The sequence below is a fragment of the Streptomyces sp. MUM 2J genome (assembly GCF_022414535.1).
In the GTDB taxonomy this organism is placed as follows: domain Bacteria; phylum Actinomycetota; class Actinomycetes; order Streptomycetales; family Streptomycetaceae; genus Streptomyces.
On sequence record NZ_JADWYM010000017.1, the window covers coordinates 1 to 57,671 of the forward strand.

The following is a 57,671-nucleotide window of genomic DNA, read 5'->3' on the forward strand; positions in this document are numbered from 1 at the left end:
CCTCGATGATCTGGCTCAGAGAGCTCACCCGGACCACCTGATGATCACAACCACATACGCTCCCTAGCCGCCGAACTCCTGCAGGCCCTTCAGCGCCTGGTCCAGGAGCGCCTGGCGGCCCTCCAGCTCGCGCTCCAGTCTGTCGGCCCTGGACGTGTTGCCCTGGGCGCGCGCCTGCTCGATCTGCATCCGCAGCTTGTCCACGGCGGCCTGAAGCTGGCCGGTCAGACCCTCGGCACGCGCGCGTGCCTCCGGGTTGGTCCGGCGCCACTCGGCCTCCTCGGCCTCCTGGATGGCCCGCTCGACCGTGTGCATCCGGCCCTCGACCTTCGGCCGGGCGTCCCTGGGCACATGGCCGATGGACTCCCAGCGTTCGTTGATCGAGCGGAACGCGGCGCGCGCGGACCTGAGATCCGTCACCGGCAGGAGCTTCTCGGCCTCCTCGGCCAGCTCCTCCTTCAGCTTCAGGTTCTCCGCCTGCTCGGCGTCGCGCTCCGCGAACACCGAACTGCGCGCGGCGAAGAAGACGTCCTGGGCGCCGCGGAAGCGGTTCCACAGGTCGTCCTCGTGCTCGCGCTGGGCGCGGCCCGCGGCCTTCCAGTCCGCCATCAGCTCGCGGTAGCGGGCGGCCGTCGGCCCCCACTCCGTCGATCCGGACAGCTCCTCGGCCTCGGCGACCAGCCGCTCCTTGGCGCGGCGGGCCTCCTCGCGCTGCGCGTCCAGCTGCGCGAAGTGCGCCTTGCGGCGCTTGGAGAACGCCGACCGGGCATGCGAGAAGCGGTGCCACAGCTCGTCGTCGGACTTGCGGTCCAGGCGCGGCAGCCCCTTCCAGGTGTCCACCAGCGCCCGCAGCCGCTCACCGGCCACCCGCCACTGGTCAGACCCGGCCAGCTCCTCGGCTTCGGCGACCAGCGCCTCCTTCGCCTTGCGTGCCTCGTCGGACTGCCGGGCCCGCTGTGCCCTGCGTTCCTCACGGCGCTTGTCGACGCTCTCGACGAGCTTGTCCAGCCGGGCCCGCAGCGCGGCCAGGTCACCGACCGCGTGATGGGCGTCCACCTGCTCGCGCAGGTGGTCGATGGCGGTCTGGGCGTCCTTCGCCGACAGGTCGGTGGTCTGCACGCGCTTTTCGAGGAGGCCGATCTCGACAACCAGGCCTTCGTACTTGCGCTCGAAGTAGGCCAGCGCCTCCTCGGGGGAGCCGGCCTGCCAGGAACCGACGACCTGCTCGCCGTCGGCCGTACGCACGTACACGGTCCCCGTCTCGTCGACGCGGCCCCACGGGTCGCTGCTCACAGCGCCTCCTCCACATGATGCCTGCGTGGGGCCTTTGCGCCCCCGGGCATCGTCCACAGTTTCGTCACCGCCAACATAGGCGACCGGCGGGTTGCCTGTCCGCATCCAGCGGCACCGAAATTTCGCCGCAGGTCACGGAGGTCTTCAGGATTTCGTGACCGTCGCCCTGTTGATCACCACGGTCGCGTTCGGCGCGGTGTTCATCGTGGTCGGGTCCGCAGGCTGGGCACCGGCCGCCGCGATCTTCTTCAGCACCGTCATCCCTTCCTTGGACACCGTACCGAAGGGGGTGTAGCTCGGCGGGAGCTGACTGTCCTCGTACACGAGGAAGAACTGGCTGCCGCCGGTGTGCGGCTGGCTCCGGTTGGCCATCGCGACCGTGCCCGCCGGGTACACGTTGTCCTTCAGGGAACTGTCCTTGAGGTTCTCGTCGGGGATCGTGTACCCCGGGCCGCCCGTGCCCGTGCCCGTCGGGTCGCCGCACTGGAGCACGTAGATGCCGGAGTCGGTGAGCCGGTGGCACTTCGTGTGGTCGAAGAAGCCCTTGCCCGCGAGGAAGCTGAACGAGTTCACGGTGTGTGGAGCGGCCGACGCCTTCAGCGCGATGTCGATGTCACCGCACGTCGTCTCCAGCTTCATGGTGTACTTGGCCGACTTGTCGATCGCCATCGCCGGTTCCGTCTTCCAGGTCTCCGACCTGGCCTTGCCGTCGGCCGGCTTCGCGCACGGGTCCTTCGGCTTCGCCGAGGCCGACGGCGTGACCTCGGCGCCGGCGTTGGCCTTGCCGTCGTCGCCCTTCAGCACGCCGGTCGTGTACAGCGCCAGGCTGCCCACCAGAACCACGCCGAACGCCGAACCGATCACGGAATTGCGGATCCGTGACTTGCGCCGTGCCTCGGTGCGCCGCTGCTGCTGCCGCAAGAACTTCTCCCGGGCGAGCTGACGCCGCCGCTGCTCCTGGCTGACCACCGGGTGTACTCCTCAATTGCGTCTCGTACGTCGACTGGGGCGCGTGCGTCAGTTGAGCCGATCGCCTGCGTGTGCCCCGTACCGTATATGGGTTCGCTGAGGAATCGGCAGCGCCGGTAGGCTCTGACAGCAGTTGCAGCCGACCAAAACCGCCCTGTACCGACACAACGAAGGACGATCGTGCTCATTGCCGGGTTCCCCGCCGGGGCTTGGGGGACGAACTGCTACCTCGTCGCCCCCGCCGCCGGTGAGGAGTGCGTGATCATCGACCCGGGCCACCAGGCGGCCCAGGGAGTCGAGGAGGCGCTGAGGAAGCATCGGCTCAAGCCCGTCGCCGTCGTCCTCACACACGGCCACATCGACCACGTCGCCTCGGTCGTCCCCGTCTGCGGCGCGCACGACGTACCGGCCTGGATCCACCCCGAGGACCGGTACATGATGAGCGACCCCGAGAAGGCACTCGGCCGCTCCATCGGGATGCCGTTGATGGGAGAGCTGACCGTGGGGGAGCCGGACGACGTCCGTGAGCTGACCGACGGCCGCGAACTGGAAATCGCCGGGCTGAGGTTCTCCGTGGCACACGCCCCGGGCCATACCAGGGGGTCGGTGACGTTCAGGATGCCCGAGACCGCGGAGATCCCGCCGGTCCTCTTCTCGGGTGACCTGCTGTTCGCCGGCTCCGTCGGACGCACCGACCTTCCGGGCGGCTCCATGGAGGACATGCTCGCGTCGCTGGCCCGCGTGTGCCTGCCGCTCGACGACTCCACCGTGGTGCTGTCCGGCCACGGCCCCCAGACGACCATCGGCCGGGAGCGCGCCACCAACCCGTATCTGCGGCAGGCGGGCGCCGGCCAGGGAGCGACCGAGACTCCCCGACGAGGAATGTGACGAGACCTTCCGTGAGCACCTTCAAGGCCCCCAGGGGCACGTACGACCTGATCCCGCCGGAATCCGCGAAGTACCTCGCCGTGCGCGAGGCGATCGCCGCCCCGCTGCGCAGCTCCGGCTACGGCTACATCGAGACACCCGGCTTCGAGAACGTCGAGCTGTTCGCGCGCGGTGTCGGCGAGTCCACCGACATCGTGACCAAGGAGATGTACACGCTGCGGACCAAGGGCGGGGACGAACTCGCCCTGCGCCCCGAGGGCACCGCCTCCGTGCTGCGTGCTGCCCTGGAGGCCAACCTGCACAAGGCCGGCAACCTCCCGGTCAAGCTCTGGTACTCCGGCTCGTACTACCGCTACGAGCGCCCCCAGAAGGGCCGCTACCGCCACTTCTCCCAGGTCGGCGCCGAGGCGATCGGCGCCGAGGACCCGGCCCTGGACGCCGAGCTGATCATCCTGGCCGACCAGGCGTACCGCTCACTAGGCCTGAGCGACTTCCGCATCCTGCTCAACAGTCTCGGCGACAAGGAGTGCCGCCCCGTCTACCGGGCCGCGCTGCAGGAGTTCCTGCGCGGCCTGGAGCTGGACGAGGACACCCGCCGCCGCATCGACATCAACCCGCTGCGGGTCCTGGACGACAAGCGCGAGTCCGTGCAGGAGCAGCTGACCGGGGCGCCCCTGCTGCGCGACTACCTGTGCGACGCCTGCAAGGCGTACCACGAGGAGGTCCGCGAGCTGATCGGGGCGGCCGGCGTCGCCTTCGAGGACGACGCGAAGCTGGTGCGCGGCCTGGACTACTACACCCGTACCACCTTCGAGTTCGTCCACGACGGTCTGGGCTCCCAGTCCGCGGTGGGCGGCGGCGGCCGGTACGACGGCCTGTCGGAGATGATCGGCGGGCCCGCGCTGCCGTCCGTCGGCTGGGCCCTCGGCGTCGACCGGACGGTGCTCGCGCTGGAGGCGGAAGGTGTCGAGCTCGCGATTCCGGACGCCACGTCCGTCTACGCCGTCCCGCTCGGCGAGGAGGCCCGCCGGCTGCTGTTCGCCAAGGTGACCGAGTTGCGCAAGGTCGGCGTCGCAGCCGACTTCGCTTACGGCGGCAGGGGTCTGAAGGCGGCGATGAAGGCCGCCAACCGCTCGGGCGCCCGCTACGCGCTGGTACTGGGGGAGCGCGACATCGCCGAGGGCGTGGTGCAGCTCAAGGACATGGAGTCCGGGGAGCAGACCGCGGTCGGCCTGAAGGAGATCGTGGCCGAACTGGAGGCGCGGCTCGGCTGACCCGCGCTCACGCAGGGCGCCGAAGACCTCATGAGGGGTCTCGGCGTCCTCGCCGTCCGCGGTCCCGAGCCGTTCCGGCCCTGGCCGGATCCGATCGGCGGGTCCCCTCCGCACGAACGTCCTTATGCGGAGCGAACGGTGCGCACGCGTACGCGTGCGGCACAATGGCCGGTGCCCGAAGAAGGTCCCTCCACCTACAGACGGAATCGGCGTGATGAGCAAGACGACAGTCAAGGACGTCTCCACCGAGCCCGAACCGCAGCCGGCCGAGGCCGCGGCCCCGAGGACGGCGGGCGGCAGCCGGGCCTTCGCGGTGCTGCTGCTGATCACGGGCGCCGCCGGGCTGCTCGCCGCGTGGGTCATCACCGTCGACAAGTTCAAGCTGATGGAGGCCAAGCTCGACGGCAGGACCTTCGTCCCCGGGTGCAGCATCAACCCGGTCGTCTCCTGCGGCAGCGTGATGGAGTCCGAGCAGGCGTCGGTCTTCGGCTTCCCCAACCCGATGCTCGGCCTCGTCGCCTACGGCATCGTCGTCTGCGTCGGCATGAGCCTGCTCACCCGGGCCCGCTTCCCGCGCTGGTACTGGCTCACCTTCAACGCCGGCACCCTCTTCGGTGTCTCCTTCTGCGCCTGGCTGATGTTCCAGTCGCTGTACCGGATCAACGCCCTGTGCCTGTGGTGCACGCTGGCCTGGGTCGCGACGATCATCATGTTCTGGTACGTGACCTCGTTCAACGTCCGCAACGGCTTCCTGCCCGCGCCGCGCTGGGTGAAGAGCTTCTTCGGCGAGTTCACCTGGGTACTGCCCGTGCTGCACATCGGCATCATCGGCATGCTGATCCTCACCCGCTGGTGGGACTTCTGGACCAGCTGACCGCCCCTGGGAGGATTGTCGGTGCGGTGTTCTAGGGTTTCAGCGTGGAGCCCGATCTGTTCACCGCCGCCGCCGAAGACCGCCGGGAGAAGGACCCCACGGCCAGCCCCCTGGCGGTCCGGATGCGTCCGCGCACCCTCGACGAGGTCGTCGGCCAGCAGCACCTGCTGAAGCCGGGCTCGCCCCTGCGCCGACTGGTCGGCGAGGGCGCCAAGGGCCCGGCCGGACCGTCCTCGGTGATCCTCTGGGGTCCCCCCGGCACCGGCAAGACGACCCTGGCGTACGTGGTGTCCAAGGCCACCAACAAGCGCTTCGTGGAGCTCTCGGCGATCACCGCCGGCGTCAAGGAGGTCCGTGCGGTCATCGACGGCGCCCGCCGCGCCAGCGGCGGCTACGGCCAGGAGACCGTCCTCTTCCTCGACGAGATCCACCGCTTCAGCAAGGCTCAGCAGGACTCCCTCCTCCCGGCGGTCGAGAACCGCTGGGTCACCCTGATCGCGGCGACCACGGAGAACCCGTACTTCTCGGTGATCTCCCCGCTGCTCTCCCGTTCCCTCCTGCTCACCCTCGAACCCCTCACCGACGACGACGTCCGCGGCCTGCTCGGACGGGCGCTGACCGACGAGCGCGGCCTGAAGGACGCCCTCACCCTTCCCGGGGACACCGAGGAGCACCTGCTGCGCATCGCCGGCGGCGACGCCCGCCGCGCGCTCACCGCGCTGGAGGCCGCCGCCGGAGCCGCCCTCGACAAGGGCGACAGCGAGATCGCGCTCGGCACGCTGGAAGAGACAGTCGACCGCGCGGCGGTGACGTACGACCGCGACGGCGACCAGCACTACGACGTCGCCAGCGCCCTGATCAAGTCCATCCGCGGCTCGGACGTCGACGCCGCGCTGCACTACCTGGCCCGCATGATCGAGGCCGGTGAGGACCCCCGCTTCATCGCCCGTCGGCTGATGATCTCAGCCAGCGAGGACATCGGCCTCGCCGACCCGGGCGCCCTGCCGATCGCCGTCGCCGCGGCGCAGGCCGTCGCCATGATCGGCTTCCCCGAGGCCGCCCTCACCCTCAGCCACGCCACGATCGCCCTCGCCCTCGCCCCCAAGTCCAACGCCGCCACCACCGCGATCGGCGCAGCCCTGGACGACGTACGGCAGGGCCTGGCCGGGCCGGTCCCGCCGCACCTGCGCGACGGGCACTACAAGGGCGCCGCCAAGCTCGGCCACGCCCAGGGATACGTGTACCCGCACGACCTGCCCGAGGGCATCGCCGCCCAGCAGTACGCCCCGGACGCCCTCAAGGACCGCACCTACTACACGCCCACCCGGCACGGCGCCGAGGCCCGGTACGCCGACGCCGTGGAGTGGACCCGGAAGCACCTCCGTCGCAGGCGGTCCTGACCGGCCTGTAGACTGGCCCGGAGCGCCGAGTCCCGTGCCGTCAGAGCGGGACATCCGGCCGGAGCCCCCAGTGGGTTCCAGGAGCGTCGCGCACCGTCGATCGGTGTCGCGGGCAGCCCACCACCACCCGGAGTTCCGGAGCGGTCGGTGGGCCACTCGCGTGCTGCACGTATGTGCCCAGACCAGGGGAGCGGCTGCCCGGCAGGTCCCACGTGGACCCGGCGGGATTCCCCGGCTGCGGAGGCGACCTCCCCCGACTCTGACAAGCCGGAACAAGGAAATGAGAGACAGTGGCGAACCAGTCCCGCCCCAAGGTCAAGAAGTCGCGTGCCCTCGGCATCGCGCTGACCCCGAAGGCCGTCAAGTACTTCGAGGCCCGTCCCTACCCGCCGGGTGAGCACGGCCGTGGCCGCAAGCAGAACTCGGACTACAAGGTCCGTCTGCTGGAGAAGCAGCGTCTGCGCGCGCAGTACGACATCTCCGAGCGCCAGCTGGTCCGCGCCTACGACCGCGCCTCCAAGGTGCAGGGCAAGACCGGTGAGGCCCTGATCGTGGAGCTGGAGAAGCGCCTCGACGCGCTGGTCCTGCGTTCGGGCATCGCCCGCACGATCTACCAGGCCCGCCAGATGGTCGTCCACGGCCACATCCAGGTGAACGGCAAGAAGGTCGACAAGCCGTCCTTCGTCGTCCGTCCCGACGATGTCGTCCAGGTCCGCGACCGCAGCAAGGACAAGACGCTCTTCCAGATCGCCCGTGAGGGTGGCTTCGCCCCCGACGGCGAGACCCCGCGCTACCTGCAGGTGAACCTCAAGGCCCTGGCGTTCCGCCTGGACCGCGAGCCGAACCGCAAGGAGATCCCGGTGATCTGCGACGAGCAGCTCGTCGTCGAGTACTACGCCCGCTGACCCCAGCAGGCGCCGGTACCACCTCAGCCCGCCGTCTCCCCGCCCTTCCGGGTACGGGAGGCGGTGGGTTCGCGCGTTCCGGCACCTGTGCGGCCGTGCGGCCCACGTGGTGCCGGAAGCCCGTCCAGGGAACGCTCCCGCCCCAGCGCGCGGGCGACGGCCGCCTCGTGTCCCAGCAGCCGGCCCCGCCCCACGCACTCCTCGTACCGTTCGTCGCCGAGCCGGCCCCGGGCCGCCTTCTCGCACAACTCGTGCGGGACGTTGAAGTGGGCCGAGCCGAACAGCGGCAGCCCCACCGAAGGCCACATGCGGCTCGCCGCGCCCTGCAGGACGGCGGCCTCCACCGGATCGCCCTCCGCGACCGTCACCAGGGCCAGCAGCTCCACGGCCAGCACCGAGCCCAGCAGATCGCGGAAACCGTGCGCGTCGGACAGGCACGCGCTGAGCAGGGTGCGGGCGCGCCCCAGCTCGCCCTCGGCCCACGCCGCGTACCCCAGCACGAACAGGGCGTACGCCCGAGCCCACCGCTCCCCGTGGTCGTCGCACGTACGGCGCACGCCCTCGCACAGTCGCACCGCCTCCGGCAGGTCCCCCAGGAACGCCCGCGCCATCGCCAGCTCGACCTGCCCCATGAGCACGTTGCTGTTCAGCTCGCCGATCTCCCGGTAGCGCTCCAGCGCCGAGCGCAGCAGCGTCTCCGCACGGCCCATGTCGTCGCGGACCAGCGCCAGGCAGCCGGAGCGGTGCTCGGCGTACGCGGCGGCGGTGGGGTTGGCGAAGTGCTCGGCCCCGTCCCGGCACGCGGTGAGCGCCGCCAGCGCGGGCACCGTGTCACCCTGCAGGATCGCCACGTAACCCAGCACCCACAGCGCTTTCAGCCGCGACTGTTCGTTGGCCGTCCGCTCCGCCTCCAGCCCGACGCTGCGCTCCAGCCAGTAGCGTCCCTCGGGCAGCCGGCCGCAGCCCACCCACACGAACCACAGCGAACCCGCCAGGTACTGGCCCAGATGTGCCTCGCCCGGGTCCGACAGGCAGTGCTCCAGTGCGCTCCGGAGGTTGGGCAGCTCCGTCTCGACGCGCGCGGCCACCTCCGCCTGCCGCGGCGAGAACCAGTCCAGCTCGCACCAGGTGGCCAGACCGACGTACCAGTCGCGGTGCCGGCTCCGCAGCCGCGCCGCGTCCCCGGTGGCCTCCAGCCAGTCGGCGCCGTACGCCCGGATCGTGTCCAGCATGCGGTAGCGCACGCCCGCCGGGGTGCCGACGCGGGTGACCACCGACTGGGCGATCAGCTCCGCCAGCACCTCCAGCACATCGTCGGCGTGGAGTCCGTGCCCACTGCACACGTACTCCACGGCCTCCAGGTCGAACTGCCCGGCGAACACCGACAGGCGGGCCCACAGCATCCGCTCCGCAGGGGTGCACAACTCGTGGCTCCAGCCGATCGCCGTGCGCAGCGCCCGATGGCGCGGCAGGGCGTCCCGCACCCCGCCCGCCAGCAGCCGGAACCGGTCGTCGACCCGCTCCAGCAGCTGCCGCGGCGACAGGGCCCGCAGCCGCCCCGCCGCCAGCTCGACCGACAGCGGGATCCCGTCCAGGCGCCGGCACAACTCGCGCACGTCGGCATCGTCGGCGACCGTCACCCCCTGTCCGCGGGCCCGTTCGGCGAAGAGTTCCACCGCCTCGTCCTCGGCGAGCGGCGCGAGCGGGAACAGCCGCTCGCCCGCCAGCCGCAGCGGGCACCGCCCCACGGCCAGCACCCTCAGCTCCGGCAGCCGGCCCAGCAGGTCCGCCACCAGCTCCGCGCACGCCTGTGCCAGGTGCTCGAACCCGTCGACGACCAGCAGCAGTTCGCGGCCGGCGAGATGCGCGCGCAGCGCCTCGCGGGGGTGCCGTGCGGTCTGGTCGGTCAGCCCCAGCGCCTCCACGACCGCGTGGTCGACGAACTCCGGGTCGCGCAGCGGCGCCAGCTCCACCCTCCTCCAGCCCCCGCTCGCCGCCCGTCCCGAGGAGTCCGCCCCGCGCGCCCGTGCCCCCCAGGCCGCGGCGGCGCGTGCCGCCAGGCGCGACTTGCCGATCCCGCCCGGGCCGGTGACGGTCACCAGCCGCGCCGCGTCCAGGGCACGGGCCAGTCCGCGCAGCTCGGTCGACCGCCCCACGAACGCGTCGGGTTCCAGAGGCAGGTCGCCGTCCGGGGCGGCACCGCGGCGCTGATGGTCTCGCATGGAACACGGAGCGTACTGAACCGTGTTCAGTCCGTACAATCGGCTCCGGTGCTCCCGCCCGCCCCGGCCTCAATCCGGTACGGAGCCGCCGCCTTGTCGCGATAGGCTCGGGCCACTGTTTTCGATGTTCAGGCACGTTTCAGGGAGCGGGTGCACACGGTGTCGGGTGGAGAGGTTGCCGGGATCCTGGTGGCCGTCTTCTGGGCGATCCTGGTCTCCTTCCTCGCGGTGGCGCTCGCGAGGCTGGCCCAGACGCTCAGGGCGACCACCAAGCTCGTGGCGGACGTGACCGATCAGGCCGTCCCCCTGCTCTCCGACGCCTCCTCGGCGGTGCGCTCCGCGCAGACCCAGATCGACCGGGTCGACGCGATCGCCTCGGACGTCCAGGAGGTCACCTCGAACGCCTCCGCGCTGTCCACGACCGTGGCCTCCACCTTCGGCGGCCCCCTGGTCAAGGTCGCGGCGTTCGGCTACGGCGTCCGCCGTGCTCTCGGTGGGCGCAAGGAGGACGTGCCCGCCAAGTCGCCCCGGCGTACCGTGATCGTGGGCCGCACCGTCCCGCCCTCCCGGCGGGGCAAGCGGAAGTGAGGACTGAGACCGAGCGATGTTCCGCCGTACGTTCTGGTTCAGCACGGGTGTCGCCGCCGGTGTGTGGGCCACCACCAAGGTCAACCGCAAGCTGAGGCAGCTCACGCCCGAGAGTCTGGCCGCCACCGCGGCCAACAAGGCGCTCGACGCCGGCCACCGGCTCAAGGACAAGGCGGTGGGCTTCGCCCTCGACGTCCGCGACAACATGGCCCAGCGGGAGTCCGAGCTCCAGGAGGCGCTCGGCATCGAAGGGAGCCCCCTGCCCGCACCCCGGCGGCACGCCGCCATCGAGAACCACGACACGCAGCAGACCTACGTCGTCGAGACCACGACGGCGTACGACCGGAATGAGGACCACTGATGGAGTCGGCTGAGATCCGCCGCCGCTGGCTGAGCTTCTTCGAGGAGCGCGGGCACACCGTCGTCCCTTCGGCGTCGCTCATCGCGGACGACCCGACTCTGCTTCTCGTCCCTGCCGGCATGGTGCCCTTCAAGCCCTACTTCCTGGGCGAGGTCAAGCCGCCGTTCCCGCGCGCCACCAGCGTGCAGAAGTGCGTGCGCACGCCCGACATCGAAGAGGTCGGCAAGACCACGCGGCACGGCACGTTCTTCCAGATGTGCGGCAACTTCTCCTTCGGCGACTACTTCAAGGAAGGCGCCATCGAGCTCGCCTGGGAGCTGCTCACCGGTCCCCAGGACAAGGGCGGTTACGGCCTCGACCCCGAGCGCCTGTGGATCACCGTCTACCAGGACGACGACGAGGCCGAGCGGATCTGGCACGAGGTCGTCGGCGTTCCCAAGGAGCGCATCCAGCGCCTGGGCATGAAGGACAACTACTGGTCCATGGGCGTTCCCGGCCCGTGCGGTCCCTGCTCCGAGATCAACTACGACCGCGGCCCCGAGTTCGGCGCCGAGGGCGGTCCCGCCGTCAACGACGAGCGGTACGTGGAGATCTGGAACCTCGTCTTCATGCAGTTCGAGCGAGGCGAGGGCATCGGCAAGGACAACTTCGAGATCCTCGGGGACCTGCCGAGCAAGAACATCGACACGGGCCTCGGCCTGGAGCGCCTCGCCATGATTCTGCAGGGCGTGCAGAACATGTACGAGATCGACACCTCCATGGCCGTCATCGACAGGGCCACCGAGCTGACCGGGGTCCGCTACGGAGACGCCCACGGCTCGGACGTCTCCCTGCGCGTGGTCACCGACCACATGCGCACCGCCACCATGCTCATCGGCGACGGCGTGACGCCGGGCAACGAGGGCCGCGGCTACGTGCTGCGCCGCATCATGCGCCGCGCCATCCGCAACATGCGCCTGCTGGGCGCGACCGGCCCGGTGGTCAAGGACCTCATCGACGTCGTCATCGCCATGATGGGCCAGCAGTACCCCGAACTCATCACCGACCGCGAGCGCATCGAGAAGGTCGCCCTCGCCGAGGAAGCCGCCTTCCTCAAGACGCTGAAGGCCGGCACCAACATCCTCGACACCGCCGTCACCGAGACCAGGGCCTCCGGCGGCACCGTGCTGCCCGGCGACAAGGCCTTCCTGCTCCACGACACCTGGGGCTTCCCGATCGACCTCACCCTGGAGATGGCCGCCGAGCAGGGCCTGTCCGTGGACGAGGACGGTTTCCGCCGCCTGATGAAGGAGCAGCGGGAGCGCGCCAAGGCCGACGCCCAGGCCAAGAAGACCGGCCACGCCGACCTCGGCGCCTACCGCGAGATCGCGGACGCCGCCGGCGAGACCGACTTCATCGGGTACGGCGACACCGAGGGCGAGTCCACGGTCGTCGGCATCCTGGTCGACGGCGTGTCCTCGCCGGCCGCCACCGAGGGCGACGAGGTCGAGATCGTTCTCGACCGCACCCCGTTCTACGCCGAGGGCGGCGGCCAGATCGGCGACACCGGGAAGATCAAGGCCGACTCCGGTGCCGTCATCGAGATCCGCGACTGCCAGAAGCCGGTGCCGGGCGTCTACGTCCACAAGGGCGTCGTCCAGGTCGGCGAGGTCACCGTCGGTGCCAAGGCCCACGCCTCGATCGACTCCCGCCGCCGCAAGGCCATCGCCCGCGCCCACTCGGCCACCCATCTCACCCACCAGGCCCTGCGTGACGCCCTGGGCCCGACGGCCGCGCAGGCGGGTTCCGAGAACCAGCCGGGCCGCTTCCGCTTCGACTTCGGTTCGCCGTCCGCCGTGCCGACGGCCGTGATGACCGACGTCGAGCAGAAGATCAACGAGGTGCTCGCCCGCGACCTCGACGTGACCGCCGAGGTCATGGGCATCGACGACGCCCGCAAGCAGGGCGCCATCGCCGAGTTCGGCGAGAAGTACGGCGAGCGCGTCCGCGTCGTGACCATCGGCGACTTCTCCAAGGAGCTGTGCGGCGGCACCCATGTGCACAACACCGCCCAGCTGGGTCTGGTGAAGCTGCTGGGCGAGTCCTCCATCGGCTCGGGCGTCCGCCGTATCGAGGCCCTGGTCGGTGTGGACGCCTACACCTTCCTCGCGCGTGAGCACACGGTCGTCAACCAGCTGACCGAGCTGATCAAGGGCCGCCCGGAGGAACTGCCCGAGAAGATCTCCGGCATGCTCGCCAAGCTGAAGGACGCCGAGAAGGAGATCGAGCGGTTCCGCGCCGAGAAGGTGCTCCAGGCTGCCGCCGGTCTTGCGGAGTCCGCCCAGGACGTGCAGGGCGTCGCCCTGGTCGCCGGCCGGGTCCCGGACGGCACCACCCCGGACGACCTGCGCAAGCTGGTCCTCGACGTGCGCGGCCGCATCCAGGGCGGACGCGCCGCCGTGGTGGCCCTGTTCACGGTGAACAACGGCAAGCCCCTGACGGTCGTCGCCACCAACGAGGCCGCCCGCGAGCGCGGCCTGAAGGCCGGCGACCTGGTCCGTACGGCCGCCAAGACCCTCGGCGGCGGCGGTGGCGGCAAGCCGGACGTCGCCCAGGGCGGTGGCCAGAACCCGGCCGCCGTGGGTGACGCCGTCGACGCCGTCGAGCGGCTCGTGGCGGAAACGGCGAAGTGATGCGCCGAGGCCGCCGACTCGCGATCGACGTCGGGGACGCCCGCATCGGGGTCGCCTCGTGCGACCCCGACGGGATCCTCGCCACCCCCGTGGAGACGGTGCCCGGCCGGGACGTCCCGGCCGCCCACCGCCGGCTGCGGCAACTGGTGGAGGAGTACGAGCCGATCGAGGTCGTCGTCGGGCTCCCCCGCTCCCTCAAGGGGGGCGAGGGCCCGGCCGCCGTCAAGGTCCGGGGCTTCGCCCAGGAGCTCGCCCGCACGGTCGCGCCCGTTCCGGTGCGGCTCGTCGACGAGCGCATGACGACCGTCACGGCCGGTCAGGGGCTGCGTGCCTCCGGTGTGAAGGCCAAGAAGGGCCGGTCGGTGATCGACCAGGCGGCGGCCGTGATCATCCTCCAGCAGGCGCTCGAATCCGAACGGGTGTCAGGCACAGCGCCGGGCGAGGGCGTCGAAGTGGTCATCTGATCGCGATACGGTAACGTTCCGCGCGATGCGGCGGTGTTCGAACAGCCGCCGCACAGAGAGAGGCGGAGCCGGAGCCGGCCCTGGAGCCGCGTGACCGCCGCCTCGCGGCTCTAGGGGATCGATGACTGAGTATGGCCGGGGCCCGGGCTCCGAACCGTGGCATCCCGAGGACCCGGCGTACGGGGACGGTGGATGGGAAGGGCAGCAGGCCCACACGGGCCACCAGCCTGCCTACGGCGGCCAGCCGCAGTACTACCCGCAGCAGCCGCAGCAGGGGCAGCAGACCGGTTGGGACCAGCAGGGACAGCAGACGGGCTGGGATCAGCAGGGGCAGCAGACCGCTTGGGACCAGCACGCACAGCAGACCGGCTGGGATCAGCAGGGGCAGCAGACCGGCTGGGACCAGCACGCCCAGCAGACCGGTTGGGACCAGCGCTACCACGGCGGGCATGACCAGCAGCCCCACCACCAGGGCGGCTGGGACGGCACCGGCACGCACGCGCAGATGCCCTACCCGCCCGGTCCCGGCGATCCCTACGGGCAGGAGACCGCCTACGGCGGCGGGCAGCCCGACTTCTACCAGACCCCCGACGCCTACCCCCCGCCCCAGCCGCCCACCCGCAGGCGCCCGGAGCCCGAGGCCCGGCCGGACTGGGACCCGGACCCGGAGCCGGACGAGCACGCCCTCTTCACGGACGGTGACGACGAGGACGACGGCCGCCCCGACAGCGAGCCGGAGGACCGGCGCGGACGCGCGGAGCGGCGGGGCAGGAGCGGGGGCAAGGGCAGGAAGCGCCGGAACGGCTTGGCCTGCCTGGTCGTGCTGCTGGTCTTCGGCGGTGGCCTCGGCGGCGTCAGCTACTTCGGCTACCAGTACTACAAGGAACGTTTCGGCGACGCGCCGGACTACGCGGGCGACGGCATCAGTGACACGGTGACGGTCGAGATCCCCAAGGGCGCGGGCGGCTACGACATCGGCCGCCGGCTGAAGGCGGCGGGCGTCGTCAAGAGCGTCGACGCCTTCGTCTCCGCGCAACAGCACAACCCCAAGGGCAACACCATCCAGGCCGGCGCCTACATCCTGCGCAAGCAGATGTCCGCGGCGAGCGCCGTCGCGATGATGCTCGACCCCAAGAGCCAGAACAACGTGCTGGTCACCCCGGGCGAGCGCAACGCCCACGTCTACACCGCCATCGACGACAAGCTCGGGCTCGCATCCGGCACGACCAAGAACGTCGCCCTGAAGCAGTACAAGAGTCTCGGACTGCCCGGCTGGGCCAACAACCACGAGGACATCAAGGACCCGCTGGAGGGCTTCCTCTACCCGGGCACCTATCCCGCGGCCAAGGGCATGAAGCCGGAGGCGATCCTGAAGTCCATGGTCTCCCGCGCCGACGAGGCCTACGGCAGGTACGACCTCGTGGCCAAGGCCAAGGAACTGAAACTGGACGACCCCCTCCAGGTCGTCACCGTCGCCAGCCTCGTCCAGGCCGAGGGCAAGACACACGACGACTACCGCAAGATGGCCGAGGTCGTCTACAACCGCCTCAAGCCGACGAACACCGAGACCAACCAGAAGCTCCAGTTCGACTCGACCTACAACTACCTCAAGGGCGAGAGCAACATCCACATCTCCGAGAAGGAGATCAACAGCAACAAGGACCCGTACAACACGTACACCAGCAGGGGCCTGCCGCCCGGGCCCATCGGCAACCCGGGGGAGGACGCCATGAAGGCGACGCTGAACCCGACGCACGACGGCTGGCTCTACTTCGTGGCGACCGACGGCGAGCGCAACACCGAGTTCGCCAAGACCTACGCCGAGGCCCAGCGACTCAAGGACAAGTTCAATGACAGCACGGGCAACTGACGCCCGCCGGGCCGCGGTCCTCGGCTCGCCGATCGCCCATTCCCTCTCGCCGGTCCTGCACCGCGCGGCCTACGCGGAGCTGGGCCTCGAAGGCTGGACGTACGACCGCTTCGAGGTCGACGAGGCAGGACTGCCCGGCTTCGTGGACCGGCTCGGAGCCGAGTGGGCGGGGCTGTCGCTCACCATGCCGCTGAAGCGGGCAATCATCCCTCTGCTCGACGAGATCAGCGGCACCGCCGCCTCCGTGGAGGCCGTCAACACGCTCGTCCTGACCGAGGACGGCCGCCGTGTCGGCGACAACACCGACATCCCCGGCATGGTGGCGGCGCTGCGCGAGCACGGCATCGACCAGGTCGACACGGCCGCCGTCCTCGGTGCCGGCGCCACCGCCTCCTCCGCGCTGGCCGCGCTGTCCCGCGTCTGCTCCGGCGAGGTCACGGTCTACGTCCGCAGCGGGGCCCGGGCCGCCGAGATGCGGCAGTGGGGCGAGCGGCTGGACGTCGAGGTCCGCACCGCCGACTGGGCGGACGCGGCCGAGGCGCTGCGGGCGCCGCTGGTGATCGCCACGACCCCCGCCGGTACGACCGACGCCCTCGCCGCCGCCGTACCGGAACGCCCCGCGGCCCTCTTCGACGTGCTCTACGATCCCTGGCCCACCGGCCTCGCGGCCCGCTGGTCCATGTCCGGCGGGGCCGTCGTCGGCGGCCTGGACCTCCTGGTCCACCAGGCGGTCCTCCAGGTAGAGCAGATGACCGGGCGCTCACCGGCGCCGCTGGAGGCCATGCGCCGGGCCGGGGAGAAGGCGCTCGCCGACCGCTGAGGCCGGTCTCCCGCGTCCGCCTGCTGGACCGGCGGCCTGCGCCGGGTCCCGGACGTGGGAGGATCGGAGGTGGCGGGCCAGGGCCGCGCACCCGGCCACGCCGTCGTCGTACGCGAGGACGCGCCTACGACGGGCAGTGACCAGGGCGCGAGCACTGAGGAGCATCGTTGAGCAGGCTGCGTTGGCTGACCGCGGGGGAGTCCCACGGTCCCGCACTTGTCGCGACGCTGGAGGGCCTTCCCGCCGGCGTGCCGATCACCACGGAGATGGTGGCCGACCATCTCGCGCGGCGGCGGCTCGGCTATGGCCGTGGTGCGCGGATGAAGTTCGAGCGGGACGAGGTCACGTTCCTGGGCGGGGTGCGGCACGGCCTCACCCTGGGCTCCCCGGTGGCGGTCATGGTGGGTAACACCGAGTGGCCGAAGTGGGAGCAGGTCATGGCGGCCGACCCGGTGGATCCGGCGGAGCTGGCCGAGCTGGCGCGCAACGCGCCGCTGACCCGTCCGCGGCCGGGCCACGCCGATCTGGCCGGGATGCAGAAGTACGGCTTCCACGAGGCCCGCCCGATCCTGGAACGGGCCTCGGCCCGTGAGACGGCGGCCCGGGTGGCGCTGGGCGCGGTGGCCCGGTCGTACCTGAAGGAGACGGCCGGGATCGAGATCGTCAGCCATGTGGTGGAGCTGGCCTCCGCCCGGGCCCCCTACGGGGTGTACCCGACACCGGCGGATGTGGAGCGGCTGGACGCGGACCCGGTGCGCTGTCTGGACCAGGACGCCTCGAAGGCGATGGTCGCGGAGATCGATCAGGCGCACAGGGACGGCGACACGCTCGGTGGTGTGGTGGAGGTCCTGGCCTACGGTGTGCCGGTGGGCCTGGGGTCGCACGTGCACTGGGACCGGCGGCTGGACGCCCGGCTGGCGGCGGCGCTGATGGGGATCCAGGCGATCAAGGGTGTGGAGGTCGGAGACGGCTTCGAGCTGGCGCGGGTGCCGGGTTCGCAGGCGCACGACGAGATCGTCACCACGCCGGAGGGCATCCGGCGGGCCTCGGGCCGTTCCGGTGGGACCGAGGGGGGCCTGTCGACGGGTGAGGTGCTGCGGGTGCGGGCGGCGATGAAGCCGATCGCGACCGTGCCGCGGGCGCTCAGGACGGTCGACGTGAGCACCGGCGAGGTGACGCAGGCCCATCACCAGCGGTCCGACGTGTGTGCGGTGCCGGCCGCGGGCATCGTCGCGGAGGCGATGGTGGCACTGGTGGTGGCCGACGCGGTGGCGGAGAAGTTCGGCGGCGACAGCGTCCCCGAGACCCGCCGCAACGTGCGGTCGTACCTCGACCACCTGCACATCCGATGAGCGGGCCGCTTCTGGTCCTGGTCGGCCCGATGGGCGTGGGCAAGTCCACCGTGGGTCGGCTGCTGGCCGAGCGGCTGGGCGTCGGCTACCGCGACACGGACGACGACATCGTCGCCGCCCAGGGCCGCGAGATCTCCGACATCTTCGTGGCGGACGGCGAGCCGGCCTTCCGCGCGATGGAGAAGCAGGCGGTGGACACCGCACTGGCCGAGCACCAGGGTGTTCTCGCCCTCGGCGGCGGCGCGGTCCTCGACGCGGACACGCGCGCGCTGCTGGCCGGCCACCGCGTCGTGTACCTGTCGATGGACGTCGAGGAGGCCGTCCGGCGCACCGGCCTGAACGTGGCCCGGCCGCTGCTCGCGGTCAATCCGCGCAAGCAGTGGCGCGAACTCATGGAGGCCCGCCGTCCTCTCTACGAGGAGGTCGCCACCGCGGTGGTGCCGACCGACGGGCGGACCCCCGAAGAGGTGTCCCGAGCAGCCCTGGACGCAGTGGAGTTGAAGGAAGCATGAGCGAGTCGGTGACACGGATCCAGGTGGGCGGCACGGCGGGTACCGAGCCCTACGACGTTCTGGTGGGCCGGCAACTGCTCGGCGAACTCGCCGGCCTGATCGGCGACCGGGCCAAGCGGGTCGCGGTCGTCCACCCCGAGGCGCTCGCCGAGACCGGCGACGCACTCCGCGCCGACCTGGCCGGGCAGGGCTACGAGGCCGTCGCCATCCAGGTGCCCAATGCGGAGGAGGCCAAGACCTACGAGGTCGCCGCCTACTGCTGGAAGGCGCTGGGCCAGTCCGGTTTCACCCGCACCGACGTCATCGTCGGCGTGGGCGGCGGCGCGACCACCGACCTGGCCGGGTTCGTGGCGGCGACCTGGCTGCGCGGGGTGCGCTGGATCGCCGTCCCGACCACGGTCCTGGCCATGGTGGACGCCGCGGTCGGCGGCAAGACCGGCATCAACACCGCCGAGGGCAAGAACCTGGTCGGGGCCTTCCACCCGCCGGCCGGTGTGCTGTGCGACCTGGCGGCACTGGACTCCCTCCCGGCGCACGACTACGTCTCCGGTCTCGCGGAGGTCATCAAGGCCGGCTTCATCGCCGACCCGGCCATCCTGGACCTCATCGAGTCCGACCCGGAGGCGGCCCGCACACCGGCCGGTCCGCACACCGCGGAACTCGTCGAGCGGTCGATCCGGGTCAAGGCGGAGGTGGTCTCCTCGGACCTGAAGGAGTCCGGGCTGCGGGAGATCCTCAACTACGGCCACACGCTCGGCCACGCCATCGAGAGGAACGAGCGCTACAACTGGCGGCACGGCGCGGCGGTCGCCGTCGGCATGCACTTCGCGGCGGAACTCGGCCGTCTGGCAGGCCGGTTGGACGACGCCACCGCCGACCGCCACCGCACCGTCCTGGAGGCGGTCGGGCTTCCGCTGCACTACCGCTACGACCAGTGGCCCAAGCTGCTGGAGGCCATGAAGGTCGACAAGAAGTCCCGCGGAGACCTGCTGCGCTTCGTCGTCCTCGACGGGCTGGCCAAGCCGACCGTGCTGGAGGGCCCCGACCCGGCCGTTCTCCTCGCCGCCTACGGCGAAGTGGGCCAGTAGGTACCGGCAACGCCGTTTCCGCCCGATTCCCTCTCCGGACAGGGCACTTCACACCGCCCCCGGCCGTTCACCAAACGACGGCCGGGGGCGGTACGGTTCGGTAGCGAGAGCGGGTTCGCCCCCGCTGCCAGCAACGACCGCCTGTACGAGACGGAGTGGCACCGGATGCAGCACGCAGTGGGTTCTCCGCTGCCGCCGCCCCACCAGCCGGGGCAGGGACCGGCCGCCGGCTGGTCGCCGGCCGCACATCTCCCGGGTGCCCGGCACCCGGGCACCCAGCAGGGCCCGGCGCCGGTGCCCCCGGCCCCGGGCTACCCGGGCCCGCCCCCTGCGACCCCGGTGCCGCCGGCCCCGCCGCAGCAGGTGCCGCCGTCGCCGGACACCACCGGCCATGTGCCGCTGCCTCCTGCGGAGCCCGTGGGTGCCCCCGACCCCTCCGCCACCACGCTCGCCGTGCTGCTGATCGGACCAGCGGGGGCCGGCAAGACGAGCGTCGCCAAGTTCTGGGCGGATCACCGCCGGGTTCCCACCGCTCACATCAGCCTCGACGACGTGCGCGAATGGGTCCGCTCTGGCTTCGCCGACCCGCAGTCCGGCTGGAACGACCACTCCGAGGCCCAGTACCGCCTCGCCCGCCGCACCTGCGGTTTCGCCGCGCGGAACTTCCTCGCCAACGGCATCTCCTGCATCCTCGACGACGCCGTCTTCCCCGACCGCCCGGTCGTGGGTCTCGGCGGCTGGAAGCGGCACGTGGGCCCCGGCCTGCTCCCGGTCGTGCTGCTCCCCGGTCTCGACGTCGTGCTGGAGCGCAACGCCGAGCGCTCCGGCAACCGGCGCCTGACCGACGAGGAGGTCGCCCGCATCCACGGCCGCATGGCCGGCTGGTACGGCTCCGGCCTGCCGATCGTCGACAACTCCCAGCTCGACGTCCCGCAGACGGCCCAGGTCCTGGACGACGTGCTGGCCCGGTCCCTGGCCAGTCCGCCGAACTGGTGACCAGGCGGTCCGGTGACCACGGGGGAGAGGTGCCGTCGGTCGGGCGGGCCGCCGGACGCCACGTCCTCACCCGGCGGGCGGGTCCGGCGGGCGCCGTAGCCCGAACGGCACTCTCCCAACCGGCACAAAACGCCCGTCGCTCCTACGCTCGTCTCATGTCCGAGGTGTACGCCGCTCGCCGAACCCGCCTCCGCGAACGCTGCCAAGCCGGCGGCAGCGCCTCCGCGCTGGTCTCCCGTCCCGCCAACGTGCGGTACCTCGCGGGTGCCGCCCCGCACGGTGCCGTGCTGCTGCTGGGCCGCCATGAGGACGTCCTCGTCTGTGCGGGACCGCCGGACGACCGGGCGGATCCCACCGGCCTGCCGGACCAGGAGCTTCGCCTGCACGCGCTGCCCGGTCCCGGCGGCGACCCCGCCGTCGCCGCGGCCGGTCTCGCCCAGGCGCAGGGCGTCGACTCACTCGCCCTGGAGGAGCACCACGTCACGGTCGCCCGGCACCGTGCGGTCCGTTCCGTCGCGCCCCGCGTGCGTCTGGCCGACCTCGGCGGTGCCGTCGAACAGCTGCGGATCGTCAAGGACGAGGAAGAGATCTCCTTCCTCCGCATCGGGGCGGAGATCGCCGACCAGGCCCTCGGGGAGCTGCTGGAGTCCATTCTCGTCGGCCGTACCGAGCGCCACCTCGCCCTGGAGCTGGAGCGCCGGCTGGTCGACCACGGCGCCGACGGGCCCGCCTTCCCCACCTCGGTGGGCACCGGCCCGAACGCCGGCCGCCGGGGCCACCGTCCCACCGACCGCCGCGTGGAGGAGGGCGACTTCCTCTCCGTCTGTCTGGGCGCCAACTACCGCGGCTACCGCTGCGAGATCGGCCGTACGTTCGTGATCGGCACCGCGCCGGCGGACTGGCAGGTCGAGTTGTACGACCTCGTCTTCGCCGCTCAGCGTGCCGGACGCGAGTCCCTGGTCCCGGGCGCCGCCTACCGCGACGTGGACCGGGCCGCTCGCCAGGTGCTGGGCTCCGCGGGGTACGCGCAGGGGCTCCTGCCCCTCACCGGGCACGGGGTCGGACTCGAAATCGACGAGGACCCTCAGTTGACCCCCGCCGCCATGGGTAAACTGGACGCTTGCGTGCCGGTCACCGTCGAACCGGGGGTCCACCTCCCGGGACGGGGCGGCGTCCGGATCGATGACACGCTCGTCGTGCGCCCCGAGGCGGACGGCGGACCCGAGCTACTCACCATCACGACCAAGGAGCTGCTCGCGCTCTAGCCCTGAGCTGTGCGCCTGCCCCGTGGTCGTCCACGTCAGTCCAGGAGATTCCGCAACCGTGGCTTCCACGAACGACCTCAAGAACGGCATGGTGCTCAAGCTCGAAGGCGGCCAGCTCTGGTCCGTCGTCGAGTTCCAGCACGTCAAGCCCGGCAAGGGACCGGCCTTCGTGCGCACCAAGCTCAAGAACGTCCTGTCCGGGAAGGTCGTCGACAAGACCTTCAACGCCGGCGTGAAGGTCGAGACGGCCACCGTCGACAAGCGTGACATGCAGTTCTCCTACATGGACGGCGACTACTTCGTCTTCATGGACATGGAGACCTACGACCAGCTGCACATCGAGCGCAAGGTCGTCGGCGACGCCGCGAACTTCCTGGTCGAGGGCTTCACGGCGACCGTGGCCCAGCACGAGGGCGAGGTGCTCTTCGTCGAGCTGCCGGCCGCTGTCGAGCTGACGATCGCCGAGACCGAGCCGGGCATCCAGGGCGACCGCTCCACCGGCGGCACCAAGCCCGCCACCCTGGAGACCGGTCACCAGATCCAGGTCCCGCTCTTCATCACCACCGGTGAGAAGATCAAGGTCGACACCCGCTCCAGCGACTACCTCGGCCGGGTGAACAGCTAACCGTGGCTGCCCGCAACACGGCCCGCAAGCGCGCCTTCCAGATCCTCTTCGAGGGCGACCAGCGCGGCGCCGACGTCCTGACGGTCCTCGCGGACTGGGTCCGGCTCTCCCGGACCGACACCCGGCAGCCGCCGGTGAGCGAGTACACGATGCAGCTGGTCGAGGGCTACGCGAAGCAAGCGCAGCGGATCGACGAGCTGATCGCGCAGTACTCGGTGGGCTGGACGCTGGACCGGATGCCGGTCGTCGACCGCAACATCCTGCGCTTGGGCGCCTACGAGCTGATCTGGGTCGACGAGACCCCGGACGCCGTCGTCCTGGACGAGATGGTGCAGCTGGCGAAGGAGTTCTCCACGGACGACTCGCCCTCGTTCGTGAACGGGCTCCTCGGCAGGCTGAAGGACCTCAAGCCCTCACTGCGCCGCGAGGACGGCTGACCGAAGGCCTCCCGCATCAAGACGCCGATGGGCCCGCAGCAGGCACGCTGCGGGCCCATCGGCGTCTCGGTGCGCCCCGGTGCGCCTCCCGCCGGTCCACCGGGAGGCGCACCGGGGGCCCGGGAGGCGCCCCCAACGCCGCCGGGGTGGCCGCAACCACTTGGTTCCGGCCACCCCGACGGTACGTTTCTGCTCAGGTCGGCAGCGCTCAGCTCTCCTCGTGGGAGACCGCGCGACGCGCGTCCGCGTCCAGCACGCCCCAGCTGATCAGCTGCTCGGTGAGGACCGACGGCGACTGGTCGTAGATGACGGCCAGCGTGCGCAGATCGTCCTGGCGGATGGAGAGGACCTTGCCGTTGTAGTCACCGCGCTGCGACTGGATCGTCGCCGCGTAGCGCTGCAGCGGGCCCGCCTTCTCCACCGGCACGTGGGCCAGGCGCTCCAAGTCGAGGACCAGCTTCGGCGGCGGCTCGGCGGCGCCGCCCGGGGTCGTGCCCGGGAGCAGCTCCTGCACCGGAACGCCGTAGAAGTCCGCCAGCTCGGCGAGGCGCTGCACGGTCACGGCGCGGTCGCCGCGCTCGTACGAGCCGACCACGACCGCCTTCCAGCGTCCCTGGCTCTTCTCCTCGACACCGTGGAGGGAAAGGCCCTGCTGGGTGCGGATGGCCCGGAGCTTGGCCCCGAGCTGTTTGGCGTATTCGCTGGACATATAGCTCCCCGGCACTGTGTCGACGCGGCGGGACTGTGTTCCTGCCGCGCGGCTGGTAACTCACTGTGAGGTTACGCAGCGTGATTCTCCTGCGTCAAGCCGAATGGTCCACACCGACGCTTCCGTGGCAGTGACACCTGATTGCGCCGGAGGAGTGAATCGATGCCCCTCAGGGGGGTAATCGGGTGTGTCGCTGCGGCCTGCTACCGTAGGTGGCGCAATCCCGACGTCCTTTAAGGTCCGTCCCGTGAGGCGGAGAAGGAGGTCCGTTTCGTATGGACAAGCAAACGACCGATGCGCGGCCCGTGCTCGAAGGCCCCGACATCGCGCGGGTTCTGACCCGCATCGCCCACGAGATCGTCGAGCGTGCCAAGGGCGCCGACGACGTGGTGCTCCTCGGCATTCCGACCCGGGGCGTCCACCTCGCCCAACGGCTCGCCGCCAAGCTGGAGCAGATCACCGAGCGCAAGGTCCCCTGCGGTTCCCTCGACATCACGATGTACCGCGACGACCTGCGCATGCACCCGCCGCGCGCCCTGGCCCGCACCGAGATCCCCGGCGACGACATCGACGGCAAGCTCGTCGTCCTCGTCGACGACGTGCTCTTCTCCGGCCGGACCATCCGCGCCGCCCTGGACGCCCTGAGCGACATCGGGCGCCCGCGCGCGGTCCAGCTCGCGGTCCTCGTCGACCGCGGCCACCGCGAACTGCCCATCCGCGCCGACTACGTCGGCAAGAACCTCCCCACGTCGCTGCGGGAGACGGTCAAGGTCCACCTCGCCGAGGAGGACGGTCGCGACACCGTACTGCTCGGCGCGAAGCCGGCCGCCCGGTAGCACGCCGGGCGCGGCACCGCACGGCCACCCGGTGTGCCGGGGCATGCGCCCGTCTGCCTCAAATCTCCCGATTGAACTGCCTTACGGAGCCTGACAGATGCAGCGTCATCTCATCTCGGCCGCCGACCTCACCCGTGACGACGCCGTCCTGATCCTCGACACCGCCGAGGAGATGGCCCGGGTCGCCGACCGGCCGATCAAGAAGCTGCCGACCCTGCGCGGCCGCACCGTCGTGAACCTCTTCTTCGAGGACTCCACCCGCACCCGGATCTCCTTCGAGGCAGCCGAGAAGCGGCTGTCCGCGGACGTCATCAACTTCACCGCCAAGGGGTCGAGCGTCTCCAAGGGCGAGTCCCTGAAGGACACGGCCCAGACCCTGGAGGCCATGGGGGTGGACGCCGTCGTCATCCGGCACGGCGCCTCCGGAGCCCCGTACACCCTGGCCAACTCCGGCTGGATCGACGCCGCCGTCATCAACGCCGGCGACGGCACCCACCAGCACCCCACCCAGGCCCTCCTGGACGCCTTCACCATGCGCCGCCGGCTGGTCGGCCGGGACGCCGGGACCGGCCAGGACCTGTCCGGCAAGCGGATCACCCTCGTCGGCGACGTCCTGCACAGCCGTGTCGCCCGCTCCAACGTCGACCTGCTGCACACCCTCGGTGCCGAGGTCACCCTGGTGGCCCCGCCCACCCTGCTGCCCGTCGGCGTCGGGGCCTGGCCCTGCCAGATCTCGTACGACCTCGACAGCACTCTGCCCAAGTCCGACGCGGTGATGATGCTCCGGGTCCAGCGCGAACGCATGAACGCCGCCTTCTTCCCGACCGAGCGTGAGTACTCCCGCCGCTACGGCCTCGACGGCGACCGTATGGCCCGGCTGCCCGAGCACGCCGTCGTCATGCACCCGGGCCCGATGGTGCGCGGGATGGAGATCACCGCCGACGTCGCCGACTCCGACCGCTGCACCGCGATCGAGCAGGTCGCCAACGGCGTCTCGATCCGGATGGCGGTCCTGTACCTGCTGCTCGGCGGCGCCGTGATCGAAGCGAAGAACGTACCCGCCGTCACCCCCACCCGTACCGAGGAGAAGTAAGAACCATGAGCAAGATCCTGATCCGTGGTGCGAAGGTGCTCGGCGGCGCGCCGCAGGACGTGCTGATCGACGGCGGGACCGTCGGGGCCGTCGGCACCGGGCTGTCCGCCGAGGGCGCCGAGGTCGTCGAGGCCGGCGGCAAGGTGCTGCTGCCGGGCCTGGTCGACCTGCACACCCACCTGCGCGAGCCGGGCCGCGAGGACTCCGAGACGGTCCTCACCGGCACCCGCGCGGCGGCCTCCGGCGGGTTCACCGCCGTGTTCGCCATGGCCAACACCTTCCCGGTCGCCGACACCGCCGGCGTCGTCGAGCAGGTCTGGCGGCTCGGCCGGGAGCACGGCTACTGCGACGTGCAGCCGATCGGCGCCGTCACCGTCGGCCTGGAGGGACACAAGCTCGCCGAGCTGGGCGCCATGCACGAGTCGGCCGCCGGTGTCACCGTCTTCTCCGACGACGGCAAGTGCGTCCACGACGCCGTGATCATGCGCCGGGCGCTGGAGTACGTGAAGGCCTTCAACGGTGTCGTCGCCCAGCACGCGCAGGAACCCCGCCTCACCGAGGGTGCCCAGATGAACGAGGGCGTGGTCTCCGCCGAGCTGGGCCTGGGCGGCTGGCCGGCCGTCGCGGAGGAGTCGATCATCGCGCGGGACGTGCTGCTCGCCGACCACGTCGGCTCCCGCGTCCACATCTGTCACCTGTCGACCGCGGGCAGCGTCGAGATCGTGCGCTGGGCCAAGTCCCGCGGCATCCAGGTGACCGCCGAGGTCACCCCCCACCACCTGCTCCTCACCGACGAGCTGGTGCGCACCTACAACCCGGTCTACAAGGTCAACCCGCCGCTGCGCACCGAGCGGGACGTGACGGCTCTGCGCGAGGCGCTCGCCGACGGCACGATCGACATCGTCGCCACCGACCACGCCCCGCACCCGCACGAGGACAAGGACTGCGAGTGGGCCGCCGCCGCGATGGGCATGGTCGGCCTGGAGACCGCGCTGTCCGTCGTCCAGGAGACCATGGTCGACACGGGCCTGCTGGACTGGGCCGGCGTCGCCGACCGCATGTCCGCCAAGCCCGCGCAGATCGGACAGGCCGCCGGGCACGGCCGTCCCGTCTCGGCAGGTGAGCCCGCCAACCTCGTTCTCGTCGACACGGCCTACCGTGGCCGGGTGGACCCCGCGGGCTTCGCCTCGCGCAGCCGCAACACCCCCTACCAGGGGCGTGAGCTGCCGGGCCGTGTCACGCACACCTGGCTGCGGGGCAAGGCCACGCTCGTCGACGGGAAGCTCACGTGACACCTGCAACACTGCTCGCGGCCGGATACGCGACCGGCTTCGCCGCGGAGAAGAAGTCGGCCGACGTGACCGACTGGGCCGCCCGGGCCGGCTGGGTCGTCGGCCTCGCCCTCTTCGTGATCCTCGTCTACTGGCTGATGCGCGAGGGCTGGAGGTGGCGCGGCACCCTCCAGGGTGACCTGCCGGAGCTGCCCGGCGCGCCGGACGAGCCGGGCGAGGCGAAACTGACCATGAGCGGCCGCTACCACGGCTCCACCACCGCCGGTCAGTGGCTGGACCGCATCGTGGCCCACGGTCTCGGCACCCGCAGCCGGGTCGAGCTCACCCTGACGGACGCGGGCCTGGACGTCGTACGCCCCGGAGCGGCCGACTTCTTCGTCCCCGCCGCCGCGCTGCGGGGAGCCCGGCTCGACAAGGGCATCGCGGGCAAGGTGCTCACCGAGGGCGGACTGCTGGTGGTGACCTGGGCGCACGGCGACAAGCTGATCGACTCCGGCTTCCGGTCCGACCGCGCGGCCGAGCACACCGAATGGGTCGACACCCTGAACCAGATGACCAACAAGACGGAAGGCGCGCGATGACGACCTCCACAAGGGGAACCGCCAGGGTTCCCGCGGTTCTCGTCCTGGAGGACGGCCGGGTGTTCCGTGGCCGTGCCTACGGGGCCGTGGGGGAGACCTTCGGCGAGGCCGTGTTCTCGACCGGGATGACCGGTTACCAGGAGACGCTGACCGATCCGTCGTACGACCGGCAGATCGTGGTGGCGACGGCGCCACAGATCGGCAACACCGGGTGGAACGACGAGGACGACGAGTCCCGCCGGATCTGGGTGTCGGGGTACGTCGTGCGTGACCCGTCGCGGATCGCGTCGAACTGGCGGGCCGGGCGGACGCTGGACGAGGAACTGGTGGGCCAGGGCGTGGTCGGTGTCAGCGGCATCGACACGCGTGCGCTGACGCGGCATCTGCGGGAGCGCGGTTCGATGCGGGCGGGCATCTTCTCGGGTGGGGCGATCGCGTCCGAGGCGGAGCTGGTGGCCCGGGTGCAGGCGCAGCCGCGCATGAAGGGGGCGAGCCTGTACGAGGAGGTGGCGACGCGGGAGGCCTACGTCGTCCCGGCGATCGGTGAGAAGCGGTTCACGGTCGCCGCCGTCGACCTGGGCATCAAGGGCATGACCCCGCACCGCATGGCCGAACGGGGCATCGAGGTGCACGTCCTGCCCGCCACCGTCACCGCCGACGAGCTCTACGCCGTCAACCCCGACGGGGTCTTCTTCTCCAACGGTCCCGGTGACCCGGCGACCGCCGACGGCCCCGTCGCCCTCATGACCGCCGTGCTGGAGCGCAGGACGCCCCTGTTCGGGATCTGTTTCGGCAACCAGGTCCTGGGGCGTGCGCTGGGCTTCGGCACCTACAAGCTGAAGTACGGTCATCGGGGTATCAACCAGCCGGTGCAGGACCGCACGACGGGGAAGGTCGAGGTCACCGCGCACAATCACGGGTTCGCCGTGGACGCGCCGTTGGACAAGGTCAGTGAGACCCGGTTCGGCCGTGCCGAGGTGTCGCACGTGTGCCTGAACGACGACGTCGTGGAGGGGCTGCGGCTGCTGGACCAGCCCGCCTTCTCCGTGCAGTACCACCCGGAGGCGGCGGCCGGTCCGCACGACGCCGCCTACCTCTTCGACCGCTTCGTCTCCCTGATGGAGGGCCAGCGTGCCTAAGCGCACCGATATCCAGTCCGTCCTGGTCATCGGCTCCGGCCCGATCGTCATCGGTCAGGCCGCCGAGTTCGACTACTCCGGTACGCAGGCGTGCCGGGTCCTCAAGGCCGAGGGCCTGAGGGTGATCCTCGTCAACTCCAACCCGGCGACGATCATGACCGACCCGGAGATCGCCGATGCCACCTACGTCGAGCCGATCACGCCGGAGTTCGTCGAGAAGATCATCGCCAAGGAGCGCCCGGACGCCCTGCTGCCGACACTGGGCGGGCAGACGGCGCTGAACACGGCGATCTCGCTGCACGACAGCGGAGCGCTGACGAAGTACGGCGTGGAGCTGATCGGCGCCAGGCCCGAGGCGATCCACAAGGGCGAGGACCGCGACCAGTTCAAGGAGGTCGTGGAGGAGGTCCGCCGCAAGACCGGCCACGGCGAGTCCGCCCGCTCGGTCATCTGCCACTCCATGGACGACGTCCTCAAGGGCGTCGAGACCCTCGGCGGCTACCCCGTGGTGGTCCGCCCGTCCTTCACCATGGGCGGTGCCGGCTCCGGCTTCGCCCACGACGAGGAGGAGCTGCGCCGCATCGCGGGGCAGGGCCTCACGCTGTCCCCGACCACCGAGGTGCTCCTGGAGGAGTCGATCCTCGGGTGGAAGGAGTACGAGCTGGAGCTGATGCGGGACAAGCACGACAACGTCGTGGTGGTCTGCTCGATCGAGAACTTCGACCCGATGGGCGTGCACACCGGTGACTCGATCACGGTGGCGCCGTCGATGACGCTGACCGACCGTGAGTACCAGATCCTGCGGGACATCGGCATCGCGGTGATCCGTGAGGTCGGTGTCGACACCGGTGGCTGCAACATCCAGTTCGCGGTGAACCCCGAGGACGGCCGGGTCATCGTCATCGAGATGAACCCGCGCGTCTCCCGCTCCTCCGCCCTCGCCTCGAAGGCGACGGGTTTCCCGATCGCCAAGATCGCGGCGAAGCTGGCCGTCGGCTACACCCTGGACGAGATCCCGAACGACATCACCCGGGAGACCCCGGCCTCGTTCGAGCCGACGCTGGACTACGTGGTCGTCAAGGCGCCGCGGTTCGCGTTCGAGAAGTTCCCGCAGGCCGACTCGACGCTGACCACCACGATGAAGTCGGTGGGTGAGGCGATGGCGATCGGCCGGAACTTCACCGAGGCCTTCCAGAAGGCGCTGCGGTCGCTGGAGAGGAAGGGCAGCCAGTTCACGTTCGTCGGCGAGACGGGCGACAAGGACGCCCTGCTGGCGGCGGCGGTGCGTCCCACCGACGGTCGGATCAACACCGTCATGCAGGCCGTTCGGGCGGGTGCCACGCCGGAGGAGGTCTTCGAGTCCACGAAGATCGACCCGTGGTTCGTGGACCAGCTGTTCCTGATCAAGGAGACCGCGGACGAACTGGCCGCCGCGCCGGAGCTCACCGCCGATCTGCTGGCCGAGGCGAAGCGGCACGGGTTCTCCGATCAGCAGATCGCCGAGATCCGCGGGCTGCGCGAGGACGTGGTCCGCGAGGTCCGGCACGCGCTGGGCATCCGCCCGGTCTACAAGACCGTCGACACCTGCGCGGCGGAGTTCGCCGCGAAGACGCCGTACTTCTACTCCTCCTACGACCAGGAGAGCGAGGTCGCCCCGCGCCAGAAGCCCGCGGTGATCATCCTGGGGTCCGGCCCGAACCGGATCGGGCAGGGCATCGAGTTCGACTACTCCTGCGTGCACGCCTCCTTCGCCCTCTCCGAGGCCGGGTACGAGACCGTGATGGTCAACTGCAACCCGGAGACCGTCTCCACCGACTACGACACCTCCGACCGGCTCTACTTCGAGCCGCTCACCCTGGAGGACGTGCTGGAGATCGTCCACGCCGAGCAGCAGGCCGGCCCGGTGGCGGGCGTGATCGTGCAGCTGGGCGGCCAGACCCCGCTGGGCCTGGCGCAGGCGCTCAAGGACAACGGGGTGCCGATCGTGGGCACCTCCCCGGAGGCGATCCACGCCGCCGAGGACCGCGGCGCCTTCGGCCGCGTCCTGGCGGGGGCGGGCCTGCCCGCACCGAAGCACGGCACGGCCACCACCTTCGCCGAGGCCAAGGCCATCGCCGACGAGATCGGCTACCCGGTCCTGGTCCGCCCCTCCTACGTGCTGGGCGGACGCGGCATGGAGATCGTCTACGACGAGAGCCGGCTGGCCGCCTACATCACCGAGTCCACCGAGATCAGCCCCACCCGGCCGGTCCTGGTCGACCGGTTCCTCGACGACGCCATCGAGATCGACGTCGACGCCCTCTACGACGGCCACGAGCTCTACCTCGGCGGCGTCATGGAACACATCGAGGAAGCCGGCATCCACTCCGGCGACTCCGCCTGCGCCCTGCCCCCCATCACCCTGGGCGGCTTCGACATCAAGCGCCTGCGCGCCTCCACCCAGGCCATCGCCGCCGGTGTCGGCGTGCGCGGCCTGATCAACATCCAGTTCGCGATGGCCGGGGACATCCTCTACGTGCTGGAGGCCAACCCGCGCGCCTCCCGCACCGTCCCCTTCACCTCCAAGGCCACCGCCGTGCCCCTGGCCAAGGCCGCCGCACGGATCTCGCTCGGCGCGACCATCGCCGACCTGCGCGCCGAGGGCCTGCTCCCGGCAAGCGGCGACGGCGGCGAGCTGCCCCTGGACGCACCGATCTCGGTCAAGGAAGCCGTGATGCCCTGGACCCGTTTCCGGGACACCTCGGGCCGCGGGGTGGACACCGTGCTCGGCCCGGAGATGCGCTCCACCGGCGAGGTCATGGGCATCGACTCCGTCTTCGGCACCGCCTATGCCAAGTCCCAGGCCGGCGCCTACGGCCCCCTGCCCACCAAGGGGCGCGCCTTCATCTCCGTCGCCAACCGCGACAAACGCTCGATGATCTTCCCCGCGCGTGAGCTGGTCGCCCACGGCTTCGAGCTGCTGGCCACCTCCGGGACCGCCGAGGTGCTCAAGCGCAACGGCATCAACGCCACCGTCGTCCGCAAACAGTCCGAGGGCCCCGGCCCCCACGGCGAACGGACCATCGTCCAGCTCATCCACGACGGTGAGGTCGACCTCATCGTCAACACCCCCTACGGCACCGGCGGCCGACTCGACGGCTACGACATCCGCACCGCCGCGGTCGCCCGCTCCGTGCCCTGCCTCACCACCGTCCAGGCCCTCGCCGCCGCGGTCCAGGGCATCGACGCCCTCAACCACGGCGACGTCGGCGTCCGCTCCCTCCAGGAACACGCCGAGCATCTGAACGCGGCCCGCGACTAGGGGGTGTTGGGAAAGTCCCGCACAGCACCCGCACCGGACTTTCGAAACACCCCCTGGCGGCCGACGAGAGGGACACCGCCGGACGGTGTCCCCCTCGTCATGGGCCCGAACCGGTCACCAGGTTTGTTGAGGACACACTGATGTACAAGATCTTCTTCCGTCTGTTCTTCCGGCAGATGGATCCCGAGCAGGCCCACCACCTGGCCTTCCGCTGGATCCGCGCGGTGGCCCGCGTCCCGGTGCTGCGCACGTTCGTCGCGGCCGTGCTGGCCCCCCGCCACCAGGAGCTGCGCACCGAGGCCCTGGGGCTGCGCATGCACGGGCCCTTCGGTCTCGCCGCCGGCTTCGACAAGAACGCCGTCGCCATCGACGGGATGTCGATGCTCGGCTTCGACCACGTCGAGATCGGCACGGTCACCGGGGAGCCCCAGCCGGGCAACCCCAAGAAGCGGCTCTTCCGCCTGGTGTCCGACCGCGCGCTGATCAACCGCATGGGCTTCAACAACGAGGGCTCGCTGGCCGTCGCCGCCCGCCTCGCCTCCCGCACGCCCGTGTTCAGGACGGTCGTCGGCGTCAACATCGGCAAGACCAAGGTCGTCCCCGAGGACGAGGCGGTCCACGACTACGTGAAGTCGGCCGAGCGGCTCGCACCCCACGCCGACTACCTGGTCGTCAACGTGTCGTCGCCGAACACGCCCGGCCTGCGGAACCTGCAGGCGGTCGACCACCTGCGCCCGCTGCTGACGGCCGTGCGCGAGGCCGCCGACCGCACGGTCACCACGCGCCGCGTGCCGCTGCTGGTGAAGATCGCGCCGGACCTCGCCGACGAGGACGTCGACGCCGTCGCCGACCTGGCCGTGGAACTCGGCCTGGACGGGATCATCGCCACGAACACCACCGTCGCGCGTGAGGGGCTCGGCCTGACCTCCCCGCCCGACCTGGTCGCGGAGACCGGGGGGCTCTCGGGCGCCCCGCTGAAGGAGCGTTCCCTGGAGGTCCTGCGCCGCCTGTACGCGCGCGTGGGCGACCGGATCACCCTCGTGGGCGTCGGCGGCATCGAGAACGCCGAGGACGCCTGGCAGCGCATTCTCGCCGGAGCGACGCTCGTCCAGGGCTACAGCGCCTTCATCTACGAGGGCCCCTTCTGGATGCGGGCCCTGCACGAGGGACTCGCCGCGCGCCTGCGCACCAGCCCGTACGCCACCCTCGCCGACGCCGTCGGCGCCGACGCAAGGAAGGCCGTATGACCCCCTCCGAGCCCTTCGGCGCCCGACTCCGCCGCGCCATGGACGAGCGCGGCCCCCTGTGCGTGGGCATCGACCCGCACGCGTCCCTGCTCGCGGAGTGGGGCCTGGACGACGACGTCGCCGGCCTGGAGCGGTTCAGCCGCACGGCCGTCGAGGCGGTCGCGGGCCGCGTCGCCGTGCTGAAGCCGCAGAGCGCCTTCTTCGAGCGGTTCGGCTCACGTGGCGTGGCCGTGCTGGAGAAGGCGGTCGAGGAGGCCCGGGCGGCCGGAGCGCTCGTCGTCATGGACGCCAAGCGCGGCGACATCGGCTCCACCATGGCCGCGTACGCGGAGGCCTTCCTGCACAAGGATTCCCCGCTCTTCTCGGACGCGCTCACCGTCTCCCCGTACCTCGGCTACGGCTCACTCCGCCCGGCCGTCGAGCTGGCCCGCAGGACCGGCACGGGCCTGTTCGTGCTGGCGCTGACCTCCAACCCGGAGGGCGGCGAGGTGCAGCACGCCGTGCGCGCGGACGGCAGGAGCGTCGGCGCGACCGTGCTGGCCCACCTGGCGGCCGAGAACGCGGGGGAGGAGCCCCTGGGCTCCTTCGGGGCCGTCGTGGGCGCCACACTCGGTGACCTGTCCTCCTACGACCTCGACGTCAACGGCCCGCTCCTGGCGCCCGGCATCGGGGCGCAGGGGGCGACCCCGGCGGACCTTCCGAAGGTCTTCGGCGCCGCGGTGCGCAACGTCGTGCCGAACGTCAGCCGGGGCGTGCTGCGGCACGGTCCCGACGTCGTCGCGCTGCGTGACGCCGCGGACCGCTTCGCGGAGGAGGTCCGGGCCGCGGTCGCCGGCGGCTGAGCCGTCCGGCGCGGCTGCCGGGGGACGCTTGGGACCTGATCTCGGCCGGTCTGGGTCTGGATACATTCTCAAATCAAGGGCAATATGTCTTAAATGTCCGGCCTGATGGAGGCTGACCAGGACTTTTCCTCTGTTCTCGCTGACTCTGGCGGACTTGACCGCTAGTCTCCGACGTGAGTGAGCGGGCAAGCGTGTTGCTCGTGGCTCCCCTGGTGTGGGGCGACTAGGTTCCTCACCGGTCCGTATCCGACAGTTCGACATCCGAGGTGACGTAGGCGTGGCTCTTCCGCCCCTTACCCCCGAACAGCGCGCAGCCGCGCTCGAAAAGGCCGCCGCGGCTCGCCGGGAGCGGGCCGAGGTCAAGAATCGACTCAAGCACTCCGGCGCCTCCCTGCACGAGGTCATCAAGCAGGGCCAGGAGAACGACGTCATCGGCAAGATGAAGGTCTCCGCCCTGCTCGAGTCCCTGCCGGGCGTGGGCAAGGTGCGCGCCAAGCAGATCATGGAGCGACTCGGCATCTCCGAGAGCCGTCGCGTGCGCGGCCTCGGTTCCAACCAGATCGCCTCCCTGGAGCGTGAGTTCGGCAGCACCGGCGCCTGATTCCGGGACCCTGCCGGGACGGGAGTCCCGGGCACTCCGGGATTGCTGGAATAATCGCTGCATGGCTGTAACACCCCGGGGGACGACCCCCGAGCCCCCGGACGTACGTCCGCGGCTGACCGTGCTCTCCGGCCCTTCGGGTGTCGGCAAGAGCACGGTCGTCGCCCATATGCGCAAGGCACACCCTGAACTCTGGCTCTCGGTGTCGGCGACGACCCGCAAGCCCCGTCCCGGCGAGAAGCACGGGGTCCACTACTTCTTCGTCACCGACGAGGAGATGGACAAGCTGATCGCCAACGGCGAGCTGCTGGAGTGGGCCGAGTTCGCCGGCAACCGCTACGGCACGCCGCGCGCGGCCGTGATCGAGCGGCTGGAGGCGGGTGAGCCGGTTCTGCTGGAGATCGATCTCCAGGGGGCCCGGCAGGTCCGCGAGTCCATGCCGGAGGCGCGGCTGGTGTTCCTGGCCCCGCCGTCCTGGGAGGAACTGGTGCGCAGGCTCACCGGCCGGGGGACCGAGCCGCCCGAGGTGATCCAGCATCGCCTGGACGCGGCGAAGGTCGAGCTGGCCGCCGAGCCCGAGTTCGACGAGACCCTGGTCAACACGTCGGTCGAGGACGTGGCGCGCGAGCTGCTAGCCTTGACGGACGTTGTGTGATCAAAACTGGTCACCCTGACTGTTTTTTCCCATCCATCGGAAGGTAGAGCGTGTCCTCTTCCATCTCCGCGCCCGAGGGCATCATCAACCCGCCGATCGACGAGCTCCTCGAGGCCACCGACTCGAAGTACAGCCTCGTGATCTACGCGGCCAAGCGGGCCCGCCAGATCAACGCGTACTACTCGCAGCTCGGCGAGGGCCTCCTCGAGTACGTCGGTCCGCTCGTGGACACGCACGTCCACGAGAAGCCGCTCTCGATCTCCCTGCGCGAGATCAACGCGGGGCTGCTGACCTCCGAGGCCATCGAGGGCCCGGGCCAGTAAGTCATATCTGCACACCGCAGTGGGTTTTTCCACAGGCCCGGCAGCACGACTGCCGGGCCTGTGGTGTGTCATGGGTACAGACGGTTTCCGAGGTCCGGGAGAGACGGTGGACAAGCCGAAGGTCGTTCTGGGGGTCAGCGGCGGCATCGCCGCCTACAAGGCGTGCGAGCTGCTGCGCCGGTTCACCGAGTCGGGCCACGACGTACGCGTCGTCCCCACCGCCTCCGCGCTCCATTTCGTCGGTGCCGCCACCTGGTCGGCCCTGTCCGGCAACCCCGTCTCCGCCCAGGTCTGGGACGACGTGCACGAGGTGCCGCACGTCCGTATCGGCCAGCGGGCCGACCTCGTGGTGGTCGCCCCCGCCACCGCCGACACGCTGGCCAAGGCGGCCCACGGCCTCGCCGACGACCTCCTGACCAACACCCTGCTCACCGCCCGCTGCCCGGTGGTCTTCGCCCCCGCCATGCACACCGAGATGTGGGAGCACCCGGCCACCCGGGAGAACGTGGCGACGCTGCGCCGCCGCGGCGCCGTCGTGATCGAGCCGGCCGTCGGCCGCCTCACCGGGGTCGACACCGGGAAGGGCCGCCTGCCCGACCCGGCCGAGATCTTCGAGGTCTGCCGCCGCGTCCTGGCCCGCGGCGCAGCCGAGCCCGACCTCGCCGGCCTGCACGTCGTCGTCAGCGCCGGCGGCACCCGAGAGCCCCTCGACCCGGTCCGCTTCCTCGGCAACCGTTCCTCCGGCAAGCAGGGCTACGCCCTTGCCCGCACGGCCGCCGCCCGTGGCGCCCGCGTCACCCTGGTCGCCGCCGACACCGGTCTGCCGGACCCGGCCGGCGTCGACGTCGTCCCGGTCGGGACGGCCGTGCAGATGCGCGAGGCCGTGCTGAAGGCCGCCGCGGACGCCGACGCCGTGGTCATGGCCGCGGCGGTCGCCGACTTCCGCCCCGCCGCGTACGCCACCGGAAAGATCAAGAAGAGGGACGGCCAGGAACCGGAGCCCCTGGTCCTGGTGCGGAATCCGGACATTCTCGCGGAGATCTCTGCCGATCGGGCCCGCGAGGGGCAGGTGATCGTCGGCTTCGCCGCCGAGACCGACGACGTCCTGTCCAACGGGCGTACCAAGCTGGCGCGCAAGGGATGCGACCTGCTCGTGGTGAACGAGGTGGGCGAGCGCAAGACCTTCGGCTCCGAGGAGAACGAGGCCGTCGTGCTCGGCGCCGACGGCAGCGAGACCCCCGTCCCACACGGCCCCAAGGAGATTCTGGCCGACACGATCTGGGACCTTGTGGCCGAACGGCTGGGCTGAATGCCTCATTCGGCTCAAGAAACGCTCGCGTCTCGCACATTGGCGCGTGGCGGCCCTGTTCAAGGCCGCTCGGCATTGGGCAGAATGCCCGTGCCGCAGGTCACAGCGCTCCCGAGAGGCGAGACAGGGGGGCCGGTGGCCTGACGCGACCGATAAACTGTTCTCGGACGACGCCGGGTGCAGCCCCCGTCCGTCCACCAATGATCAGCCAGCAGCCGCTGCAACCCCAGGGAGCGTTGTGTCCCGTCGCCTGTTCACCTCGGAGTCCGTGACCGAAGGTCACCCCGACAAGATCGCTGACCAGATCAGCGACACGATTCTCGACGCGCTTCTCCGTGAGGACCCGAATTCCCGGGTCGCCGTCGAGACGCTGATCACCACCGGCCTGGTGCACGTTGCCGGCGAGGTCACGACCAAGGCCTACGCGGACATCGCCACCCTGGTCCGCAACAAGATCCTGGAGATCGGGTACGACTCCTCCAAGAAGGGCTTCGACGGCGCCTCCTGCGGCGTGTCGGTGTCCATCGGCTCCCAGTCGCCGGACATCGCGCAGGGCGTGGACACCGCCTACGAGTCCCGGATCGAGGGTGCCGCCCGCACCGGCGACACGGACGAACTGGACCGTCAGGGCGCCGGCGACCAGGGTCTGATGTTCGGCTACGCCACCGACGAGACCCCGACCCTGATGCCGCTGCCGATCTTCCTGGCGCACCGCCTGTCGAAGCGCCTGTCGGAGGTCCGCAAGAACGGCACCATCCCCTACCTGCGCCCGGACGGCAAGACGCAGGTCACCATCGAGTACGACGGCGACAAGGCGGTCCGGCTGGACACGGTCGTGGTCTCCTCGCAGCACGCGAGCGACATCGACCTGGACTCGCTGCTCGCCCCCGACATCCGTGAGTTCGTCGTGGAGCCGGAGCTGAAGGCCCTGCTCGACGACGGCATCAAGCTGGACACCGAGGGCTACCGCCTGCTGGTCAACCCCACCGGCAGGTTCGAGATCGGCGGCCCGATGGGTGACGCGGGCCTGACCGGCCGCAAGATCATCATCGACACCTACGGAGGCATGGCCCGCCACGGCGGTGGCGCCTTCTCCGGCAAGGACCCGTCCAAGGTCGACCGTTCGGCGGCGTACGCGATGCGCTGGGTGGCCAAGAACGTGGTGGCCGCGGGTCTCGCCTCCCGCTGCGAGGTGCAGGTCGCGTACGCGATCGGCAAGGCCGAGCCGGTCGGCCTCTTCGTGGAGACCTTCGGCACGCACAAGGTGGAGCCGGAGAAGATCGAGAAGGCCATCGACGAGGTCTTCGACCTGCGTCCGGCCGCCATCATCCGCGCCCTGGACCTGCTGCGCCCGATCTACGCCGAGACGGCCGCCTACGGTCACTTCGGCCGTGAGCTCGCCGACTTCACCTGGGAGCGCACCGACCGCGTGGACGCCCTGCGCGAGGCCATCGGCCTGTAGGAGCCCTGTCCTCCCCGGGGCCCGGCCCGTCTGCTCGTCGGGGCCGGGCCCCGGCGCACACCGCGGGGCGTGGCCGCCGCACAGCGGTGGTCCCCGTCCCCGGCGCGGCCGCAGGGGCCGGGCGCCTGCCGCTGTGAAGGCTCCGGACCCTTCGGACGGAGCGTCCCGGCAGGAGGCGCGGTGAATCCGGAACACGCGCCGCCGCCGGACCGGACTCGGGAGGCCCCGGCCGGTCCCGCGGCAGCGCGACGCTGTCAGCGGCGTTTGGTAAGAATGCAAACGTGAGCAGCGAGAACGGGACCGGCAGCGGCGGCGGCGAGCAAGCGCAGCCGGAGCAGCTCGCGCTCATCCGGGAGACCGTGCGCAAGGCCAGGACGCCGCGGGCCAAGCCGCGTACCTGGCGAGGGGCCGAGCTCGCCGCCGAGCTGCCCGTCGCACGGGTGCTCGTCGACAAGGGTGTGCTGCACCTCGACCGCTCTTTCGACTACGCCGTCCCCGCCGAGCTGGACGCCGACGCGCAGCCCGGGGTGCGGGTGCGCGTGCGCTTCGGCGCCGGACGGCACCGGGTGCGCGAGGGCCGCCGCGAGGGCGGCGGGCTCATCGACGGATTCCTTATCGAGCGGCTCGCCGAGTCCGACTACTCCGGACCGCTCGCCGCGCTCGCCCAGGTCGTCTCGCCCGAGCCGGTCCTCGGACCGGAGCTGCTGGCCCTGACCCGGGCCGTCGCCGACCGGTACGCGGGCAGCCTCGCCGACGTGCTCCAGCTCGCGGTGCCGCCCCGCAGCGCCCGCGCCGAACAGCAGAACTCGCCCGCCCCCCTGCCCGCGCCGCAGCCCCCGGAGCCCGGCTCCTGGACACGCTACGAGCGGGGGGCCGCGTTCCTTGAGGCGCTGGCCTCGGGGGCGGCGCCGCGCGCCGTGTGGAACGCGTTGCCGGGGCCGCAGTGGAGCGAGGAGATCGCGCGTGCCGTCGCCGCCGCACTCGCCTCGGGGCGCGGGGCGCTCGTCGTCGTCCCCGACGGGCGGGCCGCCGCCCGCGTCGACACCGCCCTGACCGCGCTGCTCGGCCGGGGACGGCACGCTGTCCTCACCGCCGACGCCGGACCGGAGAAACGCTACCGGGAGTGGCTGGCCGTACGGCGCGGATCCGTGCGGGCCGTGGTCGGCACCAGGGCCGCCATGTTCGCGCCCGTGCAGCACCTCGGGCTCGTCGCCCTCTGGGACGACGGCGACGACAGCCACAGCGAGCCGCACGCCCCGCAGCCCCACGCCCGTGAGGTGCTGCTGCTGCGCGCTGCCCAGGACGGGTGCGGCTTCCTGCTGGGCGGCGTGGCCTGCACCGTCGAGGCCGCGCAACTCGTGCAGAGCGGGTGGGCGCGGCCGATCGCCGCCGTGCGGGAGCAGGTGCGCGCGGCGGCTCCGCTGGTGCGGACCGTGGGGGACGGCGACCTCGCCCGTGACGAGGCGGCCCGGGCGGCACGCCTGCCCACCCTCGCCTGGCAGGTGGCCCGGGAAGGGCTGCGGCACGGCCCGGTCCTCGTCCAGGTGCCCCGCCGCGGCTACGTGCCGCGCATGGCCTGCGCCCAGTGCCGCGCCCCGGCGCGCTGCCGCCACTGCTCGGGCCCGCTGGAGGCGCGGGACGGCGGGGCGCTGTGGTGCGGCTGGTGCGGGCGCGAGGAGGGTTCCTGGCACTGCCCGGAGTGCGGGTCGTTCCGGCTGCGCGCCCAGGTCGTCGGAGCGCGGCGCACCGCCGAGGAACTGGGGCGGGCCTTCCCCGCCGTCCCGGTGCGCACCTCCGGGCGGGAGCACGTCCTCGACACCGTGCCGGGAACGCCCGCGCTGGTGGTGAGCACCCCCGGCGCCGAGCCGGTCGCCGAGGGCGGCTACGCGGCGGCGCTGCTCCTGGACGGCTGGGCCATGCTGGGGCGGGCCGACCTGCGGGCCGGGGAGGACGCGCTGCGCCGGTGGATCGCCGCCGCCGCGCTGGTGCGACCCCAGTCGGCGGGGGGCACCGTGGCGGTCGTCGCCGAGGCGACGGCACGGCCCGTCCAGGCGCTCGTGCGGTGGGACCCCGTCGGGCACGCGGTGCGCGAGCTGTCCGAGCGGGCCGAGCTGGGCTTCCCGCCCGTGTCCCGGATGGCGGCCGTCTCCGGGCCGATGGAAGCGCCTGCGGAGTTCCTGCGCTCCGTCGAACTGCCGCCGGAGGCAGAGCTGCTGGGGCCGGTCCTGTTGCCCGTGACGGCCCCCGGCCGGCCTCGGCGGGCCGCGGGGCCGCCGCCGGGGGAGCAGTGGGAGCGGATGCTGGTCCGGGTCCCGCCGGGCCGAGGGGCCGCGCTGGCCGCGGCGCTGAAGGCCGCTCAGGCGGCACGGACGGCTCGCGGCGGGGGCGGGGAGCCGGTGCGAGTGCGCATCGACCCGCCGGACATCGGCTGACCCTGCGGCAGGTCCGCCCCTGCATGCGATCGCCCTCCCGGAGGGCATGCCGGGAGGGCGGGTGAGGTGGCGTCAGCCGTTACGGGGGCCGGGAAACGCGGTCGGGCGGACATCGTCGCGCAGGGCCGGGCTACCGGTCGTCGACTGGGTCGGCATCGTACGGGCGGCCGGGACCGTGGGGACGGCGGGCAGGCCGGCGCCCACGTTGACCGTGCGCGTGCCGGAGGGCTCGGTCGAGCGCTCGGCCTCGGCGGCCGCCTGGGTGGTGGCGCGCCGGGAGCCGTAACGACGATGGACGGCCTGCTTGGTGACGCCGAGTGCGGAGCCCACCGCGTCCCACGAGAAGCCGAGCGAGCGGTCGAAGTCGACCGCGGCGGTCACCAGGGTCTCGACACTGTCCCGCAGCTCCTGGGCGAGACGGACGGTCGGGGCGGGGGCTCGCCCGTAGACGACGAAGCCCGTGGCGGGGCCGGAGCGGCGCGGGCGGTAGACGTTGCCCAACTGTGCGGTGAGCGTGCGCAGGGCGTCCACCTGCCGGCGGACCCGCTCGATGTCCCGCACGAGCAAGTGCAGGCTGGCCCGCGCCTGGGCGTCGTGGGATGCATGGTCGGCCATGAACAAGCCTCTCGAACCGGCGTTGAAGAGAAAGGGGTCAACTCTTCCTTGACCAACGCGGATCCGCTCCGCGGGTCACGCACAGGGGGCGCGAGGGCACAGGCCCACGCCCCCCGTGCACGGTGGGCCTGCGGGCGGCGGCTCCCGGGCGGTGGCCATAGACTGGTGCGCTGCCCGTTCACATCCCCGCCGAGAGGTCCGTGCCCCTCATGAAGCTCGTCTTCGCCGGTACCCCCGAGGTCGCCGTTCCCGCTCTGGACGCTCTGCTCGCCTCCGGGCGGCACGAGGTGGCCGCCGTCGTGACGCGGCCCGACGCACCGGCCGGGCGGGGGCGCAGGCTGGTCGCCTCGCCCGTGGCGGAGCGGGCGGAGGAGGCCGGGATCGAGGTGCTCAAGCCGGCCAGGCCGCGGGATCCGGAGTTCCTGGAGCGGCTGCGGCAGATCGCGCCCGACTGCTGTCCGGTCGTCGCCTACGGTGCCCTACTGCCCCGCGCCGCCCTGGACATCCCCGCCCGCGGCTGGGTCAATCTGCACTTCTCGCTGCTGCCCGCCTGGCGCGGCGCCGCCCCCGCGCAGCACGCCCTGATGGCGGGCGACGAGATCACCGGAGCCTCCACCTTCCTGATCGAGGAGGGCCTCGACTCCGGGCCCGTCTACGGCACGGTGACCGAGCGGATCCGGCCCACCGACACCAGCGGGGACCTGCTGACGCGGCTCGCGTTCGCCGGGAGCGGACTGCTCGCCGCGACCATGGACGGGATCGAGGACGGCACGCTGAAGGCGGTGCCGCAGCCCGCCGACGGCATCACCCTCGCCCCGAAGATCACCGTCGAGGACGCCCGGGTCGAGTGGGCGGCGCCGGCACTGCGCGTCGACCGCGTGGTGCGCGGCTGCACGCCCGCGCCCGGCGCCTGGACGACGTTCCGCGGCGAGCGGCTCAAGCTCGTCCAGGTGGCCTTGCGGCCCGAGCGCACCGACCTCGCCCCGGGCGTCCTGGAGGCCGGCAAGAACAGCGTGCACGTCGGCACCGGCTCGCACGCCGTCGAACTGCTGTGGGTGCAGGCCCAGGGGAAGAAGCCGATGAAGGCGGCCGACTGGGCGCGTGGCGTCCGCATCGGCGCGGGGGAGCGGCTCGGCGCCTAGCACGCGGCGCAGGGCACGGGCCGTCCGCCGGGCGGGACCGGGGTGGCCCGGCACGCGGAGAGCGGCGGGGCACGGGGACGGCGAGGCGTCCCCGTGCCGTGGCCGAGGGACGTGCCCGCCGGACCGCGCCGACCCGCGCCCGCTGCGGTGCCCCGGCGGGCGGCGTGGCTGCGCGGGAGGCACCGGGCCGGGTGGTCGTGGCCGCCGGGGCCCCCGGACGTAGGCTGGGGGCAGATCCCTTCCTCACCTCCGGAGCACCTTTTTCGTGAGCGACACCCCCGGCACCTCCCGCCGGCCCCGCCGGCCCGGCAAGCCCTACCGCCGACCCAAGAAGGACCCCGTCCGCGTCCTCGCCTTCGACGCGCTGCGCGCCGTGGACGAGCGGGACGCGTACGCCAACCTCGTACTGCCGCCGTTGCTGCGCAAGGCGCGCGAGCAGGAGGGCCCCGAGCAGTTCGACGCCCGGGACGCGGCGCTGGCGACCGAGCTGGTGTACGGCACGCTGCGGTGGCAGGGGACGTACGACGCCGTGCTGTCCGCCTGCGTCGACCGGCCGCTGCGCGAGGTCGATCCGCCGGTGCTGGACGTGCTCAGCCTCGGTGCGCACCAGCTGCTCGGGACGCGGATCCCGACCCACGCCGCCGTGTCCGCCACCGTGGAACTGGCGCGGGTGGTGCTGGGTGACGGACGGGCCAAGTTCGTCAACGCCGTGCTCCGCAAGGTCGCGCAGGACGACCTCGACGGATGGATCGCACGGGTCACCCCGCCCTACGACGAGGACCCCGAGGAGCATCTGGCGGTCGTGCACTCGCACCCGCGCTGGGTCGTCTCCGCCCTGTGGGACTCCCTGGGCGGCGGACGCGAGGGTGTCGAGCGGCTGCTGGCCGCGGACAACGAGCGGCCCGAGGTGACCCTGGTGGCCCGGCCCGGCAGGGCCACCACCGAGGAGTTGCTGGCCGAGGAGGCCGCCGTACCGGGGCGCTGGTCGCCGTACGCGGTACGGCTCACCGAGGGCGGGGAGCCCGGTGCCGTCGAGGCCGTCCGCGAGGGGCGCGCCGGTGTGCAGGACGAGGGCAGCCAACTCGTCGCACTCGCCCTGGCGGCCGCCCCGGTCGAGGGCGGCGACCGGCTGTGGCTCGACGGCTGCGCCGGTCCCGGCGGCAAGGCGGCGCTGCTCGGGGCGCTCGCCGCCGAGCGGGGCGCGGCACTGCTGGCCTCCGAGAAGCAGCCGCACCGGGCCGGGCTGGTCGCCCGGGCGCTGGCCGGGAACCCGGGGCCGTACCAGGTCGTCACCGCCGACGGCACGCGGCCGGCCTGGCGTCCCGGCACCTTCGACCGGGTGCTGGTGGACGTGCCCTGCACCGGTCTGGGCGCCCTGCGCCGGCGCCCCGAGGCACGGTGGCGGCGCCGCCCCGAGGACCTGGACGGCTTCGCGCCGCTCCAGCGGGAGCTGCTGCGGATGGCGCTGCAGTCCGTGCGCGTCGGCGGTGTCGTCGGCTACGCCACCTGCTCGCCCCACCTGGCCGAGACGCGGGCGGTCGTCGCCGACGTGCTCAAGCAGATGCCGGACGCCGACCTCGTCGACGCCCGCCCGCTGCTGCCCGGTGTGCCCGACCTCGGCGACGGCCCCGACGTGCAGTTGTGGCCGCATCTGCACGGCACCGACGCGATGTACCTCGCGCTCATCCGGCGGACCCGCTGACCTGTGAGGGCTCGGCCGTGGCCGCACCGTCCTCGCGTGCGAGCCGGTGCGGCCACCACACCCTGGGGCCCGTGTCCAGGAAGAGCGCCGTCACCAGCACCGACCGCACCACGAAGGTGTCCAGCAGCACGCCCAGCGCGACCGCGAAGCCGATCTCCGCGAACGCGACCATCGGCAGCGTGCCGAGCGCGGCGAACGTGCCCGCCAGCACCAGCCCGGCCGAGGTGATCACCGCGCCGGTCGCCGCGAGGCCCGTCACCACGCCGGCACGCGTGCCCCGGCGGGCGGCCTCCTCGCGGATGCGCGTGGTGAGGAAGATGTTGTAGTCGATGCCGAGTGCGACCAGGAACACGAAGACGAACAGAGGGAAGTCCGTGCTCTCGCCGGCGTAGTCGAAGACGTACCGGAACGCCATCGCACTCAGCCCCAGCGCCGCCGTGAACGACAGGACCACCGTGCCGATCAGCAGCAGCGGCGCTATCACGGCACGCAGCAGCACCGACAGGATCAGCAGGACGACCACCAGCACCAGCGGGATGATCACTCTGTCGTCGTGGATGGTCGCCGCGTCCATGTCCAGCAGGGCCGCTGTGCCGCCACCGACCTTGGCGTCGGCGCCGGGGACCGCGTGCACGGCGTCCCGCACCTGCTCCACGGTCTGTTTCGCCGCGTCGCTGTCGGCCGGTGCGGTCATCGTGGCCTCGAACAGCACCCGGCCCTCGTAGGACGGCTTCGTGCCCGGTGGCAGACCGAGCGACGTCGGGACCACGCCCGGGGTGCCGGCGACCGCACGGCCGACCTCCCGTGCCTGGGCCTCGTTGCTCACGATGACGAGCGGGCTGCCGCTGCCCGCGGGGAAGTAGCGGGCCGACACCTCCTGCCCGACGATCGAGTCGGGCCTGCCGGTGAACGCGTCCGCGTTGCCGATGCCCGCCGCGCGCAACTGGAACAGCCCCAGCGAGCAGATCGCCAGCGCCACCGCGGTCGCGACCCACACCGCGCGCGGGCTGCGGGCGATACGGCGCCCGGTGCGTGCCCACACGCCCCGTTCGGTCGGGTCGGCATCGCCGAAGTGCGGGACGGCCGGCCAGAAGATCCACCGGCCGGAGACGACCAGCAGGGCCGGGAAGAGGGTCAGCATGGCCAGCAGGGCGACCGCCACGCCGATCGCGGCGACGGGTCCGAGGCCGCGGGTGGAGTTCATCTCGGCCGCCAGCAGTACCAGCATGCTCAGCACCACCGTCGCTCCGGAGGCGAGCACCGCCGGGCCCGCCCGGTGCAGGGCGAGCGCCATCGCCTCGTGCCGGTCCTCGTGCCGGCGCAGCTCCTCCCGGTAGCGGGCGACGAGCAGCAGCGCGTAGTCCGTGCCGGCACCGAAGACGAGGACCGTGAGGATGCCCGCGCTCTGGCCGTTGACGGTCAGGCCCCCCTGGGTGGCGAGGAAGTAGATCAGCGCCTGCGCGGCGAACAGCGCTGCGGTCACCGACAGCAGCGGCACCAGCAGCAGCGTCGGGCTGCGATAGGTGATCAGCAGCATGACGACCACCACGCCCATGGCCGCCAGCAGCAGCGTGGAGTCGATGCCCTCGAACGCCTCGGCGAAGTCCGCGGACGTGCCGCCGGGCCCGGTGATGTGCACGGCCAGGCCGCTTCCGCCGGTGCCGACGACGCCGCGGATGGAGTCGACCGCCGGGCCGATCCGCTGCCAGCCCTTCTCGTCCATCGTGATCGGCACGTAGATCTGCGCCGCCCGAGGGTCGGCCGGCCGGTCGTAGACCGGACCGCGTGTCTCCGCACCCCGGATGCCGTGATCGTGCAGCTCCTTCAGACCGCGCGCGTCCTGCTGGATCTGCGCCCGGTCCGCGGCGGTGAGGCCGCCCTCGCGGGCGTACACGACGACGGCGGGGATCTGCTCGGGCCGGAAGTCCTGGGAGATCTCCAGCACCTGCGTGGACTCGGCGGAGCCCGGCAGCCACGACTGGGCGTCGTTGTCCTGGGCGTCGGTCAGTTTCTGCGCGAAGGGCGCGGTGATCAGCAGCGCCAGCACCCACAGCCCCAGGACCACCCACTTGGCACGCCGTCCGCAGACCAGGTGCGCGACGCCCCTGTTCCCGGTCATGACCACCCCCGGCACCCGTCGCAGCATGGCACCGCGGCCGGGGTTCCGTAAGGGCCGGGGGGCGTTCCCGCGGGACCGATGCGGCTCAACCCCGCACGGCATGGCAGGCTTGGCCCATGGCCGCGCAGATCAACCCCAGCATCCTGTCCGCCGACTTCGCCCGTCTCGCGGACGAGGCGAGGGCGGTCGAGGGAGCCGACTGGCTTCACGTCGACGTCATGGACAACCATTTCGTCCCGAACCTCACGCTCGGTGTGCCGGTCGTAGAGTCCCTGGCCCGTGCGACGGACACCCCGCTGGACTGTCATCTGATGATCGAGGCGCCCGATCGCTGGGCGCCCCAGTACGTCGAAGCGGGTGCCGGATCCGTCACCTTCCACGTCGAGGCGGCGACCGCTCCGGTGCGGCTGGCCCGGGAGATCCGTGCCAAGGGCGCCCGCGCCTCCATGGCGCTGCGGCCCGCGACGCCGATCGAACCCTACGAGGACCTGCTCCCGGAGCTCGACATGCTGCTGATCATGACGGTTGAACCGGGCTTCGGTGGGCAGGCGTTCCTCGACATCATGCTTCCCAAGATTCGGCGGACCCGCGAGTTGATCAGCAAGCACGGCCTCGAACTGTGGCTCCAGGTCGACGGAGGAGTGTCGGCCTCGACCATCGAGCGGTGCGCCGACGCCGGCGCGGACGTCTTCGTCGCCGGCTCGGCGGTCTACGGCGCGTCCGACCCCGCCGACGCGGTCCGTGCTCTGCGCACGCAGGCGGAAACGGCCACCGCCAAGGCATCCTGGGCATGTGCCCACTGACCCCGCGAACGGGTTCTCGGCCGGGCGACGACTGGGCCAAGGAAACGTGAACGGCGGCCAGCAGGGCTGATCAAGCGCGCCGGATCTGCAAGGATGAACGGCGAATCCAGAGTGTGAACAGAAGTGAGGAGATCGCCGTGTCGGGTATGTCGGCGGGCCGGTCAGCCATGCGGATGGGACCCGCTGAGCTGGTGCAGGCGGCGGCCATGGCCCGCCGCTTCTACCTCGAGGGCAAGTCCAAGATCCAGATCGCGGAGGAGTTCGGCGTCAGCCGCTTCAAGGTGGCCCGGGTCCTGGAGACCGCCCTTGAGCGGGACCTCGTACGAATCGAGATCCGCGTGCCGGCCGAACTGGACGCCGAGCGCTCGGACGCGCTCCGCGCCCGCTACGGCCTCAGGCACGCCGTCGTGGTGGAGTCCCCGGCGGACGCCGAGGAGACCCCGGACCCCGAGAACCTCGGCGAGGTCGCGGCCGACCTGCTCGGGGAACTGGTGAACGAGGGCGACGTCCTCGGCCTCGCCTGGGGCCGGTCCACCATCCACATGGCGGCGGCGCTGGACCGGCTGCCGCCCTGCACGGTGGTGCAGCTGACGGGCGTGTACGACGCCGGGACCGCCGAGCGCGGCTCGGTGGAGGCGGTGCGCCGCGCCGCCCAGGTGTCCGGGGGTGACGCCCACCCCATCTACGCGCCGATGCTGCTGCCGGACGCGGCCACCGCGACGGCGCTGCGCCACCAGACCGGGATCGCCCGGGCCTTCGAGTACTTCGACAAGGTCACGGTCGCCTGCGTCTCCATCGGCTCCTGGGAGCCGGGCATCTCCACGGTGCACGACATGCTCAGCGCCGAGGAGCGCGCGCACTACGCCTCCCTCGGTGTCGCCGCCGAGATGTCCGCGCACCTCTTCGACTCCGAGGGCCGGCGCGTCGGCCGGGACCTGGGCGAGCGGTGCATCACGGTCAAGGCCGACCAGCTCCGCCGCATCCCCGAGGTCGTCGCGATCGCGGGCGGGCAGCGCAAGGCGTCGGCGATCGACGCGGTGCTGCGCTCCGGTCTCGTCACCAGCCTGGTGACGGACACGTCCGCGGCGGACTACCTGATGACGGCGGGTCCGGCTCCGCGTCCGGCCCTCAACCGGGCCGACCCGGACGGAGCCTGACCGGCCGCGCCGGCCGGTCACGGCGGTGGCGGCCGGCGGACCTGAGGACCGGGGGAGGGGCCGCGACGGCGCCGGCGGCATGCCGCGGCGGCTCGTCCCCGGGTGGCGGCCGGCCCGCACCGGCCGCGATGTCTCGTCGGATCCTCCACATGGTCGCTGACAGTTCCTGGACGTTACGACCAGCGGTCGCGTTCGCCCTGACATGGGACAATGAAGTACGTGCTCTTTCCCCCTGGCTGACCTGTCCGGGGGCCGCCTCTGAACGACTGGGATGTGCAGCACGTGCGTTTCCTCAATGACATCCGGCCCGCCTACGACCTCACGTACGACGACGTGTTCATGGTGCCGAGCCGCAGCGCGGTCGGCTCCCGTCAGGGCGTGGACCTCGGCTCCCCGGACGGCACGGGCACCACGATCCCGCTGGTCGTCGCCAACATGACCGCCATCGCCGGCCGCCGTATGGCGGAGACCGTGGCCCGTCGCGGCGGCCTCGTCGTGATTCCGCAGGACATCCCGATCGACGTCGTCACGGACGTCGTCTCCTGGGTGAAGAGCCGCCACCTGGTGCTGGACACCCCGATCGTGCTGGCCCCGCACCAGACCGTCGCGGACGCGCTGGCCCTGCTGCCCAAGCGGGCGCACGACGCCGGTGTCGTCGTCGACGAGGAGAACCGCCCCGTCGGTGTCGTCACCGACCGTGATCTGACCGGCGTCGACCGCTTCACCCAGCTCGAGGTCGTCATGTCCAAGGACCTCCTCCTGCTCGACGCGGACATCGACCCGGGCGAGGCCTTCACCAGCCTCGACGCCCACAACCGGCGCTACGCCCCGGCCGTCGACAAGGACGGCAGGCTCGCCGGCATCCTCACCCGCAAGGGCGCCCTGCGCGCCACGCTGTACACGCCGGCGGTCGACGCCCACGGCAGGCTGCGCGTCGCCGCCGCCGTCGGCATCAACGGGGACGTGGCGGGCAAGGCCAAGCAACTGCTGGACGCGGGGGTCGACACGCTGGTCATCGACACCGCGCACGGCCACCAGGAGTCGATGATCGCCGCGATCAGGACGGTCCGCGCGCTCGACCCGCAGATCCCGATCGCGGCAGGCAACATCGTCTCCGCAGAGGGCGTCAAGGACCTGATCGACGCGGGCGCCGACATCATCAAGGTCGGTGTCGGCCCGGGCGCGATGTGCACCACCCGCATGATGACCGGTGTGGGCCGGCCGCAGTTCTCCGCCGTGCTGGAGTGCGCCGCCGAGGCCAGGAAGCACGGCAAGCACGTGTGGGCCGACGGCGGTGTCCGCCACCCGCGCGACGTCGCCATGGCGCTCGCCGCCGGCGCGTCCAACGTCATGATCGGATCCTGGTTCGCCGGCACCTTCGAGTCGCCGGGCGACCTTCAGCAGGACGCCGACGGCCGCCTCTACAAGGAGTCCTTCGGCATGGCCTCCGCGCGCGCGGTGCGCAACCGTACCTCGGAGGAGTCGGGCTACGACCGGGCCCGCAAGACGCTGTTCGAGGAGGGCATCTCCACCTCGCGCATGTTCCTCGACCCGGCTCGCCCGGGCGTGGAGGACCTGATCGACTCGATCATCGCGGGCGTGCGCTCCTCCTGCACCTACGCCGGTGCCTCCAACCTGGAGGAGTTCTCCGACCGCGCCATCATCGGCATCCAGAGTGCGGCCGGTTACGCCGAGGGCAAGCCCCTGCACGCCAGCTGGAGCTGATCCGGCAGCCGCCTCCCACGGCCCCCGCCGCCCGCACCGCGGGACGGCGGGGGCCGTCCGCGTGCCCGCCGCCTCCTGCGTGCGGGCGACGGGCGGCCTGTCCGCCGTCACCCGGGTGCTTCGGAGTCCGGCCGGCCGTCGGGCTCGTGTTCTACTTCGTATACGGCTACCGCCGGTCCGACCTGCCGCACCCGAACCATCCGAGAAGTGAACGACCCACTGTGCTGAACGATCTCGACGAACGCATCGTGCACGCCCTCGCCGAGGACGCCCGCCGCTCCTACGCGGACATCGGGCAGCTCGTCGGCCTGTCCGCGCCCGCTGTGAAACGGCGCGTGGACCGGCTGCGCGCCACCGGAGCCATCACCGGCTTCACCGTCCGGGTGGACCCGGCCGCACTCGGCTGGGAGACCGAGGGGTTCGTCGAGATCTACTGCCGCCGCAACACCTCGCCGGAGACGATCCAGCGGGGCCTGGAGCGCTACCAGGAGGTCGTGGCCGCGTCGACCGTCACGGGCGAGGCGGACGCGGTCGCCCAGGTCTTCGCCTCCGACATGCGCCACTTCGAACGCGTCCTGGAGCGGATCGCCGGAGAGCCGTTCGTGGAGCGCACCAAGTCGGTGCTGGTGCTCTCACCGCTGTTGCGGCGGTTCTCCTCCGGATCACCGGCCTGACCCCCTCACCCGCACCGGCCGTGCCGGCGGCCGGGCCGTGTGGGCCGCGTCCGCCTCGTCCCGGCGCGGGCCCGTCCCCCGCGCACCACCTCGACGGGCGGGTCCACGCGTCTCACCCCCCCCGCGTCCGCGCGTCAGCCGGCCGTCTTGCGGGCCAGCGCGTTGTGGTCCATCGAGTTGTGCACGCTGAAGCTCACCGCGTCCGAGCGGTAGCGGTCGTCGGACCACTCCACCGGGCGCCCCTCACGGGTCGTGGTCACCCGGCGGACCCGCAGCAGCGGGCTGGTCCTGCGGACGCCCAGCAGCTCGGCCTCCCGGGCGCCCGCCGCCACCGCGTCGATGACGTGCTCGCCGTAGGCGAAGACCAACCCGGTGTCGTCGTAGAGCCGTTGGGTCACTGACGGGCAGTCGGGCTCGATCGCCTCGACCGCGGGCGCGATCCAGTCGGCGTACACGGTCCGTTCCAGCAGCACCGGTTCACCGTCCAGGCCGCGCACCCGCAGGACGTGCAGCACCGGTGTGCCGGACGCCAGTTGGAGACGTACCGTGTCCTCGCCGGCGGCCGGGCGGTACTCCTGCGCGACCACCCGACCGGTCGCCTCGCGCCCCATCGCCCGGGCCCACTGGGCGAAGCTGCGCAGCTCGGCGAAGCTCTGGCTGCGGCGGCTGGCCAGCACCACCCGGCGGGCGCCCCGGCGCGAGCCGATGAGGCCCTCGGCGGTCAGCGCCGCCACGGCCTGGCGGACCGTGCCGCGCGAGACGCCGAACCGGGCCGCGAGCTCCGTCTCGGTCGGCAGCAGGCTGCCGACCGTGTACTCCTCGCGGCCGATCGCCCGGCGCAGGGCGTCGGCGATCTCCTCGTGTCGCGCCGTCATGCTTCCACCTTCGGGTCGTTCGCTGTGCACAGCGTGACCAGCGTAATCGAGGTCCGGTGGTGATCCGTGTCAGCCCGGAGTGTGCACATATTCAGGGCTTGGCGTTTGGCGGCCGTTCACGGTGGGGACATCTGCGACGGGCGTACTGAGGCCAACTTGTTCAGACAAGTTGGCCACCTCGGGTGGCCGGGAACCGGTGCGCCCGTGCGCACCGCCGTACCTCCGCCCCCGGAGGCGCGTCCCCCGTGTCCACCCGACCTCCCCGCACCCCGCGTGTCCTCCTGGAGAAAGCCGTGACCGTGTCCCTGCCCAGAACCGCCGTCCCCGGTGCCCTCGCCCTCCTCGCCGCCCTCGCGCTCAGCGCCTGCGGCGCCGCCCCCGACGACGCGTCGACCGCCGCGGGCGGCAAGAGCGCCGCCACCGCGGCCTCCGCAGCCGACCTCGGCGGCATGGACGCTCTCGTGGCGGCGGCCAAGAAGGAGGGCACGCTCAACGCCATCGCCCTGCCGCGCGACTGGGCCAACTACGGCGCGCTCATAGACGGGTTCGAGAAGAAGTACGGCATCCACATCGCCGTCGAGAACCCGGACGGCTCCAGCCAGGACGAGATCAACGCCGTCACCTCGCGCAAGGGCCAGGACCGTGCCCCGGACGTGCTGGACCTCGGCAGCTCCTTCGCCCTCAGCGCCGCCCAGCAGAACCTCCTCGCGCCGTACAAGGTGCAGGGCTTCGCGGACATCCCCGAGGGGCAGAAGGACGCGCAGGGCCGCTGGTACAACGACTACGGCGGCTACATCTCCATCGGTTGCGACGCCAAGCGGGTCAAGGAGTGCCCCCAGACCTTCGCCGACCTGCTCAAGCCGCAGTACAAGGGCCAGGTCGCCCTCAACGGAAACCCCACCAAGTCGGGCTCGGCGTTCGGCGGGGTGTGGGCCGCGTCCCTCGCCAACGGCGGCTCCTTCGACGACATCCGGCCCGGCCTCGACTTCTTCGCCAAGCTGAAGAAGAGCGGCAACTACACGCCCGTCGAGTCCACGCCCGCCACGGTCGAGAAGGGCGAGACGCCCATCAGCATCGACTGGGACTACCTCAACGCCGGGTACGCCGACGAGTTCCGGTCCAAGGGCGTCGACTGGAAGGTCGCCGTCCCGGCCGACGGCAAGTTCTCCCAGTACTACTCGCAGGCCGTCAACAAGGACGCCCCGCACCCCGCCGCCGCCCGGCTGTGGCAGGAGTACCTCTACAGCGCCGAGGGCCAGAACCTGTGGCTCAAGGGATACGCCCGCCCCGCGCTGATGAACGCCATGCAGAAGGCCGGCACCCTCGACAGCGCGGCCGCGGCCAAGCTGCCCGAGGTGGCGGGGACGCCCTCCTTCCCGACCGAGGCCCAGCAGGGCAAGGCCAAGACGGCCGTCGCCGCGGGCTGGGCGAAGGCCATCTCCGGATGACGGCCGCCCTCACCGAGGCCGCCGAGGCGCCCGCCGCTGCCGCCCACGGGCAGCAGCGGCGGCGCCGCGCCACGGGGACGCTCGCCGTCGTCCCGCTGCTCGTCCTCGCCTCGGTCGCCTTCGGGATCCCCGCCCTGGCCATGCTGAACGGCGCCTTCACCGTCCGGGAACCTGCCACCGGCGCCACCTCCTACACCGCCGCCAACCTCACCACCTCCCTGCGCGGTGCCTACCTGACGGCCCTGCTCGGCAGCGTCAAACTGTCCGGCGTGTCCGCCGCCCTCGGGACCGTGCTCGGCCTGCTGCTCGCCCAGGCGGTGGTGACGTCCCGGTTCCGGGCGCTGCGCGAGGCCGTGCTGACCGCCTCCGGCGTGCTCGCCAACTTCGGTGGGGTGCCGCTCGCCTTCGCGTTCGTCGCCACCCTCGGCAACGCCGGTGTCCTCACCCAGAGCCTGGGCCTGAGGGACACCGGCTGGAGCCTGTACAGCTTCTCCGGTCTGACCCTGGTCTACCTGTACTTCCTCATCCCGCTGATGGTCCTCACCATCACCCCCGCCCTGGAGGGACTGCGCGTGCAGTGGCGGGAAGCAGCCCAGAACAACGGAGCCACCCCGGTGCAGTACTGGCGGCACGTGGCCCTGCCGGTGCTCGCGCCGTCCCTGCTCGGCGGATTCGTCCTGCTCTTCGGCAGCGCGTTCGCCGCCTACGCCACCGCCGCCGCCATGGTCGGCAGCTCCGTCCCGCTGGTCACCCTCCAGATCGCCGACGCCCTCTCCGGGAACGTGCTGGTCGGGCAGGAGAACGTGGCGCTGGCCCTCAGCCTGGACATGGTGGCGGTCGCGGGGCTGGTCATGGCCGTGTATCTGCCCCTGCAACGACGGAGCGCGCGATGGCTCGCCTGAACCCCTGGCGGTGGGCCGTACTCGGCCTCGCCGCCCTGTACTTCCTCGTCCCGCTCGGCGCGTCCGTCGTGTTCTCGGTCGACGTGGACGACCACGTCACCTTCGACGCGTACAGCAGGATCCTCGGCACGGACGGATTCGGAGACAGCCTGCTGCTCGCCCTCGAACTGGCCGCCGCCACCATCGCCCTGGTGCTGCTGGTGATGGTCCCCGCCTCGGTCGCGCTCCGGCTCGGCGCGCCCCGGCTGCGCCCGGTCGTCGAGATCGTCTGCTCGCTGCCGCTGGTCGTGCCGCCCATCGCGTTCGTCGCCGGGATCAGCACGGTGCTCAAGTGGGGGCCCGAGCACCTCGCCCGCACCCCGTTCTTCCAGACGATGGTGGCGATCCAGAACCCGGACTTCCCCGTCGTGCTCGTCCTCGCCTACGCCGTGATGGCCCTGCCCTTCGTTTACCGGGCCCTGGACGCCGGACTGCGCGCCGTCGACGTGCCCACCCTCGTCGAGGCCGCCCGCAGCTGCGGCGCGAACCGGACGCAGGCACTGCTCCGGGCCGTGCTGCCCAACCTGCGCGGGGCGCTGCTGAACGCCTCGTTCCTCACCCTGGCGCTGGTGCTGGGCGAATACACCGTCGCCCACCTGCTGGGCTACCGGCCCTTCGCGGTGTGGATCGTGGACATCTCCGGTGCCCAGGCGCAGATGTCCGTCGCCGTCTCCGTGCTCAGCCTGCTCGTGACCTGGGTGATGCTCCTCGCCCTCGCCGCCGCCGGCGGCCGAACCCGAACCACCTCCCGGGGATGAACCATGACCGTCACCACCACCGAGAAGACGATCGCCGAGAAGGCGGCCTCCGTCGAATTCCGCGGCCTGCGCCGGCAGTTCGGGACGACCACGGCCCTGGACGGCCTCGACCTCGCCGTCCGGCCCGGTGAGTTCCTCGCCCTGCTAGGCCCCTCCGGCTGCGGCAAGACCACCGCTCTGCGGATGCTCGCCGGGTTCGAACACCCCGACTCCGGCGAGGTGCTGGTCGACGGCGAGGACGTCACCCGCGTCCCGGCCCATCGCCGCGACGCCGGGATGGTCTTCCAGTCGTACAGCCTCTTCCCCCATCTCGACGCGGTCGACAACGTCGCCTTCGGGCTGCGCATGCGCGGGGTCCGTAGCGCCGAACGCCGCGCCCGGGCCGCCGAACTGCTGGAGCTCGTCGGTCTCGCCGACAAGGGCCGGCGGTTCCCGCACCAGCTCTCCGGCGGTCAGCAGCAGCGCATCGCCCTCGCGCGGGCCCTCGCACTGCGCCCGCGGGTGCTGCTCCTCGACGAACCGCTGTCGGCGCTCGACGCCAAGGTGCGCCTCACGCTCCGCGAGGAGATCCGCCGCCTCCAGCAGGAACTGGGCATCACCGCCCTCTTCGTCACCCACGACCAGGAGGAGGCGCTGTCACTCGCCGACCGGGTCGCCGTGATGCACGCCGGACGGCTCGAACAGTGCGCCGCGCCCGCCGAGCTGTACGGCCGGCCGGCCACGGCGTTCGTCGCCGAGTTCGTCGGCACGATGAGCCGCGTCCCCGGGAAGCTCGCCGACGGGCTCGTCGAGGTGCTCGGCCGACGGCTGCCCGTCGACGGCCCCGTGCCCTCGGCAACCGACGTGGACGTGCTGGTGCGCCCGGAGGCCGTCGGTGTCCGCGCCGACGCGGGCTCCGGGGCCCGGGTGGCCGCAACGGCGTTCCTGGGCGCCGCCACCCGCGTCACGGTGCGGCTGGCCGACGGCACGGAGGTGAAGGCAGACCTGCCCACGCACGAGGCGGCCGCCCTCGGCGCCGGCACCGAGGTGACCGTGTCGCTGCCGGACCGCCCCGTGCTGGTGGCGGACCGCGGCGGCAGCTGACCCCGGCCGGCCCCCCGCCCCGTCCTGTACACCGTCCTCGACGGTCCCCCCCCACGTACGCATCCGAAAGAGACAACCGTGACCCGACTCCCGCTCCAGGCCGTGCTGTTCGACATGGACGGCACGCTCGTCGACACCGAGCGGCTGTGGTGGGAGGTGGTGGAGCACGTCGCCGGCCGGCCGCTGACCGAGGCCGACCGGCCGCAGGTGCTCGGCCGTCCCGTCGAGCACACCGCCGCATGGCTGGCCGAGGCCACGAGGACGCCCGCGGCGCGGCTCGCCGAGACGCTCCACCGGCAGTTCGCCGACCGCGTCCGCGCCGGTGCCGTCCCGCGTCCCGGCGCCCTGGAACTGCTCGACGCCCTCGCCCGCGAGGGTGTGCCCACCGCCCTGGTGACCGCCTCCTCCCGAGCCGTCGCCGACACCGTCCTGGCCGCGCTCGGCGCCCACCGCTTCGCCGTGTCCGTCACCGCCGACGACACCGAACGCACCAAGCCCGCGCCCGACCCCTACCTGGCCGCCTGCCGGGCCCTCGGCGTGGACCCGGCGCACTGCGTGGCCGTCGAGGACACCGCGACGGGTGTCGCCTCCGCCGAGGCGGCGGGCTGCGCGGTGCTCGCCGTGCCGTCGCTCGCCCCGATCGACCCGGTACCGGGCAGGACCGTCCTGGAAGGTCTGGACGACGTCACCCCCGAGCGCCTGCGCGGGCTGCTGCCGTACCGGCTGCGGATCATGACCTGGAACCTGTGGTACGGAGGCACGAAGGTCCGCGACCACCGGGCCAAGCAGATCAAGGCCATCAAGGAGTCCGGTGCCGACGTGGTCGGCCTCCAGGAGACGTACGGCACCGCCGCCGAGGAGCTCGCCGACGCCCTCGGCTGGCACCACCACAGCGCCGGCGAGAACCTCGGCGTCATCAGCCGCCACCCGATCACGCACCGCCTCGGCGACCCGGACGTCGGCTTCTACGGCGCGGCCGGGGTCCGCGTCCGGGTCGGGGACCGCGCGGCCGACGTCTGGACCGCCCACCTCGCCCCCGAGCCCTACGGCCCCTACGGTGCCGCCTTCCACCGGCTGCCCGCCGAGGAGCTCGCGGCGCAGGAGGAGGAGCGGCTCGCCCAGATGCGGGACACCCTGCAGCGGATCGGCCGGTCACGGGCCCCCGGGGTCCCCGTCGTCCTGGTCGGCGACCTCAACTGCCCTTCCCACCTGGACCGGCAGGACGCCGCCTGGCCGGTGACCCGGGCCGCCGAGGACGCGGGGCTGGGCGACTCCTACCGGCAGGCCCACCCGGACCCCGTCCGGGACCCGGGGCCCACCTGGTCCCCGGTGCACTCCGAGCACGAGGACGGCAGCGGGCGCCCGGAGCCGCAGGACCGGATCGACTTCGTACTGCACCGCGGGCTGACCGTGCTGGACTCGCGGACGCTCGTCACCGGGCGCCTGCGGCCCTGGCCGGACGTCGCGGACAACGACTGGCCGTCCGACCACGCGGCGGTGATCACCACGTTCTCCCTGCCCGGGTGAGCGGGGCCGGTCGTGCGCACACCGGCGCACGACCGGCTTTCGCGGTGCCGTACCTGGTGGCGGCGCTGCTGGTCACCGCACCGCGGCGGCGGTCGCGGGGCGCGCCGTGACGTCGCGGTGTCACCGGCGGTAACCATTGCGGGAGCCGACGGGCATCCCGTAGGTTGTGCCGAACCTCCGCGACCTTACTGACTGGTAACACCGGTAGGTGCCTCATGCGTTGGCCCTCAGGCCGCCTCACCACCGTCCGCGCCCGTATCGTGGCGCTCGCCCTCGCCCCGGCGGTCGCCCTGATGATCCTGTGGGCCTTCGCGATGGTCTCGGTCACCGGCGAACTGCGCTCCCTCGTCCGGCTCCAGGGCGTGTACGAGGACTTCGGCACCCCCGTGGACACCGCGATCGGGC

General features: G+C 72.0%; 51 protein-coding genes (1 of these 51 running past the window's edge). 44 read left to right on the plus strand and 7 right to left on the minus strand.

Features of this window, described 5'->3' with window-relative positions; translation table 11 throughout:
* Positions 1 to 63: 63 nt before the first annotated feature.
* Together I3F54_RS16100 and I3F54_RS16105 are read right to left on the minus strand one after the other, a co-directional pair.
* Positions 64 to 1,293 (minus strand): DUF349 domain-containing protein, encoded by a 1,230-nt coding sequence (locus I3F54_RS16100; protein ID WP_240119471.1) that lies wholly within the window; start codon positions 1,291 to 1,293, stop codon positions 64 to 66.
* A 144-nt stretch (positions 1,294 to 1,437) separates the two neighbouring features.
* Complete coding sequence (locus I3F54_RS16105; protein WP_240119472.1) at positions 1,438 to 2,262, minus strand: peptidylprolyl isomerase; 825 nt, start codon at positions 2,260 to 2,262, stop codon at positions 1,438 to 1,440.
* Between the two features lie 180 nt (positions 2,263 to 2,442).
* Here I3F54_RS16105 and I3F54_RS16110 point away from each other — a divergent pair, with 180 nt between their 5' ends.
* From I3F54_RS16110 to rpsD, 5 genes are all read left to right on the plus strand, one after another.
* The gene (locus tag I3F54_RS16110) at positions 2,443 to 3,150 is read left to right on the plus strand and encodes an MBL fold metallo-hydrolase (RefSeq protein ID WP_240119473.1); all 708 of its coding nucleotides are present in this window, start codon (positions 2,443 to 2,445) and stop codon (positions 3,148 to 3,150) included.
* 11 nt (positions 3,151 to 3,161) lie between these two features.
* Complete coding sequence (gene hisS / locus I3F54_RS16115) at positions 3,162 to 4,424, plus strand: histidine--tRNA ligase (RefSeq protein WP_240119474.1); 1,263 nt, start codon at positions 3,162 to 3,164, stop codon at positions 4,422 to 4,424.
* A 214-nt stretch (positions 4,425 to 4,638) separates the two neighbouring features.
* Complete coding sequence (locus I3F54_RS16120; protein WP_240119475.1) at positions 4,639 to 5,298, plus strand: vitamin K epoxide reductase family protein; 660 nt, start codon at positions 4,639 to 4,641, stop codon at positions 5,296 to 5,298.
* Between the two features lie 44 nt (positions 5,299 to 5,342).
* On the plus strand, positions 5,343 to 6,698 hold the full coding sequence (locus I3F54_RS16125; RefSeq protein WP_240119476.1) for a replication-associated recombination protein A: 1,356 nt from the start codon (positions 5,343 to 5,345) through the stop codon (positions 6,696 to 6,698).
* Between the two features lie 290 nt (positions 6,699 to 6,988).
* Positions 6,989 to 7,603, plus strand: coding sequence for a 30S ribosomal protein S4 (rpsD, locus tag I3F54_RS16130; RefSeq protein WP_205383745.1), 615 nt, complete (start codon positions 6,989 to 6,991; stop codon positions 7,601 to 7,603).
* A gap of 23 nt (positions 7,604 to 7,626) precedes the next feature.
* On the opposite strand, the gene I3F54_RS16135 is transcribed toward rpsD, so the two are convergent.
* Positions 7,627 to 9,825: an AAA family ATPase gene (locus I3F54_RS16135; protein ID WP_240119477.1), complete on the minus strand. Its 2,199-nt coding sequence runs from the start codon at positions 9,823 to 9,825 to the stop codon at positions 7,627 to 7,629.
* Between the two features lie 150 nt (positions 9,826 to 9,975).
* On the opposite strand from I3F54_RS16135, the gene I3F54_RS16140 reads away from it, so the two are divergent.
* The 13 genes from I3F54_RS16140 to nusB all read left to right on the plus strand — a co-directional run bounded on the left by I3F54_RS16140 (position 9,976) and on the right by nusB (position 22,875).
* The gene (locus I3F54_RS16140) at positions 9,976 to 10,413 is read left to right on the plus strand and encodes a DUF948 domain-containing protein (RefSeq protein ID WP_240119478.1); all 438 of its coding nucleotides are present in this window, start codon (positions 9,976 to 9,978) and stop codon (positions 10,411 to 10,413) included.
* A gap of 16 nt (positions 10,414 to 10,429) precedes the next feature.
* Positions 10,430 to 10,774: a hypothetical protein gene (locus tag I3F54_RS16145; RefSeq protein ID WP_240119479.1), complete on the plus strand. Its 345-nt coding sequence runs from the start codon at positions 10,430 to 10,432 to the stop codon at positions 10,772 to 10,774.
* Positions 10,774 to 13,446 (plus strand): alanine--tRNA ligase, encoded by a 2,673-nt coding sequence (alaS, locus tag I3F54_RS16150; protein ID WP_240119480.1) that lies wholly within the window; start codon positions 10,774 to 10,776, stop codon positions 13,444 to 13,446. The genes I3F54_RS16145 and alaS overlap by 1 nt, the downstream gene beginning before the upstream one ends.
* Complete coding sequence (gene ruvX, locus I3F54_RS16155; protein ID WP_240119481.1) at positions 13,446 to 13,910, plus strand: Holliday junction resolvase RuvX; 465 nt, start codon at positions 13,446 to 13,448, stop codon at positions 13,908 to 13,910. Before alaS ends, ruvX begins: the two co-directional genes overlap by 1 nt.
* A 121-nt stretch (positions 13,911 to 14,031) precedes the next feature.
* The gene (gene mltG / locus I3F54_RS16160; protein ID WP_240119482.1) at positions 14,032 to 15,780 is read left to right on the plus strand and encodes an endolytic transglycosylase MltG; all 1,749 of its coding nucleotides are present in this window, start codon (positions 14,032 to 14,034) and stop codon (positions 15,778 to 15,780) included.
* Entirely contained in the window at positions 15,761 to 16,600 is an 840-nt protein-coding gene (locus I3F54_RS16165; RefSeq protein ID WP_240119483.1) for a shikimate dehydrogenase, read from the plus strand. The genes mltG and I3F54_RS16165 overlap by 20 nt, the downstream gene beginning before the upstream one ends.
* 167 nt (positions 16,601 to 16,767) lie before the next feature.
* Positions 16,768 to 17,952, plus strand: coding sequence for a chorismate synthase (gene aroC, locus I3F54_RS16170; RefSeq protein WP_240119484.1), 1,185 nt, complete (start codon positions 16,768 to 16,770; stop codon positions 17,950 to 17,952).
* Positions 17,949 to 18,464: a shikimate kinase gene (locus I3F54_RS16175; RefSeq protein WP_240119485.1), complete on the plus strand. Its 516-nt coding sequence runs from the start codon at positions 17,949 to 17,951 to the stop codon at positions 18,462 to 18,464. Before aroC ends, I3F54_RS16175 begins: the two co-directional genes overlap by 4 nt.
* Positions 18,461 to 19,552: a 3-dehydroquinate synthase gene (aroB, locus tag I3F54_RS16180; protein WP_240119486.1), complete on the plus strand. Its 1,092-nt coding sequence runs from the start codon at positions 18,461 to 18,463 to the stop codon at positions 19,550 to 19,552. Before I3F54_RS16175 ends, aroB begins: the two co-directional genes overlap by 4 nt.
* A 165-nt stretch (positions 19,553 to 19,717) precedes the next feature.
* Positions 19,718 to 20,548 carry a Pro-rich N-terminal domain-containing protein gene (locus tag I3F54_RS16185; protein ID WP_240119487.1) on the plus strand — a complete coding sequence of 277 codons (831 nt, stop codon included), beginning with the start codon at positions 19,718 to 19,720 and terminating at the stop codon, positions 20,546 to 20,548.
* 155 nt (positions 20,549 to 20,703) lie between these two features.
* On the plus strand, positions 20,704 to 21,813 hold the full coding sequence (locus I3F54_RS16190) for an aminopeptidase P family protein (protein WP_240119488.1): 1,110 nt from the start codon (positions 20,704 to 20,706) through the stop codon (positions 21,811 to 21,813).
* Positions 21,814 to 21,871: 58 nt separating this feature from the next.
* Positions 21,872 to 22,438, plus strand: coding sequence for an elongation factor P (efp, locus tag I3F54_RS16195; protein WP_240119489.1), 567 nt, complete (start codon positions 21,872 to 21,874; stop codon positions 22,436 to 22,438).
* A gap of 2 nt (positions 22,439 to 22,440) precedes the next feature.
* Positions 22,441 to 22,875 carry a transcription antitermination factor NusB gene (nusB, locus tag I3F54_RS16200; RefSeq protein ID WP_240119490.1) on the plus strand — a complete coding sequence of 145 codons (435 nt, stop codon included), beginning with the start codon at positions 22,441 to 22,443 and terminating at the stop codon, positions 22,873 to 22,875.
* Positions 22,876 to 23,083: 208 nt separating this feature from the next.
* On the opposite strand, the gene bldD is transcribed toward nusB, so the two are convergent.
* On the minus strand, positions 23,084 to 23,584 hold the full coding sequence (gene bldD / locus I3F54_RS16205) for a transcriptional regulator BldD (protein WP_009313753.1): 501 nt from the start codon (positions 23,582 to 23,584) through the stop codon (positions 23,084 to 23,086).
* A gap of 275 nt (positions 23,585 to 23,859) precedes the next feature.
* On the opposite strand from bldD, the gene pyrR reads away from it, so the two are divergent.
* The 14 genes from pyrR to I3F54_RS16275 all read left to right on the plus strand — a co-directional run bounded on the left by pyrR (position 23,860) and on the right by I3F54_RS16275 (position 40,697).
* Positions 23,860 to 24,420: a bifunctional pyr operon transcriptional regulator/uracil phosphoribosyltransferase PyrR gene (gene pyrR, locus I3F54_RS16210; RefSeq protein WP_240119491.1), complete on the plus strand. Its 561-nt coding sequence runs from the start codon at positions 23,860 to 23,862 to the stop codon at positions 24,418 to 24,420.
* Between the two features lie 97 nt (positions 24,421 to 24,517).
* Positions 24,518 to 25,513, plus strand: a complete 996-nt coding sequence (locus tag I3F54_RS16215; RefSeq protein WP_240119492.1) for an aspartate carbamoyltransferase catalytic subunit — start codon at positions 24,518 to 24,520, stop codon at positions 25,511 to 25,513.
* A gap of 5 nt (positions 25,514 to 25,518) precedes the next feature.
* Positions 25,519 to 26,805, plus strand: a complete 1,287-nt coding sequence (locus tag I3F54_RS16220; protein ID WP_240119493.1) for a dihydroorotase — start codon at positions 25,519 to 25,521, stop codon at positions 26,803 to 26,805.
* On the plus strand, positions 26,802 to 27,386 hold the full coding sequence (locus I3F54_RS16225; protein WP_240119494.1) for a hypothetical protein: 585 nt from the start codon (positions 26,802 to 26,804) through the stop codon (positions 27,384 to 27,386). The genes I3F54_RS16220 and I3F54_RS16225 overlap by 4 nt, the downstream gene beginning before the upstream one ends.
* The gene (gene carA / locus I3F54_RS16230) at positions 27,383 to 28,525 is read left to right on the plus strand and encodes a glutamine-hydrolyzing carbamoyl-phosphate synthase small subunit (protein WP_240119495.1); all 1,143 of its coding nucleotides are present in this window, start codon (positions 27,383 to 27,385) and stop codon (positions 28,523 to 28,525) included. The genes I3F54_RS16225 and carA overlap by 4 nt, the downstream gene beginning before the upstream one ends.
* Positions 28,518 to 31,826: a carbamoyl-phosphate synthase large subunit gene (carB, locus tag I3F54_RS16235; protein WP_240119496.1), complete on the plus strand. Its 3,309-nt coding sequence runs from the start codon at positions 28,518 to 28,520 to the stop codon at positions 31,824 to 31,826. The genes carA and carB overlap by 8 nt, the downstream gene beginning before the upstream one ends.
* Positions 31,827 to 31,966: 140 nt before the next feature.
* Positions 31,967 to 33,073: a quinone-dependent dihydroorotate dehydrogenase gene (locus tag I3F54_RS16240; RefSeq protein ID WP_240119497.1), complete on the plus strand. Its 1,107-nt coding sequence runs from the start codon at positions 31,967 to 31,969 to the stop codon at positions 33,071 to 33,073.
* A complete protein-coding gene (gene pyrF, locus I3F54_RS16245; protein WP_240119498.1) occupies positions 33,070 to 33,915 on the plus strand; it encodes an orotidine-5'-phosphate decarboxylase in 846 nt (281 codons plus the stop codon). The genes I3F54_RS16240 and pyrF overlap by 4 nt, the downstream gene beginning before the upstream one ends.
* Positions 33,916 to 34,192: 277 nt before the next feature.
* The gene (locus tag I3F54_RS16250; protein ID WP_026246651.1) at positions 34,193 to 34,516 is read left to right on the plus strand and encodes an integration host factor; all 324 of its coding nucleotides are present in this window, start codon (positions 34,193 to 34,195) and stop codon (positions 34,514 to 34,516) included.
* A gap of 61 nt (positions 34,517 to 34,577) precedes the next feature.
* Entirely contained in the window at positions 34,578 to 35,171 is a 594-nt protein-coding gene (gene gmk, locus I3F54_RS16255; protein WP_240119499.1) for a guanylate kinase, read from the plus strand.
* Positions 35,172 to 35,221: 50 nt separating this feature from the next.
* Positions 35,222 to 35,494 (plus strand): DNA-directed RNA polymerase subunit omega, encoded by a 273-nt coding sequence (gene rpoZ / locus I3F54_RS16260; protein WP_205385858.1) that lies wholly within the window; start codon positions 35,222 to 35,224, stop codon positions 35,492 to 35,494.
* Positions 35,495 to 35,600: 106 nt separating this feature from the next.
* Positions 35,601 to 36,803: a bifunctional phosphopantothenoylcysteine decarboxylase/phosphopantothenate--cysteine ligase CoaBC gene (gene coaBC / locus I3F54_RS16265; RefSeq protein ID WP_240119500.1), complete on the plus strand. Its 1,203-nt coding sequence runs from the start codon at positions 35,601 to 35,603 to the stop codon at positions 36,801 to 36,803.
* A 238-nt stretch (positions 36,804 to 37,041) separates the two neighbouring features.
* Positions 37,042 to 38,265, plus strand: coding sequence for a methionine adenosyltransferase (metK, locus tag I3F54_RS16270; RefSeq protein ID WP_240119501.1), 1,224 nt, complete (start codon positions 37,042 to 37,044; stop codon positions 38,263 to 38,265).
* A 281-nt stretch (positions 38,266 to 38,546) separates the two neighbouring features.
* Positions 38,547 to 40,697 carry a primosomal protein N' gene (locus I3F54_RS16275; RefSeq protein ID WP_240119502.1) on the plus strand — a complete coding sequence of 717 codons (2,151 nt, stop codon included), beginning with the start codon at positions 38,547 to 38,549 and terminating at the stop codon, positions 40,695 to 40,697.
* A gap of 72 nt (positions 40,698 to 40,769) precedes the next feature.
* Here the strand turns inward: I3F54_RS16275 and I3F54_RS16280 are convergent, their stop codons facing one another.
* On the minus strand, positions 40,770 to 41,312 hold the full coding sequence (locus tag I3F54_RS16280) for a hypothetical protein (RefSeq protein WP_240119503.1): 543 nt from the start codon (positions 41,310 to 41,312) through the stop codon (positions 40,770 to 40,772).
* Between the two features lie 209 nt (positions 41,313 to 41,521).
* Here I3F54_RS16280 and fmt point away from each other — a divergent pair, with 209 nt between their 5' ends.
* Both fmt and I3F54_RS16290 read left to right on the plus strand, forming a co-directional pair.
* Complete coding sequence (gene fmt, locus I3F54_RS16285; RefSeq protein WP_240119504.1) at positions 41,522 to 42,454, plus strand: methionyl-tRNA formyltransferase; 933 nt, start codon at positions 41,522 to 41,524, stop codon at positions 42,452 to 42,454.
* Between the two features lie 265 nt (positions 42,455 to 42,719).
* Positions 42,720 to 44,156, plus strand: coding sequence for an RsmB/NOP family class I SAM-dependent RNA methyltransferase (locus tag I3F54_RS16290; protein WP_240119505.1), 1,437 nt, complete (start codon positions 42,720 to 42,722; stop codon positions 44,154 to 44,156).
* Here the strand turns inward: I3F54_RS16290 and I3F54_RS16295 are convergent.
* Complete coding sequence (locus I3F54_RS16295; RefSeq protein ID WP_240119506.1) at positions 44,137 to 46,275, minus strand: MMPL family transporter; 2,139 nt, start codon at positions 46,273 to 46,275, stop codon at positions 44,137 to 44,139. The two genes, I3F54_RS16290 and I3F54_RS16295, sit on opposite strands and share 20 nt — an antisense overlap.
* 116 nt (positions 46,276 to 46,391) lie before the next feature.
* Between I3F54_RS16295 and rpe the strand changes: the two genes are divergently transcribed.
* The 4 genes from rpe to I3F54_RS16315 all read left to right on the plus strand — a co-directional run bounded on the left by rpe (position 46,392) and on the right by I3F54_RS16315 (position 50,634).
* On the plus strand, positions 46,392 to 47,078 hold the full coding sequence (gene rpe, locus I3F54_RS16300; RefSeq protein WP_240119507.1) for a ribulose-phosphate 3-epimerase: 687 nt from the start codon (positions 46,392 to 46,394) through the stop codon (positions 47,076 to 47,078).
* 113 nt (positions 47,079 to 47,191) lie between these two features.
* Entirely contained in the window at positions 47,192 to 48,235 is a 1,044-nt protein-coding gene (locus tag I3F54_RS16305; RefSeq protein WP_240119508.1) for a sugar-binding transcriptional regulator, read from the plus strand.
* A 273-nt stretch (positions 48,236 to 48,508) separates the two neighbouring features.
* Positions 48,509 to 49,960 (plus strand): GuaB1 family IMP dehydrogenase-related protein, encoded by a 1,452-nt coding sequence (locus tag I3F54_RS16310; protein WP_308373570.1) that lies wholly within the window; start codon positions 48,509 to 48,511, stop codon positions 49,958 to 49,960.
* 221 nt (positions 49,961 to 50,181) lie between these two features.
* Positions 50,182 to 50,634, plus strand: a complete 453-nt coding sequence (locus I3F54_RS16315) for an Lrp/AsnC family transcriptional regulator (protein WP_240119564.1) — start codon at positions 50,182 to 50,184, stop codon at positions 50,632 to 50,634.
* 134 nt (positions 50,635 to 50,768) lie between these two features.
* On the opposite strand, the gene I3F54_RS16320 is transcribed toward I3F54_RS16315, so the two are convergent.
* Positions 50,769 to 51,509, minus strand: coding sequence for a GntR family transcriptional regulator (locus I3F54_RS16320; RefSeq protein WP_240119510.1), 741 nt, complete (start codon positions 51,507 to 51,509; stop codon positions 50,769 to 50,771).
* A 293-nt stretch (positions 51,510 to 51,802) separates the two neighbouring features.
* On the opposite strand from I3F54_RS16320, the gene I3F54_RS16325 reads away from it, so the two are divergent.
* The 6 genes from I3F54_RS16325 to I3F54_RS16350 all read left to right on the plus strand — a co-directional run.
* Positions 51,803 to 52,957 carry an ABC transporter substrate-binding protein gene (locus I3F54_RS16325; protein WP_240119511.1) on the plus strand — a complete coding sequence of 385 codons (1,155 nt, stop codon included), beginning with the start codon at positions 51,803 to 51,805 and terminating at the stop codon, positions 52,955 to 52,957.
* Positions 52,954 to 53,859, plus strand: a complete 906-nt coding sequence (locus tag I3F54_RS16330; protein ID WP_240119512.1) for an ABC transporter permease subunit — start codon at positions 52,954 to 52,956, stop codon at positions 53,857 to 53,859. The genes I3F54_RS16325 and I3F54_RS16330 overlap by 4 nt, the downstream gene beginning before the upstream one ends.
* Positions 53,847 to 54,656 carry an ABC transporter permease gene (locus I3F54_RS16335; protein ID WP_240119513.1) on the plus strand — a complete coding sequence of 270 codons (810 nt, stop codon included), beginning with the start codon at positions 53,847 to 53,849 and terminating at the stop codon, positions 54,654 to 54,656. Before I3F54_RS16330 ends, I3F54_RS16335 begins: the two co-directional genes overlap by 13 nt.
* 3 nt (positions 54,657 to 54,659) lie before the next feature.
* On the plus strand, positions 54,660 to 55,739 hold the full coding sequence (locus I3F54_RS16340) for an ABC transporter ATP-binding protein (protein WP_240119514.1): 1,080 nt from the start codon (positions 54,660 to 54,662) through the stop codon (positions 55,737 to 55,739).
* A gap of 78 nt (positions 55,740 to 55,817) precedes the next feature.
* Positions 55,818 to 57,266 carry an HAD-IA family hydrolase gene (locus tag I3F54_RS16345; protein ID WP_240119515.1) on the plus strand — a complete coding sequence of 483 codons (1,449 nt, stop codon included), beginning with the start codon at positions 55,818 to 55,820 and terminating at the stop codon, positions 57,264 to 57,266.
* A gap of 215 nt (positions 57,267 to 57,481) precedes the next feature.
* Positions 57,482 to 57,671: the start of a nitrate- and nitrite sensing domain-containing protein gene (locus I3F54_RS16350; protein WP_240119516.1), read on the plus strand. Its footprint extends 2,579 nt past the window's final position; the window shows 190 of its 2,769 coding nt (coding positions 1-190); the start codon lies at positions 57,482 to 57,484; its stop codon lies off the right edge, out of view.

Excerpts from the sequence above, each read along its gene's own strand:
- I3F54_RS16120 (WP_240119475.1), top strand. The coding sequence starts at position 4,639 with ATGAGCAAGACGACAGTCAAGGACGTCTCCACCGAGCCCGAACCGCAG.
- I3F54_RS16135 (WP_240119477.1), bottom strand. The coding sequence starts at position 9,825 with ATGCGAGACCATCAGCGCCGCGGTGCCGCCCCGGACGGCGACCTGCCT.
- I3F54_RS16145 (WP_240119479.1), top strand. The coding sequence starts at position 10,430 with ATGTTCCGCCGTACGTTCTGGTTCAGCACGGGTGTCGCCGCCGGTGTG.
- alaS (WP_240119480.1), top strand. The coding sequence starts at position 10,774 with ATGGAGTCGGCTGAGATCCGCCGCCGCTGGCTGAGCTTCTTCGAGGAG.
- ruvX (WP_240119481.1), top strand. The coding sequence starts at position 13,446 with ATGCGCCGAGGCCGCCGACTCGCGATCGACGTCGGGGACGCCCGCATC.
- mltG (WP_240119482.1), top strand. The coding sequence starts at position 14,032 with ATGACTGAGTATGGCCGGGGCCCGGGCTCCGAACCGTGGCATCCCGAG.
- I3F54_RS16165 (WP_240119483.1), top strand. The coding sequence starts at position 15,761 with ATGACAGCACGGGCAACTGACGCCCGCCGGGCCGCGGTCCTCGGCTCG.
- I3F54_RS16175 (WP_240119485.1), top strand. The coding sequence starts at position 17,949 with ATGAGCGGGCCGCTTCTGGTCCTGGTCGGCCCGATGGGCGTGGGCAAG.
- aroB (WP_240119486.1), top strand. The coding sequence starts at position 18,461 with ATGAGCGAGTCGGTGACACGGATCCAGGTGGGCGGCACGGCGGGTACC.
- I3F54_RS16185 (WP_240119487.1), top strand. The coding sequence starts at position 19,718 with ATGCAGCACGCAGTGGGTTCTCCGCTGCCGCCGCCCCACCAGCCGGGG.
- I3F54_RS16190 (WP_240119488.1), top strand. The coding sequence starts at position 20,704 with ATGTCCGAGGTGTACGCCGCTCGCCGAACCCGCCTCCGCGAACGCTGC.
- bldD (WP_009313753.1), bottom strand. The coding sequence starts at position 23,584 with ATGTCCAGCGAATACGCCAAACAGCTCGGGGCCAAGCTCCGGGCCATC.
- pyrR (WP_240119491.1), top strand. The coding sequence starts at position 23,860 with ATGGACAAGCAAACGACCGATGCGCGGCCCGTGCTCGAAGGCCCCGAC.
- I3F54_RS16215 (WP_240119492.1), top strand. The coding sequence starts at position 24,518 with ATGCAGCGTCATCTCATCTCGGCCGCCGACCTCACCCGTGACGACGCC.
- I3F54_RS16220 (WP_240119493.1), top strand. The coding sequence starts at position 25,519 with ATGAGCAAGATCCTGATCCGTGGTGCGAAGGTGCTCGGCGGCGCGCCG.
- carA (WP_240119495.1), top strand. The coding sequence starts at position 27,383 with ATGACGACCTCCACAAGGGGAACCGCCAGGGTTCCCGCGGTTCTCGTC.
- I3F54_RS16240 (WP_240119497.1), top strand. The coding sequence starts at position 31,967 with ATGTACAAGATCTTCTTCCGTCTGTTCTTCCGGCAGATGGATCCCGAG.
- pyrF (WP_240119498.1), top strand. The coding sequence starts at position 33,070 with ATGACCCCCTCCGAGCCCTTCGGCGCCCGACTCCGCCGCGCCATGGAC.
- gmk (WP_240119499.1), top strand. The coding sequence starts at position 34,578 with ATGGCTGTAACACCCCGGGGGACGACCCCCGAGCCCCCGGACGTACGT.
- I3F54_RS16280 (WP_240119503.1), bottom strand. The coding sequence starts at position 41,312 with ATGGCCGACCATGCATCCCACGACGCCCAGGCGCGGGCCAGCCTGCAC.
- fmt (WP_240119504.1), top strand. The coding sequence starts at position 41,522 with ATGAAGCTCGTCTTCGCCGGTACCCCCGAGGTCGCCGTTCCCGCTCTG.
- I3F54_RS16295 (WP_240119506.1), bottom strand. The coding sequence starts at position 46,275 with ATGACCGGGAACAGGGGCGTCGCGCACCTGGTCTGCGGACGGCGTGCC.
- rpe (WP_240119507.1), top strand. The coding sequence starts at position 46,392 with ATGGCCGCGCAGATCAACCCCAGCATCCTGTCCGCCGACTTCGCCCGT.
- I3F54_RS16320 (WP_240119510.1), bottom strand. The coding sequence starts at position 51,509 with ATGACGGCGCGACACGAGGAGATCGCCGACGCCCTGCGCCGGGCGATC.
- I3F54_RS16330 (WP_240119512.1), top strand. The coding sequence starts at position 52,954 with ATGACGGCCGCCCTCACCGAGGCCGCCGAGGCGCCCGCCGCTGCCGCC.
- I3F54_RS16335 (WP_240119513.1), top strand. The coding sequence starts at position 53,847 with ATGGCTCGCCTGAACCCCTGGCGGTGGGCCGTACTCGGCCTCGCCGCC.
- I3F54_RS16340 (WP_240119514.1), top strand. The coding sequence starts at position 54,660 with ATGACCGTCACCACCACCGAGAAGACGATCGCCGAGAAGGCGGCCTCC.